This is a genomic window from Thermomonas sp. (assembly GCF_046293095.1).
In the GTDB taxonomy this organism is placed as follows: domain Bacteria; phylum Pseudomonadota; class Gammaproteobacteria; order Xanthomonadales; family Xanthomonadaceae; genus Thermomonas.
The window spans coordinates 163,237-218,529 of record NZ_JBKBPN010000003.1 but is presented as its reverse complement, the minus strand read 5'-3'; the positions used below and the strand labels follow the sequence as shown (position 1 = coordinate 218,529).

At 69.3% G+C, this 55,293-nt stretch carries 52 protein-coding genes, 1 other RNA gene, 2 pseudogenes and 1 riboswitch (2 of these 56 cut by a window edge); of the genes and pseudogenes, 38 read left to right on the top strand and 17 right to left on the bottom strand.

Annotated elements, in window-relative coordinates:
• Nucleotides 1-679, bottom strand: the beginning of a protein-coding gene (ettA, locus tag ACK4SG_RS07160) for an energy-dependent translational throttle protein EttA (RefSeq protein WP_409601037.1). 986 nt of this gene lie to the left of the window's left edge; 679 of the gene's 1,665 nt are visible here — the first part of the coding sequence; the start codon lies at nt 677-679; the stop codon falls past the left edge of the window.
• Between the two features lie 269 nt (nt 680-948).
• Between ettA and ACK4SG_RS07155 the strand changes: the two genes are divergently transcribed.
• The gene (locus ACK4SG_RS07155) at nt 949-1,305 is read left to right on the top strand and encodes an RcnB family protein (protein ID WP_409601351.1); all 357 of its coding nucleotides are present in this window, start codon (nt 949-951) and stop codon (nt 1,303-1,305) included.
• 63 nt (nt 1,306-1,368) lie between these two features.
• On the opposite strand, the gene ACK4SG_RS07150 is transcribed toward ACK4SG_RS07155, so the two are convergent.
• A complete protein-coding gene (locus ACK4SG_RS07150) occupies nt 1,369-2,394 on the bottom strand; it encodes a YeiH family protein (protein ID WP_409601036.1) in 1,026 nt (341 codons plus the stop codon).
• A gap of 94 nt (nt 2,395-2,488) precedes the next feature.
• Between ACK4SG_RS07150 and ACK4SG_RS07145 the strand changes: the two genes are divergently transcribed.
• The 10 genes from ACK4SG_RS07145 to thiL all read left to right on the top strand — a co-directional run bounded on the left by ACK4SG_RS07145 (nt 2,489) and on the right by thiL (nt 10,965).
• Entirely contained in the window at nt 2,489-3,376 is an 888-nt protein-coding gene (locus ACK4SG_RS07145) for a LysR substrate-binding domain-containing protein (protein ID WP_409601035.1), read from the top strand.
• Between the two features lie 27 nt (nt 3,377-3,403).
• Nucleotides 3,404-4,672 (top strand): serine hydroxymethyltransferase, encoded by a 1,269-nt coding sequence (glyA, locus tag ACK4SG_RS07140; protein WP_409601034.1) that lies wholly within the window; start codon nt 3,404-3,406, stop codon nt 4,670-4,672.
• A 27-nt stretch (nt 4,673-4,699) separates the two neighbouring features.
• A complete protein-coding gene (locus ACK4SG_RS07135) occupies nt 4,700-5,245 on the top strand; it encodes an energy transducer TonB (protein WP_409601033.1) in 546 nt (181 codons plus the stop codon).
• A gap of 9 nt (nt 5,246-5,254) precedes the next feature.
• Nucleotides 5,255-5,809: a transcriptional regulator NrdR gene (gene nrdR / locus ACK4SG_RS07130; RefSeq protein WP_409601032.1), complete on the top strand. Its 555-nt coding sequence runs from the start codon at nt 5,255-5,257 to the stop codon at nt 5,807-5,809.
• Between the two features lie 35 nt (nt 5,810-5,844).
• A complete protein-coding gene (gene ribD / locus ACK4SG_RS07125) occupies nt 5,845-6,912 on the top strand; it encodes a bifunctional diaminohydroxyphosphoribosylaminopyrimidine deaminase/5-amino-6-(5-phosphoribosylamino)uracil reductase RibD (protein WP_409601031.1) in 1,068 nt (355 codons plus the stop codon).
• Nucleotides 6,913-6,986: 74 nt separating this feature from the next.
• A riboswitch (FMN riboswitch) is annotated at nt 6,987-7,155 on the top strand.
• A 70-nt stretch (nt 7,156-7,225) separates the two neighbouring features.
• A complete protein-coding gene (locus ACK4SG_RS07120) occupies nt 7,226-7,828 on the top strand; it encodes a riboflavin synthase (RefSeq protein ID WP_409601030.1) in 603 nt (200 codons plus the stop codon).
• Nucleotides 7,825-8,931 (top strand): 3,4-dihydroxy-2-butanone-4-phosphate synthase, encoded by a 1,107-nt coding sequence (gene ribB / locus ACK4SG_RS07115; protein ID WP_409601029.1) that lies wholly within the window; start codon nt 7,825-7,827, stop codon nt 8,929-8,931. The genes ACK4SG_RS07120 and ribB overlap by 4 nt, the downstream gene beginning before the upstream one ends.
• A gap of 30 nt (nt 8,932-8,961) precedes the next feature.
• Complete coding sequence (ribH, locus tag ACK4SG_RS07110; protein WP_409601028.1) at nt 8,962-9,438, top strand: 6,7-dimethyl-8-ribityllumazine synthase; 477 nt, start codon at nt 8,962-8,964, stop codon at nt 9,436-9,438.
• The gene (gene nusB / locus ACK4SG_RS07105; protein WP_409601027.1) at nt 9,435-9,890 is read left to right on the top strand and encodes a transcription antitermination factor NusB; all 456 of its coding nucleotides are present in this window, start codon (nt 9,435-9,437) and stop codon (nt 9,888-9,890) included. The genes ribH and nusB overlap by 4 nt, the downstream gene beginning before the upstream one ends.
• Before the next feature lie 142 nt (nt 9,891-10,032).
• Nucleotides 10,033-10,965, top strand: coding sequence for a thiamine-phosphate kinase (gene thiL / locus ACK4SG_RS07100; RefSeq protein ID WP_409601026.1), 933 nt, complete (start codon nt 10,033-10,035; stop codon nt 10,963-10,965).
• Here thiL and ACK4SG_RS07095 read toward each other — a convergent pair.
• The 3 genes from ACK4SG_RS07095 to ACK4SG_RS07085 are packed head-to-tail and all read right to left on the bottom strand — an operon-like array spanning nt 10,950 to nt 14,051.
• The gene (locus tag ACK4SG_RS07095; RefSeq protein WP_409601025.1) at nt 10,950-12,338 is read right to left on the bottom strand and encodes an FAD-binding oxidoreductase; all 1,389 of its coding nucleotides are present in this window, start codon (nt 12,336-12,338) and stop codon (nt 10,950-10,952) included. The two genes, thiL and ACK4SG_RS07095, sit on opposite strands and share 16 nt — an antisense overlap.
• Before the next feature lie 5 nt (nt 12,339-12,343).
• On the bottom strand, nt 12,344-12,727 hold the full coding sequence (locus tag ACK4SG_RS07090; protein WP_409601024.1) for a YraN family protein: 384 nt from the start codon (nt 12,725-12,727) through the stop codon (nt 12,344-12,346).
• Nucleotides 12,714-14,051 carry a penicillin-binding protein activator gene (locus ACK4SG_RS07085; RefSeq protein WP_409601023.1) on the bottom strand — a complete coding sequence of 446 codons (1,338 nt, stop codon included), beginning with the start codon at nt 14,049-14,051 and terminating at the stop codon, nt 12,714-12,716. Before ACK4SG_RS07085 ends, ACK4SG_RS07090 begins: the two co-directional genes overlap by 14 nt.
• Nucleotides 14,052-14,122: 71 nt before the next feature.
• Here ACK4SG_RS07085 and rsmI point away from each other — a divergent pair, with 71 nt between their 5' ends.
• The 4 genes from rsmI to ACK4SG_RS07065 all read left to right on the top strand — a co-directional run bounded on the left by rsmI (nt 14,123) and on the right by ACK4SG_RS07065 (nt 18,142).
• A complete protein-coding gene (gene rsmI / locus ACK4SG_RS07080) occupies nt 14,123-14,947 on the top strand; it encodes a 16S rRNA (cytidine(1402)-2'-O)-methyltransferase (protein WP_409601022.1) in 825 nt (274 codons plus the stop codon).
• 158 nt (nt 14,948-15,105) lie between these two features.
• An RNA gene (gene rnpB, locus ACK4SG_RS07075) (RNase P RNA component class A) lies at nt 15,106-15,469 on the top strand.
• A 94-nt stretch (nt 15,470-15,563) separates the two neighbouring features.
• A complete protein-coding gene (locus ACK4SG_RS07070) occupies nt 15,564-16,577 on the top strand; it encodes a glycosyltransferase family 2 protein (protein WP_409601021.1) in 1,014 nt (337 codons plus the stop codon).
• Nucleotides 16,574-18,142, top strand: coding sequence for an ArnT family glycosyltransferase (locus tag ACK4SG_RS07065; RefSeq protein ID WP_409601020.1), 1,569 nt, complete (start codon nt 16,574-16,576; stop codon nt 18,140-18,142). The genes ACK4SG_RS07070 and ACK4SG_RS07065 overlap by 4 nt, the downstream gene beginning before the upstream one ends.
• Here the strand turns inward: ACK4SG_RS07065 and ACK4SG_RS07060 are convergent.
• Nucleotides 18,090-18,485 (bottom strand): GtrA family protein, encoded by a 396-nt coding sequence (locus tag ACK4SG_RS07060; RefSeq protein ID WP_409601019.1) that lies wholly within the window; start codon nt 18,483-18,485, stop codon nt 18,090-18,092. The two genes, ACK4SG_RS07065 and ACK4SG_RS07060, sit on opposite strands and share 53 nt — an antisense overlap.
• 31 nt (nt 18,486-18,516) lie before the next feature.
• Between ACK4SG_RS07060 and ACK4SG_RS07055 the strand changes: the two genes are divergently transcribed.
• From ACK4SG_RS07055 to lpxC, 16 genes and pseudogenes are all read left to right on the top strand, one after another.
• A complete protein-coding gene (locus ACK4SG_RS07055) occupies nt 18,517-19,344 on the top strand; it encodes a ChbG/HpnK family deacetylase (RefSeq protein ID WP_409601018.1) in 828 nt (275 codons plus the stop codon).
• A 364-nt stretch (nt 19,345-19,708) separates the two neighbouring features.
• Nucleotides 19,709-20,155: a division/cell wall cluster transcriptional repressor MraZ gene (gene mraZ, locus ACK4SG_RS07050; RefSeq protein WP_409601017.1), complete on the top strand. Its 447-nt coding sequence runs from the start codon at nt 19,709-19,711 to the stop codon at nt 20,153-20,155.
• A pseudogene (gene rsmH / locus ACK4SG_RS07045) lies at nt 20,152-21,084 on the top strand (16S rRNA (cytosine(1402)-N(4))-methyltransferase RsmH); the annotation flags it as partial. The gene mraZ and the pseudogene rsmH, both read left to right, overlap by 4 nt.
• An 11-nt stretch (nt 21,085-21,095) precedes the next feature.
• Complete coding sequence (gene ftsL / locus ACK4SG_RS07040) at nt 21,096-21,362, top strand: cell division protein FtsL (protein ID WP_409601016.1); 267 nt, start codon at nt 21,096-21,098, stop codon at nt 21,360-21,362.
• Nucleotides 21,363-21,439: 77 nt separating this feature from the next.
• A complete protein-coding gene (locus ACK4SG_RS07035; protein WP_409601350.1) occupies nt 21,440-23,212 on the top strand; it encodes a peptidoglycan D,D-transpeptidase FtsI family protein in 1,773 nt (590 codons plus the stop codon).
• Entirely contained in the window at nt 23,209-24,696 is a 1,488-nt protein-coding gene (locus ACK4SG_RS07030) for a UDP-N-acetylmuramoyl-L-alanyl-D-glutamate--2,6-diaminopimelate ligase (protein WP_409601015.1), read from the top strand. The genes ACK4SG_RS07035 and ACK4SG_RS07030 overlap by 4 nt, the downstream gene beginning before the upstream one ends.
• Nucleotides 24,693-26,075 (top strand): UDP-N-acetylmuramoyl-tripeptide--D-alanyl-D-alanine ligase, encoded by a 1,383-nt coding sequence (gene murF / locus ACK4SG_RS07025; RefSeq protein ID WP_409601014.1) that lies wholly within the window; start codon nt 24,693-24,695, stop codon nt 26,073-26,075. The genes ACK4SG_RS07030 and murF overlap by 4 nt, the downstream gene beginning before the upstream one ends.
• Nucleotides 26,065-27,150, top strand: coding sequence for a phospho-N-acetylmuramoyl-pentapeptide-transferase (mraY, locus tag ACK4SG_RS07020; protein WP_409601013.1), 1,086 nt, complete (start codon nt 26,065-26,067; stop codon nt 27,148-27,150). The genes murF and mraY overlap by 11 nt, the downstream gene beginning before the upstream one ends.
• Complete coding sequence (gene ftsW / locus ACK4SG_RS07015) at nt 27,150-28,493, top strand: putative lipid II flippase FtsW (RefSeq protein WP_409601012.1); 1,344 nt, start codon at nt 27,150-27,152, stop codon at nt 28,491-28,493. The genes mraY and ftsW overlap by 1 nt, the downstream gene beginning before the upstream one ends.
• A gap of 26 nt (nt 28,494-28,519) precedes the next feature.
• Nucleotides 28,520-29,575, top strand: a complete 1,056-nt coding sequence (gene murG / locus ACK4SG_RS07010) for an undecaprenyldiphospho-muramoylpentapeptide beta-N-acetylglucosaminyltransferase (RefSeq protein WP_409601349.1) — start codon at nt 28,520-28,522, stop codon at nt 29,573-29,575.
• Nucleotides 29,572-31,029: a UDP-N-acetylmuramate--L-alanine ligase gene (gene murC, locus ACK4SG_RS07005; protein WP_409601011.1), complete on the top strand. Its 1,458-nt coding sequence runs from the start codon at nt 29,572-29,574 to the stop codon at nt 31,027-31,029. Before murG ends, murC begins: the two co-directional genes overlap by 4 nt.
• Nucleotides 31,026-31,973, top strand: coding sequence for a D-alanine--D-alanine ligase (locus tag ACK4SG_RS07000; RefSeq protein ID WP_409601010.1), 948 nt, complete (start codon nt 31,026-31,028; stop codon nt 31,971-31,973). The genes murC and ACK4SG_RS07000 overlap by 4 nt, the downstream gene beginning before the upstream one ends.
• Nucleotides 31,970-32,701, top strand: coding sequence for a cell division protein FtsQ/DivIB (locus tag ACK4SG_RS06995; RefSeq protein WP_409601009.1), 732 nt, complete (start codon nt 31,970-31,972; stop codon nt 32,699-32,701). Before ACK4SG_RS07000 ends, ACK4SG_RS06995 begins: the two co-directional genes overlap by 4 nt.
• A complete protein-coding gene (gene ftsA / locus ACK4SG_RS06990) occupies nt 32,698-33,933 on the top strand; it encodes a cell division protein FtsA (protein WP_409601008.1) in 1,236 nt (411 codons plus the stop codon). The genes ACK4SG_RS06995 and ftsA overlap by 4 nt, the downstream gene beginning before the upstream one ends.
• A gap of 142 nt (nt 33,934-34,075) precedes the next feature.
• Nucleotides 34,076-35,332, top strand: coding sequence for a cell division protein FtsZ (gene ftsZ / locus ACK4SG_RS06985; protein ID WP_409601007.1), 1,257 nt, complete (start codon nt 34,076-34,078; stop codon nt 35,330-35,332).
• A 292-nt stretch (nt 35,333-35,624) separates the two neighbouring features.
• Nucleotides 35,625-36,539 (top strand): UDP-3-O-acyl-N-acetylglucosamine deacetylase, encoded by a 915-nt coding sequence (gene lpxC / locus ACK4SG_RS06980; RefSeq protein ID WP_409601006.1) that lies wholly within the window; start codon nt 35,625-35,627, stop codon nt 36,537-36,539.
• A gap of 76 nt (nt 36,540-36,615) precedes the next feature.
• On the opposite strand, the gene ACK4SG_RS06975 is transcribed toward lpxC, so the two are convergent.
• Entirely contained in the window at nt 36,616-37,131 is a 516-nt protein-coding gene (locus ACK4SG_RS06975; RefSeq protein WP_409601005.1) for a DciA family protein, read from the bottom strand.
• A 4-nt stretch (nt 37,132-37,135) separates the two neighbouring features.
• On the opposite strand from ACK4SG_RS06975, the gene ACK4SG_RS06970 reads away from it, so the two are divergent.
• From ACK4SG_RS06970 to mutT, 3 genes and pseudogenes are all read left to right on the top strand, one after another.
• Nucleotides 37,136-38,077: a peptidoglycan DD-metalloendopeptidase family protein gene (locus tag ACK4SG_RS06970; protein WP_409601004.1), complete on the top strand. Its 942-nt coding sequence runs from the start codon at nt 37,136-37,138 to the stop codon at nt 38,075-38,077.
• A gap of 151 nt (nt 38,078-38,228) precedes the next feature.
• Nucleotides 38,229-40,946: a preprotein translocase subunit SecA gene (gene secA, locus ACK4SG_RS06965; protein WP_409601003.1), complete on the top strand. Its 2,718-nt coding sequence runs from the start codon at nt 38,229-38,231 to the stop codon at nt 40,944-40,946.
• A gap of 174 nt (nt 40,947-41,120) precedes the next feature.
• Nucleotides 41,121-41,528, top strand: a pseudogene (gene mutT / locus ACK4SG_RS06960) (8-oxo-dGTP diphosphatase MutT); the annotation flags it as partial.
• Between the two features lie 114 nt (nt 41,529-41,642).
• On the opposite strand, the gene coaE reads toward mutT, so the two are convergent.
• The 4 genes from coaE to pilB form a co-directional block, all read right to left on the bottom strand.
• Nucleotides 41,643-42,260 carry a dephospho-CoA kinase gene (gene coaE / locus ACK4SG_RS06955; RefSeq protein WP_409601002.1) on the bottom strand — a complete coding sequence of 206 codons (618 nt, stop codon included), beginning with the start codon at nt 42,258-42,260 and terminating at the stop codon, nt 41,643-41,645.
• 123 nt (nt 42,261-42,383) lie between these two features.
• Nucleotides 42,384-43,247 (bottom strand): prepilin peptidase, encoded by an 864-nt coding sequence (locus tag ACK4SG_RS06950; protein WP_409601001.1) that lies wholly within the window; start codon nt 43,245-43,247, stop codon nt 42,384-42,386.
• A 19-nt stretch (nt 43,248-43,266) separates the two neighbouring features.
• Nucleotides 43,267-44,535 carry a type II secretion system F family protein gene (locus ACK4SG_RS06945; RefSeq protein ID WP_409601000.1) on the bottom strand — a complete coding sequence of 423 codons (1,269 nt, stop codon included), beginning with the start codon at nt 44,533-44,535 and terminating at the stop codon, nt 43,267-43,269.
• 11 nt (nt 44,536-44,546) lie between these two features.
• Nucleotides 44,547-46,268, bottom strand: coding sequence for a type IV-A pilus assembly ATPase PilB (gene pilB / locus ACK4SG_RS06940; RefSeq protein ID WP_409601348.1), 1,722 nt, complete (start codon nt 46,266-46,268; stop codon nt 44,547-44,549).
• Between the two features lie 113 nt (nt 46,269-46,381).
• On the opposite strand from pilB, the gene ACK4SG_RS06935 reads away from it, so the two are divergent.
• The 3 genes from ACK4SG_RS06935 to ACK4SG_RS06925 are packed head-to-tail and all read left to right on the top strand — an operon-like array spanning nt 46,382 to nt 49,476.
• Nucleotides 46,382-47,239, top strand: coding sequence for a glycosyltransferase (locus ACK4SG_RS06935; RefSeq protein ID WP_409600999.1), 858 nt, complete (start codon nt 46,382-46,384; stop codon nt 47,237-47,239).
• Complete coding sequence (locus ACK4SG_RS06930; RefSeq protein WP_409600998.1) at nt 47,232-48,422, top strand: glycosyltransferase family 4 protein; 1,191 nt, start codon at nt 47,232-47,234, stop codon at nt 48,420-48,422. The genes ACK4SG_RS06935 and ACK4SG_RS06930 overlap by 8 nt, the downstream gene beginning before the upstream one ends.
• Nucleotides 48,423-48,426: 4 nt before the next feature.
• A complete protein-coding gene (locus tag ACK4SG_RS06925) occupies nt 48,427-49,476 on the top strand; it encodes a glycosyltransferase family 2 protein (protein ID WP_409600997.1) in 1,050 nt (349 codons plus the stop codon).
• A gap of 9 nt (nt 49,477-49,485) precedes the next feature.
• On the opposite strand, the gene ACK4SG_RS06920 is transcribed toward ACK4SG_RS06925, so the two are convergent.
• Nucleotides 49,486-49,917, bottom strand: coding sequence for a class I SAM-dependent methyltransferase (locus ACK4SG_RS06920; protein WP_409601347.1), 432 nt, complete (start codon nt 49,915-49,917; stop codon nt 49,486-49,488).
• A gap of 5 nt (nt 49,918-49,922) precedes the next feature.
• Here ACK4SG_RS06920 and ACK4SG_RS06915 point away from each other — a divergent pair, with 5 nt between their 5' ends.
• Nucleotides 49,923-50,114 carry a hypothetical protein gene (locus ACK4SG_RS06915; RefSeq protein ID WP_409600996.1) on the top strand — a complete coding sequence of 64 codons (192 nt, stop codon included), beginning with the start codon at nt 49,923-49,925 and terminating at the stop codon, nt 50,112-50,114.
• A gap of 165 nt (nt 50,115-50,279) precedes the next feature.
• On the opposite strand, the gene ACK4SG_RS06910 is transcribed toward ACK4SG_RS06915, so the two are convergent.
• The 5 genes from ACK4SG_RS06910 to ACK4SG_RS06890 all read right to left on the bottom strand — a co-directional run.
• Nucleotides 50,280-51,242, bottom strand: coding sequence for a glycosyltransferase (locus ACK4SG_RS06910; RefSeq protein WP_409600995.1), 963 nt, complete (start codon nt 51,240-51,242; stop codon nt 50,280-50,282).
• On the bottom strand, nt 51,239-52,717 hold the full coding sequence (locus ACK4SG_RS06905) for a lipopolysaccharide biosynthesis protein (protein ID WP_409600994.1): 1,479 nt from the start codon (nt 52,715-52,717) through the stop codon (nt 51,239-51,241). The genes ACK4SG_RS06910 and ACK4SG_RS06905 overlap by 4 nt, the downstream gene beginning before the upstream one ends.
• Nucleotides 52,718-52,795: 78 nt before the next feature.
• Nucleotides 52,796-53,443: an acetyltransferase gene (locus ACK4SG_RS06900; protein WP_409600993.1), complete on the bottom strand. Its 648-nt coding sequence runs from the start codon at nt 53,441-53,443 to the stop codon at nt 52,796-52,798.
• Between the two features lie 13 nt (nt 53,444-53,456).
• Complete coding sequence (locus ACK4SG_RS06895; RefSeq protein WP_409600992.1) at nt 53,457-54,641, bottom strand: DegT/DnrJ/EryC1/StrS family aminotransferase; 1,185 nt, start codon at nt 54,639-54,641, stop codon at nt 53,457-53,459.
• A gap of 26 nt (nt 54,642-54,667) precedes the next feature.
• Nucleotides 54,668-55,293 carry the 3' end of a hypothetical protein gene (locus tag ACK4SG_RS06890; protein ID WP_409600991.1) on the bottom strand. The gene runs 1,231 nt beyond the window's last position, so 626 of the gene's 1,857 nt are visible here — the last part of the coding sequence; its start codon lies beyond the right edge, outside the window; its stop codon occupies nt 54,668-54,670.

Sequence of the window (55,293 nt, the reverse complement as noted above, 5' to 3'; positions counted from 1 at the left end):
CGGCGTTGTCGAGGAAGTAGCGGTCGTGGGTGACCGCCACCACGGTGCCGGTGTAGCGGTGCAGGAACTGCTCCAGCCATTCCACCGATTCGGCGTCGAGGTGGTTGGTGGGCTCGTCCAGCAGCAGCATGTCGGGCTTCTGCAGCAGCAGGCGGCACAGCGCCACGCGGCGCTTCTCGCCGCCGGACAGCTTGCCGACGATGGCGTCCCACGGCGGCAGTCGCAGCGCGTCGGCGGCCACTTCCAGCTGGTTCTCCAGCGTGTGCGCGTCGCCGGCGGCGAGGATTGCCTCCAGCCGTTCCTGTTCCTTGGCCAGCGCGTCGAAATCGGCGCCTTCCTCGGCGTAGGCCGCATACACCTCATCCAGCCGTGCCTGCGCCTGCAGCACCTCGCCCACGCCTTCCTCGACGGCCTGGCGGACGGTGTGTTCGGGGTTCAGCTCCGGCTCCTGCGCCAGATAGCCAACCTTGATGCCGGGCTGCGGCCGCGCCTCGCCTTCGAAATCGGTGTCCACGCCGGCCATGATCTTGAGCACGGTGGACTTGCCGGCACCGTTCAGGCCCAACAGGCCGATCTTGGCGCCGGGGAAGAAGGAGAGCGAGATGTCCTTGATGATCTGCCGCTTGGGCGGCACCACCTTGGACACGCGGTTCATGGTGTAGATGTATTGCGAGGACATGCGGGAACGCTCCGTGAGCACGGCCGCGTCCGCGCAGGCAGGCACGGACGGTGGCAGGAAGGGGAATGGCGGAATTATAGCGGCCCCGCCGCCTTGCTGGCCGTTGAACGGGGGATGGCCATGGCGCCCCGGGGCCGGCGCGAGCCACTTCCGGTTCAGATCCGCCGCGGGATAGTGGGCCCACGTCCACAACGCGGAGTACGCACTTGAAGCCCCTGCCGACGATCGCCGCCTCCCTCCTGCTGCTGGGCCTGGCCGCCGCACCGGGGATGGCCGGCGCCCACGACCACGACCGTGGCCACCACGATGGCGGCTACGGTCGCGAGCATCGCCGCCATGATCGCGACCACGACGGGTACCGCGACCGCTATGCGCCGCGCCGCATCGTCCATGTCTATCTGCCGCCGCGGCGGGTGGTGTACCGCCCGGTGCCGCGCCCGCACTGGGAGCGCGGGGTGCGTTACTACGGTGCCGGCTATGCACCGACCTACGTGGTGAATGACTGGCGTCCCTACGGTCTGCACGCTCCGCCGCGCGGGTACTACTGGCGGCGCAGCGACACCGGTGATTTCCTGCTGGTTGCGCTGGCCACCGGCATCATCGCCGACATCGTCCTGAACCACTGAGCGGCGCCACGCCGACACCTACGCGAAGGCGCCTGCGGGCGCCTTCGTCGTTTCCGCCGGCCTTCAGGTCTGCTGCATCAGCAGTTGCACCGCCAGGCTGCTGGTGGCCACCGCGAACCAGGTGCCCAGCCCCAGCAGCAGCGGGCGGGCGCCGGTGGCAGCCATCCGCCGCAGGTCGGCGGACAGGCCCACCGCGGTCAGCGCCACCACGATCAGGAACCCGGCCGCCCAATGCAGTGGCGCCAGCAGCCCCGCCGGCACCAGTCCCGCGCTGCGCAGCGCCGAGGCGGCGAGGAAGCCGACAATGAACCACGGCACGATGCCGCGCAGGGTGGGACGGCCTTCGCCGCGGCCGTGTGCGCGCCACGCCTGCCAGCCGGCCAGCACCAGGCAGATCGGGATGATGAGGGTGGCGCGCGCCAGCTTGACGACAGTGGCGATGTCGCCGGCGGCCTGGCTGTAGTGGTAGCCGGCGGCCACCACCGAAGAGGTGTCGTTGATCGCGGTACCCGCCCACAGCCCGAAGCCCGCGTCGCTCAGTCCCAGCAGGTGGCCCAGCGGCGGGAACAGCAGCACCGCCAGCAGGTTGAACAGGAAGATGGTGGACATCGCCAGCGCCGTGTCGTGTTCGTCCGGGCGCAGGATGGGAACCACGGCCGCGATCGCCGAGCCGCCGCAGATCGCGGTGCCCACGCCGATCAGTGTGCCCAGCACGTGGTGCACCTTCAGCAGGCGTGCCAGCCCCCACGCGGTCAGGAAGGCCACGACCAGCGTCACCAGGGTCACCGCGAGCGAGGACAATCCCGTGCGCACCACCACGTGCAGGTCCAACCCGAACCCCAGCAGGATCACCGCCGCCTGCAACAGGTATTTGCTGCTGAAGCGGATCCCGGGCGCCGTGCTGGCCGGCAGCGCCAGCACGTTGCGCACCAGCAATCCCAGCACGATGCCCAGCACTGGGCCGCCAATGAGTGGCAGGGCGCGGCCAAGGCTGAACGCCAACGCGGCCAGCAGCAGGCTCAGCAGCAGCCCGGGCAACAGGCGCGCGGGGCGATCGGGCGACGGGGGCGCGGCAGTGGCGACGGACATGGCGGCCTGTTGCGGGGAGACGAGCGGGGCAGTCTGCGCCCCGGAATCCATCATTGAAACTTTGAATATCTGATTGCTTCGATAAGATTATCTGATGAAGCACATCCCGCCGCGGCAACTGGAAATCTTCGTGCAGGCTGCCGCCAGCGGGAGCCTGCGCCAGGCCGCCAGTCAACTGCATCTGACCCAGCCTGCAGCCAGCATGGCCCTGGCCGAGCTGGAACGGCTGCTGGGCGCCCCTGTGTTCGACCGTGTGCGCGGGCGCCTGCACCTGAATCCGCGTGGACGCGCCCTGCTGCCGCTGGCAAGGGACCTGCTGGAACGCCAGGCCGCGCTGGTGCGTGCCGCCAGCGATGCCGACGGCGTGCTGTCCGGCGAGCTGCGTATCGGCACCAGCAACACGGTCGGCAATTACCGGGTGGGCGAGCTGCTGCAACCCTTCGTGAGGATGGCGCCGCAGGTGTCGATCCGCCTGCGGGTGGGCAATACCGACGGGATCGCGCAGGCGCTGCTGGCGCATGCGCTGGACGTGGCCTGCGTGGAGGGGCCGGTGCTGCACGCCGAACTGGACGCGGTGCACTGGCGTGACGACACACTGGTGGTATGCACGCCGGTTGGACATCCGCTGGCCGCGCGGCGGCGGCTGGCGCCCGCCGATTTCGCCGGCGTGGGTTGGGTGATCCGCGAGGCCGGCTCGGCCACCCGCGGGATGACCGAGCAGGTGCTGGCGCAGCTGCCGCCGCCGCGCATGCACCTGGAGCTGGATCAGACCGAGGCGATCAAGCAGGCCGTGGTGGCCGGGCTTGGCATCGCCCTGCTGCCCGAGGTGGCGGTACAGGACGCACTGGCCGCAGGCCGCCTGTGCGCCCTGCGCACGCCGTTCCTGCAACCCTTCCTGCGTCGCCGGCTGTCGCTGCTGTTGCCGCGTGGGCGCTACCGCGGCGCGCTGCTTGAAGCGTTCCTGCGGGCTACAATCGGCTGATCCCCACGCCCTCCCGGAGCCATCCGCATGTTTTCCCGCGCCGACACGCTTGCCGCCTTCGACCCCGACCTGGCCCGGGCCATCGCCGCCGAGGACAAGCGCCAGGAGGACCACGTCGAGCTGATCGCCTCCGAGAACTACGCCAGCCCGCGGGTCATGGAAGCGCAGGGCAGCCAGATGACCAACAAGTACGCCGAGGGCTATCCGGGCAAGCGTTACTACGGCGGTTGCGAATACGTCGATATCGCCGAGCAGCTGGCCATCGATCGCTGCAAGCAGCTGTTCGGCGCCGACTATGCGAACGTGCAGCCGCATTCCGGCTCACAGGCGAACCAGGCCGTGTATTTCGCGCTGCTGCAGCCGGGCGACACCATCCTCGGCATGTCGCTGGCGCACGGCGGCCACCTGACCCACGGCGCCAAGGTCAACGCTTCCGGCAAGCTGTTCAACGCGGTGCAGTACGGCGTCAACGACGCAGGTCTGATCGATTACGACGAGGTCGAGCGCCTCGCCCTGGAGCACAAGCCGAAGATGGTGGTGGCGGGCTTCTCCGCGTATTCGCAGGTGGTCGATTGGGCGCGCTTCCGCGCCATCGCCGACAAGGTGGGCGCCTACCTGTTCGTGGACATGGCGCACGTGGCCGGCCTGGTCGCCGCCGGCGTGTATCCCAGCCCGCTGCCGCATGCGCACGTGGTGACCTCCACCACCCACAAGACCCTGCGCGGCCCGCGCGGCGGGATCATCGTGGCAAGCAAGGCCGGCTTGGGCGAACAGGCGGAGGAGCTGGAGAAGAAACTGCAGTCCATCGTTTTCCCCGGCATCCAGGGCGGTCCGCTGATGCACGTGATCGCCGCCAAGGCGGTGGCCTTCAAGGAAGCGCTGGAGCCGGCGTTCAAGGACTACCAGCAGCAGGTGGTGAAGAACGCGCAGGCGATGGCGAACGTCATCATCGCGCGTGGCTACAGGATCGTCTCCGGCGGCACCCGGAACCACCTGATGCTGGTCGACCTGATCGACAAGGACGTGTCCGGCAAGCAGGCCGAGGAAGCGCTGGGCAAGGCGCACATCACCGTCAACAAGAACTCGGTGCCGAACGACCCGCGCAAGCCCTTCGTGACCTCCGGCCTGCGCATCGGCACGCCGGCGGTCACCACCCGCGGCTACAAAGAGCCCGACTGCGTGGCGCTGGCCGAGTGGATCTGCGACGTGCTGGACAACCCGAACGACGAGAACGTGATTGCCGGGGTGCGCGCCAACGTGGAGCAGCAGTGCCGGCGCTTCCCGGTGTACGGTTGAGGAATCCAGACGATGCGGGAGCATGTGATGCGGAAAATCCTTGGTTTGGCCCTGTCGCTTGGCGCCTTGGGGCTGGCGGCTGCCGCCAGCGCGCAGGCGCCACGCTGGAGCAGCAATACCGACTACAGCGCACCGGGCGCGCGGAATCTGCCGGTCATCTGCCGTGATGGCGACATCCAGCCCTTTGCCGGCAAGACCATGGGCGAAGTGTTTGGGGCGGCATGGCCGGAGGTGCCCGCCGCCAGCAGCGCGCATGCGCCACCCAAGGTGCTCAGCCACGGCAAGGTGATCCCGCCGCGCGGGCTGGAAGGCAAATGGGCCACCGTGGTGGTAGCGGTCCTGGTCGGTGCCGATGGCAAGCCGCTGGCCTCGGAGGCGGTCTGCATGAGCGATGGCGCCTTTGCAATCGCGGCCAAGCGGGTGCTGGCCAATGCCACCTTCGCGCCGGCCACCGTCGATGGCACGCCGGTGACCACGGTGCTGGCAGTGCCGATCTCGTTCCGCCAGCCGCGGCGGGGCGAGAGCACGGGCGAGGGCGAGAAGGCCGCCAGCACCGGCAGCAGCCAGGAGTAATCCGAGCCGATGCACTGCCCGTTCTGCCAGCACGGCGACACCCGTGTGATCGATTCGCGCGTGTCCGAGGATGGCGCCACCATCCGCCGGCGCCGCGGCTGCGAAGCCTGCGGGGAGCGCTTCTCCACGCTGGAGACCATCGAGCTGAAGCTGCCGGCGATCGTCAAGTCCGACGGCCGGCGCGAGGCGTTCGACGCCCGCAAGCTGCGCACCAGCTTCGATCGCGCGCTGCAGAAGCGGCCGGTGTCGGAGGAGCAGATCGAGGCGGCGGTGCGCGCGGTGGTGCACCAGTTGCGCATGGCCGCCGAGCGCGAGATCGCGGCGCGCCGGGTGGGCGAATTCGTGATGACCGAGCTGCGCAAGCTCGACCACGTGGGCTATGTGCGGTTTGCCTCGGTGTATCGCAGCTTCGAGGACGTGGCGGACTTCCGCGAGGAATTGGATCGGCTGGAGCGTGAGCTGCCCGGCGAGGGCCAGCTGCCGCTGCTGGACGGCGACGGCAAGCAGGGGGCCGCGGCACCCGCGCGCAGCGCGGCGAAGGCGGGCAAGGACCGCGACAAGTGACGGCGGCCGGGTTTTCCGCCGCCGACCATGCCCTGATGGCCCGCGCCCTGCGCCTGGCCGAGCGTGGCGCCTACACCACGCGGCCAAACCCGATGGTGGGCTGCGTGCTGGCCCGCGACGGCGAGGTGGTCGGCGAAGGCTGGCACCAGCGCAAGGGCGGGCCGCACGCCGAGGTCCACGCGCTGCAGGCGGCCGGCGACCGGGCCCGTGGCGCCACCGCTTACGTCACCCTCGAGCCCTGCGCCCACCACGGCAGCACCGGGCCCTGCGCCGACGCGCTGGTGGCGGCCGGCGTGGCGCGCGTCGTGGCGGCGATGCGCGACCCGTTCCCGCAGGTGGACGGTGCCGGCTTCGAGCGCCTGCGTGCGGCCGGTATCGCGGTATCCCACGGATTGATGGAAGCGCAGGCGCGCGAACTGAACCGCGGGTTCCTGTCGCGGGTCGAGCGCGGCCGGCCGTGGCTGCGGGTCAAGCTGGCGATGAGCCTTGACGGCCGCACCGCAGTGGCGTCGGGCGATTCCAAGTGGATCAGCGGCGAGGCGTCGCGCCGCGACGTGCAGCGCTGGCGCGCGCGCAGCGGCGCCCTGCTGACCGGCGCCGGCACGGTGCTGGCCGACGATCCCCAGCTCACCGTGCGCCTGGAGGACGACACCCCCTTCGTGCCGCCGCTGCGGGTGGTGCTGGACGCCGGGCTGGCCACGGTGGCGCGCGGCCGCATCCGCGAAGGCGATGCCCCCACGCTGTACCTCCACGCGCCGGACGCCAAGCTGCCGCGCGGCGTGGCGATCGACCACGTGGCGGCACCCACCCTGGGCAACCGCTTCGATCTCGAGGCGGTGCTGCGCCTGCTGGCGGACCGCGGCATCAACGAAGTGCAGCTGGAAGCCGGTGCGACGCTGGCCGGTGCCTTCCTCGATGCGGGGCTGGTGGACGAAGTGCTGCTGTACGTGGCGCCAGTGCTGCTGGGCCCCGGCGCGCGCCCGCTGTTCGACGGCCTGCACATCGACGCCATGGCGCAGCGGCTGCACCTGCAGCGCGTCGACAGCGCCGTGGTGGGCGAGGACCTGCGCCTGCTGCTGCGCCCCGCACCGTCCTCCGCCTGACCCCCGGCGGCCCGGGCCGGGCCCGGCCGGGTGGTACACTGGCAGTGCCGGGCAACCGGCGACAATCCACCACGAAACGTCTTCAGGGCGGGGCGCAATTCCCCACCGGCGGTAGGCGCGGTGAGTTCCTTCGGGAGCGCCGCGTGAGCCCGCGAGCGCTTCCCGGCCGTCTGGGCGGGAAGGTCAGCAGACCCGGTCGAATGCCGGGGCCGACGGTCACAGTCCGGATGAAAGAAGACGCACCCGCGCGGCGATGGCCGTGCGTTTGCGCGCGCCTTGCGGGCGTTTCCCGTGCTTGCGGGAAACCAAAGACATGTTCACAGGACTCATCGAAGGCGTTGGCGCACTGGCGTCGCGTGAGCCGCTTGGCGGCGACGCCCGCCTGGTCATCGACATCGGTACGCTGCCGTTCGACGACGTGCAGCTGGGCGAAAGCATCGCGGTCAACGGCTGCTGCCTGACGGTGGTCGCGTTCGATGCGCGCAGTTTTGCGGTCGATGCGTCGAACGAGACGCTGGCACTGACCACGCTGGGCCGGCTGCCGGTCGGCGCGCCGGTGAACCTGGAGCGCGCCATGCGTCCCAGCGACCGCCTTGGCGGCCATCTGGTCAGCGGCCACGTGGACGGCCTGGCCACCGCGGCGCGGGCGTGGGACGACGCGCGCGCGGTGCGCTGGCGGTTCGAAACGCCGCGCGCGCTGCTGCGCTACATCGCACAGAAGGGCTCGGTCTGCGTGGACGGCGTCAGCCTGACCGTGAACGCGGCCGATGACACCGGCTTCGAGGTCGCGCTGATTCCGCACACGGTGGCCCACACCGCGTTCCACGCCCTGCAGCCGGGCGATGCGGTCAACATCGAAGTGGACCTGCTGGCGCGCTACGCCGAGCGGCTCCAGGCAACGAAGGACTGGACATGAGCTTTGCGAGCATCCCGGAACTGCTGGACGAGCTGCGCGCCGGGCGCATGGTGGTGGTGGTGGACGATGAAGACCGCGAGAACGAAGGCGACCTGATCATGGCCGCCGAGCTGGTCAAACCGTCCGACATTAACTTCATGGTCACCCATGCGCGCGGACTGGTCTGCCTGTCGCTGACCCGCGAGCGCTGCGCGCAGCTGGGCCTGAACCCGATGGTGCGCGACAACACCTCGCCGCACCACACCAACTTCACGGTCAGCATCGAAGCGGCCGAGGGCGTCACCACCGGCATCAGCGCCTACGACCGCGCCCACACCGTGCGCACCGCGGTGCGGCCGGACGCCAAGCCGCACGACCTGTCGCAGCCGGGCCACATCTTCCCGCTGATGGCGCAACCGGGTGGCGTGCTCAACCGCGCCGGGCACACCGAGGCGGCCAGCGACCTGGCACGGCTGGCCGGGTTCGAGCCGGCCGGCGTGCTGGTGGAGATCCTCAACCCCGACGGCTCGATGGCGCGCCGCCCCGAGCTGGAGGTGTTCGCCCGCGAGCACGGGCTGAAGATCGGCTCCATCGAGGACCTGATCCGCTACCGGCTGGAAACCGAGCACACCGTCGAGCGCATCGACAGCCGGCCGATCGGGACCGACCACGGCCCGTTCGTGCTGCACACCTACCGCGACCGCCTGACCCGTGGCCTGCACTTCGCCCTGGCCCGCGGCGAATGGACGGACGCCGATCCGGTGCTGGTGCGGGTGCAGCCGCAGAACCCGCTGGCGGACGCGCTGCACTGGCGGCGCGAGGACTTCGGCCCGCTGGTCGGCGACGTGCTGGCGCTGATCGCGGCCGAGGGGCGCGGCGTGCTGGTCCTGCTGGGCGATGCGCCCGACGCCGAGGCCACCCTGGCGCGTATCCGCCAGCAGCCGGCGCCGCCCGCCAGCAAGGCCGGGGCGTTGGCGCAGTGGCGGCGCAACGGCGCCGGCTCGCAGATCCTGGCCGACCTGGGCGCCCGCCGCCTGCGCGTGCTGGGCACCCCGCGGCGCCAGGTCGGCCTGGCCGGCTACGGTCTGGAGGTCGTCGATTACGTGGCCCTGCCGGCGCGGTAAACTGCACGGCCCCGTCCCGACCACGCCCCGATGCCGCACCACGAAGGCGACCTGCGCATCCACCCGGATGCGCGCTTCGCGATCCTCGCCAGCCGCTGGAACCCGCGCATCGTCGATGCGCTGGTGGACTCGGCGCGCGCGACGTTTCTCGCCAACGGCGTCGCCGAACATGCCATCGACGTGGTGCGCGTGCCCGGCGCATGGGAGCTGCCGATGGCCGCGCGCGACCTCGCCCATGCCGGCCGGCATGCCGCCATCGTGGCGCTGGGCTGCGTGGTGCGTGGCGACACCCGCCACTACGAGCAGGTGGCCGACGGCGCGTCCGAGGGCCTGATGCGCGTCGCGCTGGACACCGGCGTGCCGGTGATGAACGGCGTGCTGGCGGTGGAACGGTTCGAGGATGCCCTGGCCCGCGCCGGTGGCAGCCATGGCAACAAGGGCGAGGAAGCGGCGCTGGTCGCCATCGAAATGGCCGATCTGCGCCGCAAGCTGCAGGAGCACGCATGAATCCACACCGCCGCCGTCCCGACGGCATCGACCCCGTGGCCCGCTCGCGGTCGCGCCGCCGCGCGCTGCAGGCCATCTACGCCTGGCAGATCAACCGCGCCGATGAGCGCGCGCTGATCGCGCAGTTCGCCCACGAACAGGCCCACGAAATCGCCGACCTCGAGTACTTCGAGGACCTGGTGCGCGGCGTGCTGCGCCACGTCGCCGAACTGGACGCGGCGCTGGCCGCGCATCTGGATCGCGGCATCGAAGAGGTCGACCAGATCGAGCGCGCCGCGCTGCGCATCGCCGCCTACGAGCTCATCCACCGGCCCGATGTGCCGTACCGGGTGGTGATCAACGAGGCCATCGACTCCACCAAGCGCTTCGGCTCCGAGCACGGCCACACCTACGTCAACGGCGTGCTGGACAAGGCGGCTGCGGCGCTGCGTGGTGTGGAAGCGAAGAGGTAGGCGTGGCGTCATCCCGCGATTGCGGGCACGTTTCCGCAGCCGTCGTGTCTGCGCATCCGGCAAGGTAGTTTTTCTCGCAACGACGCAGTCACAAGGCCCTGGATTCCCGCGGTTGCGGGAATAACGGGCGAAAGCAGCCGCCATGTCCGAGTTCGACCTGATCGCCCGCATCCGCCAGCGCGCCGCCTCCCGCGGCGACGTGGTGCTGGGGATCGGCGACGACGGCGCGCTGCTGGCGCCACCGCCAGGCCAGCTGCTGGCGGTGACCATGGACACGCTCAACGCGGGCGTGCATTTCCCCCCGGAAACGGCGCCGGCCGACATTGGCTGGAAGGCGCTGGCGGTGAATCTGTCCGACCTGGCCGCGATGGGCGCGGAACCCGCCTGGTGCACGTTGTCGCTGACGTTGCCGCAGGCCGATATCGCGTTCGTGGATGGCTTCTGCGATGGCTTTCTTGCCCTTGCAGCGCAGCACGGCGTGGCGCTGGTCGGTGGCGATACCACCCGCGGGCCGCTGTCGGTGTCGATCACCGCACACGGGTTCGTGCCGGCAGGCGCGGCCCTGCGCCGCGATGGCGCGAGCATTGGCGACGAGGTCTGGGTCAGCGGCACCCTGGGCGATGCCGCGGGCGCGCTACGGCACTGGCAGGCCGGTGCGCCGATGGCGCCGGCCCTGCGTGACCGGCTCGACCGGCCCACCCCGCGGGTGGCGCTGGGGCAGGCGTTGCGGGGGCTGGCCAGCGCCTGCATCGACATTTCCGACGGGTTGCTGGCTGACCTCACCCACATCTGCCGCGCCAGCGGGGTTGGCGCGGAGATCGATATCGACGCATTGCCGGCCAGCGACGCTCTGCGTGCCGCTTTCGATGCCGACGTCCGCCGCGCCTTGCAGGCGACGGGTGGCGATGACTACGAACTGTGCTTCACCGTGCCACCGGCGAAGCGTCCGGCCGTGCAGGCCCTGGCGGCGCAGTTGTCAATGCCGCTGACGCCGGTCGGTCGGATCGTGCCGGGCACCGGTGTGCACTGCCCTGGTCTTAGCCCGGGCGCCAGCGGGTATCAACATTTCGTTTGAAGCGGCGGCAACAGCTTGCCTGGATTGAGGATGCCGTCCGGGTCCAGCGCCTGCTTGATGGCGTGCATCGCGGCCAGCGTGGCCGGGTCGTACGCGCGGGACATGAAGTCGCGCTTGGACAGGCCGATGCCGTGCTCGCCGGACAGGGTGCCGCCCAGCGCCAGCGCCAGTTCGAACACGCGTGGCAGCGCGGCGTGCGCGCGGGCGGTTTCATCGGCATCGTCGGGGTGGTAGAGCAGGTTGACGTGCAGGTTGCCGTTGCCGGCGTGGCCGAACACCACGCTGGTCAGCGCGTTGGCATCGGCCAATGCCTCCACGCCGGCCACCAGATCGGGGATGCGCGAAACCGGCACCACCACGTCCTCGTTGATCTTGCCGGGGGCGATGCTGCGCAGTGCCGGCGAAAGCGCACGCCGCGCCGCCCACAGGCGGTCGCGCGCGGCGCCATCGGTGGCGACGTCCAGGTCCAGCAGGCCCTCGCCCTCGGCTGCGGCGCCCAGCGCGGCAAGTATGTCGGGCAGCGCATCGGCGCTGCCGTCAGCCTCGACCAGCAACATCGCGCCGGCGTCGGGCACGGCGCTGCCGTTGCGCCGCAACAGCGCCAGGCTGCGGCGGTCCATGAACTCCAGCATCGCCGGGACCACCGGCTGCGCCATCAGCCGCGAAACCGCCGCCGCGGCGCTGGCGGCATCGCGGTAGAAGGCGCGCAGGCCGGCCTGTGCCTGCGGTCGCGGCGCCAGCTTCAAGGTGGCTTCCACGATCAGCGCCAGCGTCCCTTCGCTGCCGACCAGTAGCCGGGTCAGGTCGTAGCCGGCGGAGGCCTTGGTGTAGGCGCCGCCGGCGCGGATCAGGTCGCCGGTGCCGGTGACGGCGACCAGCCCCAGCACGTTGTCGCGGGTGGCGCCGTATTTCACCGCACGCGGGCCGCCGGCATTGGTGGCGAGATTGCCGCCGACCGTGCAGCTGTCGGCACTGGACGGGTCCGGTGGCCAGAACAGGCCGTGCGGGGCCAGCGCCGCCTGCAGCGCGCCGTTCAGGACGCCGGGTTCCACCACCGCGCAGCGGTCGGCGGCGCGGACATCGAGGATGCGGTTCATGCGGACAAACGACACCGCGATGCCGCCCTGGGTCGGCACGGCCGCGCCGGTGGTGCCGGTGCCGGCGCCGCGTGCCACCAGCGGCACGCCGTACGCACGGCAGGCGCGGACAAGGGCGATGACCTGGTCGCGCGTGCGCGGCAGCGCGACCGCGTCGGGACGTGCGTGGCGACGGGAATCGTCGCCGCCCTGTGCGTCGCGCGCGGCGTCGTCCACGCGCCAGCCGTCGCCCAGCAGCGTGGACAGGTCGGCGGCGAGGGCGGCGGGCAGGGCCATGCGGGTCAGCAGTCGTCAGCGCGGAAGGCGTCGCGCAGCCAGTCGAGTTCAGGGGCGGCCGGATCGCCCGCCGCGGCCACCACGTCGAAGCGGCAGGAGGCGTCCGCGTACTCCGGGTGGCGGCCGAGGAAGGCCTGCGCGGCGTGCACCAGCCGGCGCTGCTTGCCGGCATCGACCGAAGCCGCGCCACCGCCGAACGCGGCCGCCGCGCGGTAGCGCACCTCCACGAACACCACGGTGCCCGCGTCGTCCATCACCAGGTCCACTTCGCCGCCGCGGCTGTGGGCATTGCGTGCCAGCAGGCGCAGGCCGCGCGTTTCGAGGAAGCGCCGCGCCGCGGCTTCCACCGCGTCGCCACGTGCGCGCCGGTCCGGCTCAGCGCGCGCCATCGGCCAGCGGCACGGGCACGCCGCCGGTGAAGCGCGACCAGGCCGGCCGGCGCAGGATGTTGCCGAAACCGTCCAGGCGCAGGCGGCCGGTGGCACCGGCGATGCTCGCGTTCGGTTGCAGGGCCAGATGTTCGAGATAGCCGGTCAGGCGCCAGGCGTCGAAGCCGAACGCGAATAGGCGTGCCGCCGGGCCTTTGGCGGTGTCGACCCGGCTGGCGGCCGCGGCCTGCGCGGGGAGACCGTCCACGCGCTGCACCAGCCACGGTTCGGTCGGGAACACGATGCCGTCCAGCGCAGTGTCGTCGGCGGGCTTGCCGGTGCCGGACACGATCTGCGAGCTGGCCACGCGCGGCAGGGCGCCCAGCCCGGCCAGTGCCAGTTGCGGCGCGACCGCTTTCGCCTGCGCGGCCTTCAGCACCAGCAGCACGGCGTCCGGCGGTTGCGGCAGCTGGCGCAAGGCCTCGCCCATCCGCTCGTTGGCGGCGATGCCGGTGATCACCGTGACACCGCGGTTTTCCAGCTGGCGGCGCGCGGCGTCGGCAGTGCGGCGCTGGGTGTCTTCGCCGCCGGCGATCAGCAGCACCCGCTTGCTGCCGCGCTCGTCGGCCAGGTATTGCGCCAGACTGATGCCCTCGTCCTCCGGCGACAGCGAGAACGCGGCGCTGCCGGGGCTGGGCGTAGCGGCGCCGCGGTTGAGCGCCAGCAGCGGCAGCGGTGGCTCGTCGGCAAAGACGGCGTCCACTTCGTCGCGGCCCAGCGGGCCCACCGCGAAATCATTGCCGTCCGCGGCGGCCCGCGCGAGCGCCGCCTTGGCGCCGGTGGCGGTGTTGTAGAAGTGCAGCTGCGGGCGGCGACGGGTTTCGCCGTAGTAACCGGCCAGGTAGCCGTCGCGCACGGCCTCCGCAGCGGCTGCCTGGGCGCCGGACAGCGGCAGCAGCACGGCCACCTTCAGGGGCGGGCGGTAGCCATCGGCCTCCGCGGCCGGTCGGTTGATGGCACCGAAGCTGGCGTCACCGCGGTCGAAGCCGCGCGGCAGCGGCAGGCCGCGACGCAGCAGCACCCGCCCGGCGAAGTTGTACAGCGGATCACCGGCCGGCAGGCGGGCAGCGTCGCGGGCCAGGGTGGCGTCGTCCAGGCTGGCCAGCAGGCGTTCGATCGCCTCGGTGTTCTCGCGGCGCGCCTGCCCGGCCAGCGCGCCGTGGCCGGCCGCCAGAGCCTGCGCCTGCATGGTGGCGGCGGCATAGGGCGGCGGGGGCGGCGCCTTTGGCGCCACGTTCGCGCAGCCGGCAAGCGCCAGCAGCAGGATGAGGATGAGCAGTCGCATCTGGGCCACGGGCGTGGGCGCTCGTTCGGGAACCGGCTAGGATTCTACCCGCGCCCACGCAGAAGGCAGGCATGCAAGCTCCAGGAACGCTGTTCGTCGTCGCCACGCCCATCGGCAATCTGGGCGACCTGTCGCCGCGCGCGCAGCAGACGCTGCGCGAGGTTGCGGCCATCTGCGCCGAGGACACCCGTCGCAGCGGTCAGCTGCTGGCGCATTTCGGCATCGCCACGCCGCTGGTCGCCCTGCACGAGCACAACGAGGACGCCATCGCCCAGCGGGTGGTGGCGCGCCTGCAGGGTGGCGAGTCGCTGGCGCTGGTCAGCGACGCCGGCACGCCGCTGGTGTCCGACCCCGGCTTCCGGTTGGTGCGCGCCGCGCGTGCGGCGGGCGTGAAGGTCAGCCCGGTGCCCGGACCAAGCGCGCTGGTGGCGGCCTTGAGCGTGGCCGGCCTGCCCAGCGATCGCTTCGCCTTCGAGGGGTTCCTGCCGGCCAAGGCCTCGGCCCGCCGGGAGCGCCTGCAGGCGCTGGTGGCCGAACCGCGCACGCTGATCTTCTACGAAGCCTCGCACCGCATCGCCGAGACCCTGGCGGACATGGTGGCTGCGTTTGGCGGCGACCGCCCCGCGGTGCTGGCGCGCGAACTGACCAAGCTGTTTGAAACCGTGCTCGATGGCACGCTGGCAGAACTGCTGGCGAAGGTCGAAACCGATGCCGACCAGCGCAAGGGCGAGTTCGTGCTGTTGGTGCAGGGTGCGGGCGAGGACGCCGATGCGAAGGTGGCCGAAGGTCGGCGCCTGTACGCGACTCTCAAGCAGCACCTGCCGCCATCCACCGCAGCGAAGCTGGCGGCCGAGCTGTCCGGCGCGCCGCGCAAGGCGCTGTACGGCGCCGAATAGGTCGATCTTTCAAAACAATCAACGTGCCATAGCCCCCCTTGGTAAGGGGGGCGCCGCGACAGCGGCAGGGGATCGGGAGCAAAGGAGCGGGGCCCAAAGTTTGCGCTCTTGCAAACTTTGGGGTCATTTGACGGCGAAAGCCGTAAAATGCACGCGGCGGAGTCGGCCAGGCAGTCGCGTCATCCTTTCAGGGTGCCGAGGAAAGTCCGGGCTCCACAGGGCACGGTGCCAGGTAACGCCTGGGCGGCGCAAGCCGACGGAAAGTGCAACAGAAAGATACCGCCCAAGCCTGCGCAAGCAGGACGGCAAGGGTGAAATGGTGCGGTAAGAGCGCACCGCGAGCCTGGTAACAGGCCGGCACGGCAAACCCCACCGGGAGCAAGACCAAATAGGGAGACGATGAGGCGGCCCGCCGAGTCTCCGGGTAGGTTGCTCGAGCGTATCGGTGACGATGCGCCTAGAGGAATGGCTGCCGCGGCGCGCAAGCGTCGACAGAACCCGGCTTATCGGCCGGCTCCGCCGCTTAACTTCTGCCTGAGTTTTGGCTGAGGCGGGCTTACAACGCCCCGATCATGCTGCCCTCGCCGCGCCGCGCCGGGCGCTTTGAGTGGATGCCATGGCCCAAGTGTCACCCCTTGCTCCTGCCCCTGATGCCGCCGCGTCCGATGCCCGCCGGCATGGGCGGGCCGAGGTGCAGCCCTGTCTGTCCTGCGTGATCCCCTGCCGCAACGAAGCTGACAATCTGGACATCCTGCTGCCGCGCTTACGGGCGGTGCTGGAGCCGCTGACTCCGACCTGGGAGATCATCCTGGTCGATGATGGCAGTAGCGATGCCACCGCCGAACGGCTGGCGGTATGGGCGCGCACTCCGGGCATCCGGGCATTGGAGTTGTCGCGAAATTTCGGCAAGGAGGCTGCACTGACCGCAGGCCTGCAGGCGGCGCGCGGCGACGTGGTGGTGATGCTGGATGCCGATCTGCAACATGCGCCAGAGCTGATCCCGGTCATGCTCGAACACTGGCGGCGCGGGGCCGACAACGTCTACACGGTGCGCGCCGATCGTCGCGATGAGGGTCTGTTCAAGCGGATCGGGGCCTGGGGCTTTTATGGGCTGGTCAATACCGGCGACCGGGTAAAGATCCCGCCCGATGCCGGCGATTTCCGCCTGCTCGATCGCAGCGTGGTGGATGCGCTGCTGGCCCTGCCGGAGCGCAACCGCTTCATGAAGGGGCTGTATGCCTGGGTGGGCTTTGAGTCCGCGGCAGTGCCTTACACGCCGGCACCGCGTGCGGCCGGGCGCAGCCACTTTCGGCCGTGGCGACTAGTGCGCTTCGCTCTGGACGGGCTGGTCGGATTCACCACCTGGCCGCTGCGGCTGGTGACCTTGATGGGCTTTGCGATCGCCGCCCTGGCGTTTGCCTATGGGGGTTATCTGGTCGTGGACTATGTGCTGCATGGCCACCACATCAGTGGTTGGACCACCATAGTAGTGGGCGTGATGTTTTCGGCCGGATTGCAGCTGGTTTCGCTGGGCGTGGTGGGCGAATACGTCGGCCGCATCTTCGAAGAGGTCAAGCAGCGGCCGGTGTATCTGGTCAAGCGCCAGCACGGCCGGGGGCTGGGCGAATGAGCCGCGGTCCGATGGTCGGGCGCCTTAGCGCCGCGCAGCTGGCCGGGCTGGCGCTGCTGTGGCTGGCTGCACTGGCTTGGCTGCGTCCGTTGATGCTGCCGGACGAAGGGCGTTACGTGGGGGTGGCCTGGGGCATGCTGACCAGCGGCGACTGGCTGACGCCGCATCTGGATGGGCTGCCCTATTTCCACAAGCCGCCGCTGTTCTACTGGATCACCGCCGCAGCCCTGCGCACGATCGGGGCATGGGAAGGTCCGGCGCGGCTGGCCTCGCTGCTGGGCGCATGGGCCGGGGCAATGGCGACGTATCTGTGGTTGCGGCGCTGGTGGGGCGAGCGGCAGGCCGTCCTGGCGCTGGCGGTCCTGCTGCTGCAACCGATGTTCTTCCTGGGGGCGCAGTTCGCCAATCTGGACATGCTGGTGGCCGGGTGCATCACCGTCACCATTTTGCTGCTCGCGCAGGCGGCGTTGGCGATGGAGCATGGCCAGCGCTACCGCGCTGCGCTGTATTCGGCGTATGTCGCCGCTGCGCTGGGGGTGCTGGCCAAGGGCCTGATCGGCGTGCTGCTGCCGGGGCTGGTGATCAGCCTCTGGCTGTGGTCGTCGGCGCGCTGGCGCACGTGGTGGCGGCTGTTGTCGTTGCCCGGGCTGCTGCTGTTCCTGCTGGTGGCGGCGCCGTGGTTCATCGCCATGCAGCGGCAGTTTCCCGGATTCCTCCACTACTTCTTTGTGGTTCAGCATTTCCAGCGGTTTGCCGAAACCGGCTTCAACAACGTGCAGCCGGTTTGGTTCTACCCGGTGGTGTTGGCGCTGGCGACGCTGCCGTGGCTGCCCTGGCTGGCGGCGCCGCGGCGGCGCACCACGGATGGCGCCGCCGGAGCGCGCTTGCCGGCCGATCTGCGCCGGCTGATGTGGATCTGGCTGTTGGTGGTGGTCGGGTTTTTCTCGGTGCCGGCGTCCAAGCTGCTGGGCTACGTTTTGCCGGCGGTGCCGCCGCTGGCGGTGCTGCTGGCGGAGGGGGTTGCCCGGCGCGGGGCGGATGGTCGCCGGTGGTGGATCAGCGGCCTGATTTCGGCGGGGCTGGGGGGGCTGGCGGTCGTGGTCTTGACCGTGCACACCCCGCTGTCCGTCAAGGCGCTGGGGCAGGCCCTGCGGGATCGGCACCAGGCTGGCGAGCCGGTGTATCTGCTTGAGCAGCCGTATTTCGACCTGCCGCTGTACGCCCGTCTGCAGCAGCCGCCGCGCCATGTGCTGGATTGGGACGCGGCGGAGGTGCGGCGCCGTGATACCTGGCGCAAGGAACTGGCCGACGCCGGGGTGTTTGATCCGGTACGGATGCGGGCATTGCTGCTGCGCCCGGTGCAGTTGGCCCCGGCCCTGTGCCAGGGCGGTGTGGCCTGGCTGGTGGGCCCCAAGGCGTCTGCACGGGCGTATCCGTTCCTGGGGCAGGCCCGCATGGTGGTCACGGACGCGGACGCGGCCCTGTGGCGGATCGATGCCGGCGCCCCTGCGGTCAGGCAGGCGCTGGGGTGCGGAACACCCACAGCCGGCTCAGCACCCAGGTGAGAAGTGCCACCAGCACTAGGACCCCGCCCAGCAGCACTTGGTAGCCCATCCGGCTGACATGCAGGGCCACCGCATAGGTGGCCTCGTTGATCGAAAACCCCAGTGCCGACAGCAGGAAAAACCGTCGCATCGAGTCACGCACCGGCACGCCATGGCCGCGGAAGGTCAGATGGTGGTGGCCGGCAAACGACACTCCGAATGCCACCAGCCAGCCCAGCACATTGGCGATCAGCGGGCGCAACGCCAGATGTTCGACCAGCGCCACCACCGTCAGCCAGTGGACACCGGCGGCGGCGCAGCCGACCGCGATGAAGCGCAAGGGGCGGGGGATGTCGGGCAACATGGGCAATTCAGAGGTTCCGGGAGCAGGGACGATGACGACCAGACTCTGCCTGTGCGCAGATGATTTTGGCCTGGATGCCGGCGTCAATGCCGCAATCAGGGCCCTGGCCGAGGCCGGCCGCTTGCAGGCGACCGGCGTGCTGGTGGGGGCGCCGGCCTGGCGGCAGGAGCGGGACTGGCTGCGCACGGTCGGCGCGTACGGGCTGGAAGTGGGGTTGCATCTGGATTTCACCGAGGTGCCGCTGACGCCGGGCGCACGCCAGCCGCTGGGGCGGCTGATCGCCCAATGCTACGCCGGACGGCTGGCGGTGGCGCGGGTGCGGGCGGAGATCCAAGCCCAGCTGGCGGCGTTCGAGGATGGGCTGGGGCGGCCGCCGGCCTTTGTCGATGGGCACCAGCACGTGCATCAGCTTCCCGTCATCCGCAGCGCCCTGCTGGAGACACTGCAGCAGCGCTATCCACCTGCTGCGCGCCCATGGCTGCGGCGCACCGCCGTGCGCTGGCCGGCGGTGCGGGTGGCCGGGCCGCGTGCGGCGGCCAAGGCCACCCTGATCGCCGCGCTTGGGGCACGTGGCCTGGCGGCAGCGGCGCGCCGACAGGGCTTCGCGCAGAACCAGGCCTTGCTGGGGGTGTACGGATTCGACGCCGAGCCGGCGCGCTATGCCGCCCTGCTGCGCGGCTGGCTGGCGGCCGCACGCGACGGTGACCTGTTGATGTGCCACCCCGGTGATGGTGCCCGCGATGCCTTGGCGTCGGCCCGCCAGGCCGAGTTTGCCGCGTTGGCTGCGCCGGAGCTGGACGGCTGGCTGGCGCAGACGCAGATCCGGTTGCAGCCGATGCGCGCCACGCTGATGGCCTGACCGCGGCCGCAGTGCTCCGATCCCTGTCTGGCCCGGAGAAACCCCGCCCGGGCCGGCCTCCTGTCGGCTGCGTGCAGGGTTGCATGCTGCAATGCAGCATCCAGATTCCCCCGCGGCGCAGCCGGCCTGGTGCAACGGCGCGCGCGGGATGGATTCTCAAAAAATGAGATTAAACAGAGGGTTGTGGATAAAGTTTCAGTAACTTGTTGAAGTTTGACGCAAGTCCTTGTCGCGGCGGAAGAAAGTTGTGGCGCGGGGCTGTTGACAAGGTGTGATTGCCTGCTAATGTGGCGTCTCGTGGGAAAACCGGGGAATTTGTGGTTTTCCGGGCAAGAACTCCGCAGCAGACGGGGCACAAGGCAGCATGTTCCAGGGCGAGACCGCCATCACGATCGACGACAAGGGCCGGCTGGCGATTCCGACCGCCTACCGGGAGCTGGTCGCGCGCGAGTGTGGCAATCGCCTGGTGCTGACCTACAGCCCGTTCGATGCCGGCTGTCTGTACCTGTACCCGCACGCGGTCTGGGAAAAAGTGCGCGACCAGGTCAACGCGCTGCCGCGCATCAAGAGCGACAGCCGCCTGCTGCAGCGCAAGCTGGTCGGCGCGGCGGCGTTCGTCGAGCCGGACAGCAGCGGCCGCATCTCGCTACCCGCCAGCCAGCGCTCCGCCACCGGGATCGACCGGAAAGCCGTGCTGCTGGGCGTGGGCGACAAATTCGAACTCTGGAGCGAGCAGGCGCATCACGAACAGGTCCGGCTGACCTTCGGGGACGCCGAGCTGGGCGAGCACCTGCTGGATCTCACGCTGTGAGCGGGGGCGGCGCGGGGATCGCGTCCGCCCACCTCCCGGTGTTGTTTGCCGAGGTCATGGACGGTCTGGCGGTGGAACGGGATGGAACCTACCTGGACGGGACGTTCGGGCGTGGCGGGCACGCCCGCGGGGTGTTGCAGCGGTTGGGGCCGCAGGGGCGCTTGCTGGTGATGGACAAGGATCCCGAGGCGATCGCGGTGGCCATGCAGATGGCCGCTGCCGACGCGCGCCTTGCCTTCCGCCGCGGCAGCTTTGCGGGCCTGGCCGATTGGGACGCGACTGCGGCCGGCCTTGATGGCGTGCTGCTCGACCTCGGCGTGTCCTCGCCGCAGCTGGACGTGGCGGTGCGCGGGTTCTCGTTCGGCAAGGACGGTCCGCTGGATATGCGCATGGATCCCGAGTCCGGCGAGAGTGCCGCCGAGTGGCTCGCGCGCGCCTCCGAGAAGGAGATTGCCGACGTGCTGTGGGTCTACGGCGAAGAGCGCCAGAGCCGCCGCATCGCGCGCGCCATCGTGATGCGCCGTGCCGAACAGCCGATCCTCCGCACCGCGCAGCTGGCCGACCTCATCGCGTCGGTGATGCCGCGTGGCGACAGCAAGACCCATCCGGCCACCCGCAGCTTCCAGGCAATCCGCATCCACATCAATCGTGAACTGGCCGACCTCGAAGCCGGCCTTGACGCCGCGCTGTCGCGCCTGAAGCCGGGCGGCCGGCTGGCGGTGATCAGCTTCCACTCGCTGGAAGACCGCACCGTGAAGCAGTTCATGGCCAAGCACGCCAAAGCGCCGCCGGCCAACCGGCGCATGCCGGTGGACGTGGCGTTCACGCCCACGCTGCGACTGGTTGGCGGCGCGCAGAAGGCGGGCGAGGCCGAACTGGCCGCGAACCCGCGCGCCCGCAGTGCCGTGTTGCGGGTGGCCGAGAAGCTGGAGGTGGCGGCATGAACCGTTATGTCCTGCTTGCCGTGCTGGTGCTGGCCAACGTCGCCAGCGCCCTGCTGATCGTGCGCGACCGCCACGAGCACCGCCAGGCCTTTGTCGAGCTGAGCCGGCTGGAGAAGGCGCGCGACGCGCTCAATATCGAGTTCGGCCGGCTGCAGCTGGAGCAGGCGACCTGGGCGGAGAGCAACCGCGTCGACCAGGTGGCGCGCACGCGGCTGGGCATGGTGTTCCCGCGCACCGAAGACACCGTGGTGCTGCGCCGATGATGAAGCACTTCGGCCAACGGTTGCGCTGGTTCGGGGGGGAGGCGCGTCGCGAGCGCGCTGCCGCCGGCCAGCCGCGCATGCGCGCGCAGTTCGACGTGCGTCGGCGCATGCTGCTGGTATGCGGTTTTCTTGGCCTGGGGTCAGTGGCGCTGCTGGCACGCGCGCTGGACCTGCAGGTGGTGGACCATGCCTTCTACCAGCAGCAGGGTGACGCGCGCTTCCTGCGCGAGATTCCGATCGCCACCTCACGCGGCATGATCACCGACCGCAACGGCGAGCCGCTGGCGATCTCCTCGCCGGTCGAATCGATCTGGGGGAATCCGAAGGAGCTGCTGAAAGCGCCTGAACGCCTGCCGGCGCTGGCGGCCGCGCTGGGCATGCCGCAGGACGAGCTGGCAAGCCGCCTGAGCGCGCGCGCCGACAAGGAGTTCGTCTACCTCAAGCGCCGCATCAACCCGGACGAGGCGGCGCGCATCCTGGCGCTGGAGATCCCCGGCGTGGCCAGCCAACGGGAATACCGCCGCTTCTACCCGCAGGGCGAGGTGCTGGCGCACGTACTGGGCTTCACCAACGTGGACGACCGCGGCCAGGAAGGCCTGGAGCTGGCGTTCGACGATTGGCTGCGCGGTTCGCCGGGCGCCAAGCGCGTCATCCGTGACAACAAGGGCCGGATCGTCGAGAACGTGGACCTGGTGCGCGCCGCGCAGCCGGGCCATGACCTGGTGCTGAGCATCGATCGTCGCATCCAGTACCTCACCCATCGCGAACTGCGCAGCGCCATCGCCGAGACGGGTGCCAGCAGCGGCTCGGCGGTGGTGCTGGACGTGGCCACCGGCGAAGTGCTGGCGATGGCCAACCTGCCCACCTTCAACCCCAATGCCGTTGGCAGCAGCCCGCGCGATGCCCACCGCAACCGTGCCGTCACTGACCTGCTGGAGCCGGGTTCGACGATGAAGCCGCTGACGGTGGCGGCCGGCCTGGAGGCGGGCGTCATCACGCCCGCGACGCTGTTCGATACCAATCCGGGCTGGATCCCGAACGGCAAGTACCGCACCACCGACACCCACAACTACGGCGTGCTGGACACTACCGGCATCATCCGCAAGAGCTCGAACGTGGGGGCCTCGTTGGTGGCCAGGCGTCTGAGCGACGCGCAGTTCTATGCCTTCATGCGGCGTTTTGGCTACGGCCAGCGCACCGGCAGCGGCTTCCCGGGCGAGGCGGCCGGGTTGTTCCCGGCGCCGGGCAGCCCGGGCTGGAGCGGCACCACCAAGCAGACCATGAGCTACGGCTACGGTCTCAGCGTCACGCCGCTGCAGATCGCGACCGCCTATGCCGCGCTGGGCAACGGCGGCCTGCTGCACCAGCCGAGCTTCGTGAAGGGCCAGCACAATCCCCCGAAACGCGTGCTGGACCCGCGCATCGCCAATGAAGTGCTGCGGATGATGCAGACCGTCACTGAGCCGGGTGGCACCGCGACCCAGGCGGCGATCCTCGGCTACCACGTGGCGGGCAAGACCGGCACCTCGCGCAAGGCCAGCGCGGGCGGCTATTCGCGCCGCTACATCGGTTATTTCGCCGGGCTGGTGCCGGTGGATCATCCGCGCTTCGCAATGGTGGTCGCGGTCAACGATCCCGATCCCACCCGCAAGGGCTACTACGGCGGCGTGGTCGCCGGTCCGGTGTTCCGCAACGTGATGGAAGGTGCGCTGCGCCTGATGGACGTCTCGCCCGACAACCTCGACGCCTGGCTGGCCGTGCAGGCCGCCGCCGAGGCCAAGCGCCAGCAGGTGGAGGGGCGTGGTGCGCCTGCAACTGCGGCCGTTGCCGCCGCGAGGGCGCCGCAATGACCCGCGCCATGCTGCTGGGCGAACTGCTGCCGGAGTTGGAAGGCCTGTCCGCGGACCTTGCCATCACCGGGCTGGTGCAGGACAGCCGCGAGGTGACTCTGGGCGATGCGTTCGTCGCCATCGCCGGGTTCGGCGCGCACGGCCTGCATTTCGTCGATGCCGCCCGTGAAGCGGGCGCGGCCGCCATCCTGTATGAGCCGCCGGCACCGGAGGATCTGCCCGCCCCTGCCGACGCGATTCCGGTACAGGGCCTGCGTGCCCGCATGGGCGCCATGGCCGACGCCTTCCATGGCCATCCCAGTGCGGCGATGACCACGGTGGGCGTGACCGGCACCAACGGCAAGACCTCCACCGTGCAGCTGCTGGCGCAGGCGTGGACGTTGCGCGGCCAGCGCGCCGGCACGGTGGGAACGCTGGGCGCCGGCCTCTGGCCGGCCATCGTGCCCACCGGCTTCACCACGCCGCTGGTGCTGCGCATGCACGCGCTGCTGGCGGAACTCCGTGACCAGGGGGCCTCCGCGGTGGCCATGGAGGTGTCCTCGCACGCGCTCGACCAGGGCCGGGTGGACGGCGTGCATTTCGACGTGGCGGTGTTCACCAACCTCACCCGCGACCATCTCGACTACCACGGCGACATGGCCAGCTACGGTGCCGCCAAGGCCAGGCTGTTCGACTGGCCGGGTCTGCGCGCCGCCGCGGTGAATCTGGACGATGCGTTCGGGCGGGAGTTGTTCGCGGCTGTGGGTGGCAAAGTGCGTGCGCTGGGCTTTTCCTCGCGCGGCGCCGCAGGCGCGGCGGTGCGTGCGGAAGACGTGGCCCTGGACGGCAGTGGCATTCGCTTCCTGTTGCACGCGGGCGGGCAGGCGCATCCGGTGCGCTCGCCGCTGCTGGGTCGCTTCAACGTCGACAACCTGCTGGGCGTGGCGACGACGCTGTTCGCGCTGGGTATGGCGCCGGCGCTGATCGCCGAAACCCTGTCCCAACTGATGCCGGTCGATGGGCGCATGAACCGGCTGGGTGGCGAGGGCGGTGCACCGCTGGTGGTGGTCGACTACGCCCATACGCCGGACGCACTGGAGCAGGCGCTGGCGTCGCTGCGTGCGCACACCGCCGGCAAGCTGATCTGTGTGTTCGGCTGCGGCGGCGAGCGCGACACCGGCAAGCGGCCGCAGATGGCCGCCATCGCCGAGCGCCTTGCCGACCGCGTGATCGTGACCGACGACAACCCGCGCAACGAAGACGGCGATGCCATCGTGGCCGACATCCTGGCCGGTTTCGACGATGCCGCGCGCGTGGTGGTGCAGCGCGATCGCGCCGCCGCCATCGCCGCGGCGATCGCGGGCGCCGGTCCCGATGACGTGGTGCTGGTGGCCGGCAAGGGCCATGAGCCCTACCAGGACGTGGGCGGCGTGAAGCTGCCGTTCGAGGATGCGGTGGTGGCGCGCGACTGCCTGCGCCATCGCATCGAAGGCGGTGCCGCATGACGCCGCGCCTGCTGTCCTGGATCGCCCAGGCGACCCATGGGCGCCTGCTGGGCGAAGACCGTGCGGTGGACGCCATCGCCACCGACACCCGCGCGCTTCCCGGCGGCGCGGCCCTGTTCGTCGCCCTCAAGGGCGAGCGTTTCGACGGCCATGCCCACGTGCAGGCTGCCGCCGACGGCGGTTGCGTGGCGGTCCTGGTGGCGCATCCGGTCGAGGTCGCCCTGCCGCAGGTGGTGGTGGCCGATACCGAGCGCGCGCTGGCCAGCCTGGCCGCGGCGGTGCAGCGCGAACGCGCGACCCGAGTGCTGGCGGTGACCGGCAGCAACGGCAAGACCTCGGTCAAGACCCTGCTGCATGCGATCCTGTCCGAACTGGGCGGCGCCTACGCCAATCCCGGCAACCGCAACAACGAGATCGGCCTGCCGCTGGCCGTGCTGGATGCGCCGGACGACGCGCGCTTCGCGGTCTACGAAATGGGTGCGGGCAAGCCGGGTGACATCGCCTATCTGACCGCCATCGCCCGGCCGGACGTGGCGCTGGTGAACAACGTCGCGGCGGCCCATTTGGAGCGCATGGGCAGCCTGCTTGGCGTCGCCCAGACCAAGGGCGCGATCTACCAGGCGCTGCCCGAGGATGGCGTGGCGGTGGTGAACGCCGACGACGCCTTCGCACTGTATTTCATCGAGCGCCTGCGCGGCCGCCACGTGATCCGCTTTGGCCTCGAGGCCGAGGCCGAGATAACGGCGCGCGACATCCACATGGGTCTGCAGGGCTCGCATTTCACCCTGGTCACGCCGCAGGGCGAGATCGACGTCGCGCTGGCGATGCCGGGGCGGCACAACGTCCGCAACGCGCTGGCCGCGGCAGCGATGGCGATGGCCGTTGGCGCCACCCTGGCGCAGGTGCGCGACGGGCTGGCTGCGGTGCAGGGTGTTGCCGGCCGGCTGGCCACCCATCGCCTGCGCTGCGGCGCGACGCTGGTGGACGACAGCTACAACGCCAATCCCGGCTCGCTGGCCGCCGCCATCGACACTCTGGCCGAAGGGGCTGGCGAGGCGTGGCTGGTGCTGGGCGACATGCGCGAGCTGGGCGCCGACGAGGCGGCCCTGCACGCCGAGGCCGGCGCACGCGCCAAGGCCGCCGGCATCGCCCGCCTGTACACGCTGGGGCCGTTGAGCGCGCAGGCCGCGCAGGCCTTCGGGGAGGGCGCGCGGCAATTCGATACCCATGCGGCGCTGGCCGAGGCACTGTGGGGCGAGCTGGGTGCGGGCACCACCGTGCTGGTGAAGGGGTCGCGCGGCAGCGCGATGGACAGGATCGTGGCGGCGCTGCTGCAGCGCGACGCCGGACAGGACGGGGAGACCACCGATGCTGCTTGAACTCACGCGCTGGCTGGAGCAGCTGCAAGGCCACTTCAACCTGTTCAACTACCTGACGTTCCGCGCCATCCTCGGCGCGCTCACCGCGCTGGCGCTGTCGCTGTGGTGGGGGCCGGCGATGATCCGCTACCTCGCCACCCTCAAGGGCGGCCAGCCGATCCGCCAGGACGGCCCGCAGTCGCATTTCTCCAAGGCGGGCACGCCGACCATGGGCGGTGCGCTGATCCTGTCCACCGTGGCCGCCTCGGTGCTGCTGTGGGGCGATCTGCGCAACAAGTACGTGTGGGTGGTGCTGGTGGTGATGCTGGGCTTCGGCGCCATCGGCTGGATGGATGACTGGATCAAGATCGTCAAGCGCGACCCCAACGGCATGCGCTCACGCACCAAGTACGCGCTGCAGTCGCTGCTGGGCCTGGCGGCGGGCATTTACCTGTTCGCGTTCGCCGATGTGCCGGCCGCGACCACGTTCTACGTGCCGTTGTTCAAGTCGATTGCGCTGCCGCTGGCCGGCGTGGGCTTCGTGGCGATCGCCTATTTCTGGATCGTCGGCTTTTCCAACGCGGTCAACCTGACCGACGGCCTGGACGGCCTGGCCATCATGCCAACCGTGCTGGTGGCCTGCGCGCTGGGCGTGTTCGCCTACGTCTCGGGCCATGCCGAGTTCTCGCGCTACCTGCAGATCCCGCAGGTGCCAGGCGCGGGCGAGCTGACCATCATCTGCGCGGCCATCGCCGGCGCCGGGCTGGGCTTTCTGTGGTTCAACACCTATCCGGCGATGGTGTTCATGGGCGACATCGGCGCGCTGGCGCTGGGGGCGGTGCTGGGCACCATCGCGGTGATCGTGCGGCAGGAACTGGTGCTGGTGTTGATGGGCGGCATCTTCGTCATCGAGACGCTGTCGGTGATGATCCAGGTGGCCAGCTTCAAGCTCACCGGTAAGCGCGTGTTCCGGATGGCGCCGATCCACCACCACTTCGAACTCAAGGGCTGGCCGGAGCCGCGCGTGATCGTGCGCTTCTGGATCATCAGCGTGGTGCTGGTGCTGGTCGGTCTTGCCACGTTGAAGGTGCGCTGATGGCTGCGACCGGCATCGACGGACTGGGCCAGGCGACCCGCCTTGACGAGATCGGCGGGCGCTTCGACCCGTGGCTGCTGGGCGCGTCCATCGCGCTGGCCTGCCTGGGCGTGGTCATGGTCGGTTCGGCGGCGATCGCCGGTGGCGGCACGGATGCCGGCCCGTGGTACTTCCTGAGCCGCCACATCGTATTCCTGCTGGTCGGTCTGGGCTTGGCCGCAATCATGATGCGCACCGACCTGAAGACCCTGGAGAAGCACAGCCAGTGGCTGCTGTTGGGCTGCGTCGTGCTGTTGCTGCTGGTGTTCGTGCCCGGCATCGGCAAGACCGTCAACGGTGCACGCCGCTGGATCAACCTCGGGGTGTCCAACTTCCAGGCGGTGGAGGCCGTCAAGGTGCTCTACATCGTCTGGCTGGCGAGCTACCTGAAGCGCTACAGCGAGGACGTGGCGGTCACCTGGGGCGCGATGATCAAGCCGGTGGGCGTGGTCGGCTGCCTGGTCTGCCTGCTGCTGGTGCAGCCGGACTTCGGTTCGTCGGTGCTGCTGCTCAGCATCACCGCCGGCATGCTGGTGCTGGGCGGCGCGCCGATCCGCCGGCTGATCCTGCCGGTGCTGCTGCTGCTGCCGGCGCTGGTGCTGCTGGTGGTGTTCGAGCCCTATCGCATGCGTCGCGTCACCTCGTTCATGGATCCCTGGCAGGACCAGCTGGGTGCGGGCTACCAGCTCAGCAACGCGCTGATGGCCATCGGTCGCGGCGAATGGTTCGGGGTGGGCCTGGGCGCGTCGATCCAGAAGCTCAACTACCTGCCCGAGGCGCACACCGATTTCATCTTCTCGGTGCTGGCCGAGGAGCTGGGCTTTGCCGGCGTCTGCCTGGTGGTGGGCCTGTACGCCCTGCTGGCCGGCCGTGCGTTCTGGCTGGGCCTGCAATGCGTGGAGATGAAGCGCCATTTCGCCGGCTACATCGCGTTCGGCATCGCGCTGTGGATGGCGCTGCAGAGCTTCGTGTCGATCGGCGTGAACCTTGGCATGCTGCCCACCAAGGGCCTGACCTTGCCGCTGGTCTCGTCCGGCGGTTCGTCCGTGCTGATGACCTGCGTGGCGATGGGTCTGCTGCTGCGGGTGTCCTGGGAATACGAGCGTGCCGCCCGTCAGGTGGCGCGTCGCCGCGCGGTGGGTGCGGGCATGCCGGTGGGTGCACCGCCGGTCGCCGCGCAGCCGCCGCTGCCGGCCGATGCCGCGGTGCGCGGCGCCGGCCGCCTGCGCCAGCGGATCGAGCCCGCCATGGGCCGTCCGGTGGTGGAATCGGCCGCGCTGGCGGCCCTGCGGAGGTCGCGTTGAACGTGCGCGCGCCCCGCATCGTGATCATGGCCGGCGGCACCGGAGGGCACATCTTCCCGGGCCTGGCGGTCGCGCACGCGCTGCGCGCGCGTGGCGCCGAGGTGCGCTGGCTGGGTGCGGACGGCGGCATGGAAACCCGGCTGGTGCCGCCGCACGGCATCGCCATCGACACCCTGGCCGTGCAGGGCGTGCGCGGCAAGGGCGTCGGCACGTTGCTGCGTGCACCGCTGCGCATCCTCGCCGCGGTGCGTGCAGCCGGCGCGGTGCTGCGCCGCGAGCGGCCTGATGCTGTGGTCAGTTTCGGCGGCTACGCGGCCGGGCCAGGCGGTATTGCCGCGCGGCTGGCCGGCATTCCGCTGCTGGTGCACGAGCAGAACCGCGCTGCCGGTATGACCAACAAGGTGTTGGCCAGGGTCGCCCGGCAGGTGCTGGTGGGCTTTCCGCAGACCTTCGCGAAGGAAACCCACGTGGGCAACCCGGTGCGCGCGGAGATCGCCGAGCTCGCGCCGCCCGAAGCGCGTGATTTCGACCATGCCGGCCCGCTGCGCCTGCTGGTGCTGGGCGGCAGCCAGGGCGCACGCGCGCTCAACGAGGCGGTGCCGCAGGCGGTGGCCGCACTCGGCACACCGGTGGAGATCCTGCATCAGGCAGGCGAACGCATGCTCGACGCCGCCCGCCAGGCCTATGCCGATGCCGGCGTGGCCGCCCGCGTCGAGCCGTTCATCGCGGACATGGCCGCCGCCTACGCCTGGGCCGACCTGGTGGTCTGCCGGGCCGGCGCGCTGACCCTGGCCGAGCTCTGCGCGGTCGGGGTGGGCAGCGTGCTGGTGCCGTTCCCGCAGGCGGTGGACGACCATCAGACCCGCAACGCCGAGTTCCTGGTGGAGCGCGGCGCCGCCGTGCTGCTGCCGCAATCCGATCAACTCGCCGCGCGCCTGCGCGACGTGCTGGCCCCGCTGTCCGCCGATGCGGACAAGCGGCTGGCCATGGCGCGCGCCGCGCGCGCGCTGGCCCGTCCTGACGCCGCGCAGCGCGTGGCCGAGGCGGTGCTGGCCGCGATCCCATACGAGGTGACCCGATGAGCCCGCACAGCCTGCACCTGCGGCAGATCAACGACCCCGCCAAGGCACTGCCGCGCGTCCACTTCGTGGGCATCGGCGGCGTCGGCATGAGCGGTATCGCCGAAGTGCTGTGCACGCTGGGCTACCAGGTCAGCGGGTCGGACAACGCCGACAATGCGGTGACCAGGCGGCTGGCCTCGCTGGGCATCACCGTGCGCAAGGGCCATGCCTCCGCCAACGTGTTGGACGCGGACTGCGTGGTGGTGTCCAGCGCCATCCGCGAGGACAACCCGGAACTGCTGGAAGCCCGCGCGCAGCGCATCCCGGTGGTGCCGCGTGCCGAGATGCTGGCCGAGCTGATGCGCTTCAAGCGCGGCGTGGCGGTGGCCGGCACCCACGGCAAGACCACCACCACCTCACTGACCGCCAGCGTGCTGGCCGAAGGGGGGCTGGATCCCACCTTCGTGATCGGCGGCAAGCTGCTGGCGGCCGGGGCCAACGCGCGCCTGGGCAAGGGCGACTGGCTGGTGGCCGAGGCCGACGAGAGCGACGGCAGCTTCCTGCGCCTGAACCCGGTGGTGGCAGTGATCACCAACATCGACGCCGACCACCTCGAGAACTACGGCGGCGACTTCGAGCGGGTCAAGGACGCGTTCTCCGAATTCCTGCACCGGCTGCCGTTCTACGGCCTGGCCGTCCTGTGCATCGACGACGAGGAAGTGGCGCAACTGGCGCGCAAGACCCCGCGCCACGTGGTGACCTACGGTTTCGCGCCGGAGGCCGACGTGCGTGCCGCCGACGTGCGCCAGCAGGGCGCGAACATGCATTTCACCCTGTGCCTGCCCGACGGCAGCCGCACCGCCTGCACGCTGGCCCTGCCGGGCCGCCACAACGTGCAGAACGCACTGGCCGCGGCCGCCATCGGCTGGCAGCTGGGCGTGGCGAACGCGGCGATCGCGCGCGCGCTGGAAGGCTTCCAGGGCATCGGCCGCCGCTTCAACCAGCTGGCCACGCTGGCCCTGCCGGACGGCGGCGAGGTGGCACTGGTGGACGACTACGGGCACCACCCGAAGGAACTGGCCGCAGTGTTCGCCGCGGCGCGCGGCGGCTGGCCGGACAAGCGGCTGGTGGTGGCGTTCCAGCCGCACCGCTACACCCGCACCCGCGATCTTTTCGACGAATTCGCGGCGGTGCTGTCCGGCGTGGACGCGCTGCTGCTGACCGAGGTGTACCCGGCCGGCGAGGCCCCCATTGCCGGTGCCGACGCCAAGGCGCTGGCGCGCAGCATCCGCACGCGGGGGCGGGTCGATCCGGTGGTGGTGGGCAGTGCCGCCGAGCTCGCGCACGTGCTGCCCGGTGTCCTGCAGGGCGGCGACCTGCTGCTGATGATGGGCGCGGGTGACATCGGCGCCGCGGCCCAGCAGATCGCGCGCGACGGCCTCATGGCCGCGCGCCCGCAGGGAGACGCGGCATGACCACGACGATCGCCCTGCCACCGGTGCGCCTCGCCGATCCCGCCGCGTTCGGCCGCGTCGCCGTACTGATGGGCGGCAGCAGCAGCGAGCGCGACGTATCGCTGGATTCCGGCCGCAACGTGCTGGAGGCCCTGCGCTCGCGTGGCGTCGATGCGCATGCGGTGGACGGCATCCCGGCGCTGGTGGATGGGCTGGTGCATGGCCGCTTCGACCGCGTGTTCAACATCCTGCACGGTGGCGACGGCGAGAACGGCGTGTTGCAGGGGCTGCTGCAGGCGTTCGAGATCCCCTGCACCGGCTCCGGCGTGCTGGGCAGCGCGCTGACCATGGACAAGATCCGCACCAAGCAGGTGTGGGCGGCCGCCGGTTTGTCGACGCCGCGCTTCGTGCGGCTGCCGCCCGGCGCGGATCTGCGCGCGGCCGCGATGGAACTGGGCCTGCCGGTATTCGTCAAACCTTCCTGCGAAGGCTCCAGCGTGGGCGTTGCGCGGGTGGAGACGGAGGCCGACATTGCCGCCGCCATCGACGTGGCCCGCGCCTACGGCGGCGAGATGCTGATGGAGCAGATGGTGATCGGCGACGAGCTGACCGTCGGCATCCTCGGCGACGTCGCGCTGCCCTCGATCCGAATCGTCCCCAAGGGCGGCTGGTACGACTACAACGCCAAGTACGTCGCCGAGGACACCCAGTACCTCTGCCCGGGCCTGGAAGGGGCCGACGAGGCGACCATCCGCACGCTGGCGCTGGAGGCATTCCGCGCTGCCGGCTGCAGCGGCTGGGGCCGGGTGGACGTGATGCGCGCGCGCGCCGACGGCCAGCTGTACCTGTTGGAAGTCAACACCGCGCCCGGCATGACCAGCCATTCGCTGGTGCCCAAGGCGGCGCGCCAACTGGGTTGTGAATTCGACGCGCTGTGCTGGCGCATCCTGGAGCAGACGGTGTGAGCGCGCTGAAGCGCCCGTTGCTGTGGTTGCTCGCGGTGGCGCTGGTCGCATTGCCGGTTGTCGCCGTGGTCGAGGGCTGGATGGGCGGTGAGCACTGGCCGCTGCGGACCCTGCGCGTGCAGGGGACGCTGGAGCGGGTGGATCGCGCGCAGCTGCAGGCGGCAGTGCTGCCGTACGCGCGCCGCGGGTTCTTCGCGGTGGACCTGGGCGCGGTGCAGGACGCCGTGGACGCACTGCCGTGGGTGGAGCGGGCCGAAGTCCGCAAGCACTGGCCGGACGTGCTGGAAGTGCGCATCGTCGAGCATCGCCCGTTTGCGCGCTGGGGCACTGCGCGCCTGCTCTCCGAGCATGGTCGCCTGTTCCCGATCGGACGCCTGCAGGTGCCAGCCGGGCTGCCGCTGCTGGATGGCCCGGAAGGGCGCGTGCCGGAAGTGGTCGCCCTGTACAACCAGGCGCGCGAACAGCTGGCGGGCGCCGGTGGCGTGCTGGGCGTGGCCATCGACCCGCGTGGCAGCTGGTCGATCACGCTTGCCGACGGCACCCGCGTGATCCTGGGGCGCGATGATCCGGGCGCCCGGCTGGCACGTTTCGCGCCGCTGCTGCCGCAGCTGGCCGCGCAGAACCCGCAGCGGCGGCTGGTCCGCGCCGACCTCCGCTACACCAACGGCTTCGCCCTGACCTGGGCGAAGGCAGAAACCCTTTCCATGAATCACGGCAGCAATACATGAACCGCAAAGGCGACAAGTCCCTCATCGTCGGCCTGGATATCGGCACATCCAAGGTTACGGCCCTGGTCGGCGAATACGCGCCGGGCGAGCCGATCGAGGTGATCGGCATCGGCTCACACGAGTCGCGCGGGATGCGCCGCGGCGTGGTGGTGGACATCGACTCCACCGTGCAGTCGATCCAGCGCGCGGTGGAAGAAGCCGAGCTGATGGCCGGCTGCGAGGTCAGCAGCGTGTATGCCTCGATCTCCGGCAACCACGTGCAGTGCAAGAATTCGCCCGGCATCGTCCCGATCCGTGACGGCGAGGTCACCTACGGCGACCTCGACCGTGTGCTGGAGGCCGCCAAAGCGGTGGCGATCCCGGCCGACCAGCGTATCCTGCATGCGATTCCGCGCGAGTACGTGCTGGATGATTCGCAGGAGGGCATCCGCAACCCGGTCGGGATGACCGGCGTGCGCCTGGAGGTGCACGCGCACCTGGTCACCTGCGCGCAGTCGGCGGCGCAGAACATCAGCAAGTGCGTGCAGCGCTGCGGGTTGCAGGTGGACGATCTGATCCTGTCCTCACTGGCGTCCAGCACCGCGGTACTGACTCCGGACGAGCGTGAGCTGGGCGTGGTGCTGGTCGATATGGGCGCCGGCACCACCGACATCGCGGTGTTCATGCAGGGCGCGATCTGCCACACGGCCAACCTGCCGGTGGCCGGCGACAAGGTGACCGAGGACATCGCACACATGCTGCGTACGCCCACGCCGCACGCCGAGGACATCAAGGTCAAGTACGCCTGCGCGCTGGCCCAGCTGGCGCGCGCCGAGGAAAGCATCCAAGTGGAAAGCGTGGGCGATCGCCCGCCGCGGCGCCTGCCGCGGCATGCGCTGGCGCAGGCGGTGCAGGCGCGCTACGAGGAGATCTTCGAAATGGTGCAGGCCGAACTGCGCCGCTCGGGCTTCGAGCAGCGGGTGCGCGCCGGCATGGTGCTGACCGGCGGCGCTTCGAAGATGGAGGGCGTGGTCGAGCTGGCCGAGGAGATGCTGCAGATGCCGGTGCGGATCGGTATTCCGCAGCACGTCACCGGGCTTGGCGAGGTGGTGGGCAACCCGGTGCATGCCACCGGCGTGGGCCTGCTGCTGATGGGCGCCCAGATGGAACACCCCAAGCGTCCCACCTTGCCGAACAGCAAAGTAGGCGGCGTGTTGGGCAAAGCGGTGAAGTGGTTCCGCGGCGCGTTCTGAGCGGCGTGGCAGCAGGTAGCAGAGGGCAGGAACAGGCGGCAAAGCAAGCAGTAAAGCAGGACATACAAAGCACTTCCCAATAACAAGCTGGCGAAGGCGGACACGATCCCGCCGATCCCGGCCACAACGACAGGACATGGACATGGCACATTTCGAACTGATCAACCAGGTGGCACCCAATGCCATCATCAAGGTCTTCGGCGTCGGCGGCGGCGGTGGCAATGCGGTCGCGCACATGGTCAACAGCAGCGTCGAGGGCGTGGAGTTCATCACTGCCAACACCGACGCGCAGGCGATCAAGAACTGCGGCGCCAGTCACCAGTTGACCCTCGGCGGCAACGTCACCAAGGGGCTGGGCGCCGGCGCCAACCCGGAAGTCGGCCGCCAGGCCGCACTGGAAGACCGCGAGGCGATCATCCAGGCTCTGCAGGGCGCCGACATGGTGTTCATCACCGCCGGCATGGGCGGCGGTACCGGCACCGGCGCCGCGCCGGTGGTGGCACAGCTGGCCAAGGAAATGGGCATCCTGACCGTGGCCGTGGTCACCAAGCCGTTCCCGTTCGAAGGCCGCCGCCGCATGCAGGTGGCCGCCAAGGGCATCGAGGAGCTGAGCCAGCACTGCGACTCGCTGATCACCATCCCGAACGAGAAGCTGATCACCGTGCTGGGCCGCAACGCCACCATGATCCAGGCGTTCCGCGCCGCCAACGACGTGCTGCTGGGCGCCGTGCAGGGCATCGCCGACCTGATCGTGCGCCCGGGCCTGATCAACGTCGACTTCGCCGACGTGCGCACGGTGATGTCCGAGATGGGTCTGGCGATGATGGGCACCGGCAGCGCCCGCGGCGACGACCGCGCCCAGGCCGCCGCCGAGGCCGCCATCCAGAACCCGCTGCTGGACGACGTCAACCTGTCCGGTGCCAACGGCATCCTGGTCAACATCACCGCGGGCCCGGACTTCACCATGGCCGAGTTCGACGAAGTGGGGCGCACGGTAGAGCAGTTCGCCGCCGAGGACGCCACCGTGGTCATCGGCACCGTGCTGGATCCGGAGATGCAGGACGAGGTGCGCGTCACCGTGGTGGCCACTGGCCTCAGCCGCGCCACGGTGGGCTTGCGTCAGCCGATCGGCAACGACCGCCGCGACGTCCGCTACGAAACCGCCCAGGAATCGCCGCGCCGTCCTCCGTTCGTCCAGCTGATCAATACCCAGACCAAGCGCGACGGCACCACCGGCCTGCCGATCGACGCGGTCGCCGATGCCTACGCCACCGCAGTCCCCACCGGCCTTGCCGGCAGTCTGCGGCGCCATGCCGTCGAAGCCGCGCCGGTCGCCGCCGAGCTGCCGAAGGACGACTATCTGGACATCCCGGCGTTCCTGCGCCGACAGGCCGACTGAGGTTGCAACGCGTCGCCCCGCCGCACTCTGCAGCGGCGGGGCCAGGGTCGGGAGGCGTCCGGATGGCGCCTCCTGCGGCAGCCCTCCCGCCGTGTTCGGGAAGGCGGGTCGCAAAGTGTCATGCTCCATCGCGCGTCGGGTCGTCCACCTGGCGTGTCTTCTGGCCGGTCGGCGCGTTGCCGACCGGCCGCTTTCCATCGGGACCGCTTGCGCCAAGCCACAAACCCCATTGTGCCGTCCTGCCCGTTGCGTGAAGGGCTGGATTCAGGTGCTGGCGTGGTAACCTGTGGCGATGCTCCGCCAACGCACCCTCAAGAATGTCATCCGCGCCACTGGCGTGGGCCTGCACGGCGGCGAAAAAGTCTTCCTCACCCTGCGCCCTGCGCCGGTTGACACCGGCATCGTGTTCCGACGGACCGATCTGGAGCCGGTGGTGGAGCTTCCCGCGCGCGCCGATCTGGTCGCCGAAACCACGCTGTGCACCGGTCTGGGCCGTGGCGGGGTGCGGGTGCAGACGGTCGAGCACCTGCTGTCGGCGCTGGCCGGGCTGGGGATCGACAATGCCTACATCGAGCTGACCGCGCCGGAAGTCCCGATCATGGACGGCTCGGCCGGGCCGTTCGTGTTCCTGCTGGAATCGGCAGGGGTGGTGGAGCAGCCGGCGCCCAAGCGGTTCATCCGCATCCTGCGCCCGCTGGAAGTTCGCGATGGCGAAAAATTCGCCCGCTTCGAGCCGTATGACGGATTCCGCCTGCGCTTTACCGTCAAGTTTGACCATCCGGCCATCCCGGATGCCCTCTCGCGCGTCGAGGTGGATTTCTCCACCAGCACCTATATCAAGGAAGTCAGCCGCGCCCGCACGTTCGGATTCATGCGCGACCTGGAGTTCATGCGCGACCGCAACCTGGGGCTGGGCGGCTCGATGGACAACGCCATCGTGCTGGACGACTTCCGCGTTCTGAACGAGGACGGCCTGCGCTATGCCGACGAGTTCGTGCGCCACAAGGTGCTGGACGCGGTGGGCGATCTTTATCTGGCAGGTCACGCCCTCCTGGGGGCCTACGAGGGCTACAAGTCCGGGCATGCGCTGAACAACCGGCTGGTGCGTGCGCTGCTGGCCGATGCCGACGCCTGGGAAGAGGTCAGCTTCGCGGACGCCGCGCAGGCGCCGGTGCTGGGCTACGGCGCCGCGATTCCAGCGGCCTGAACATCGTCCGGCGGGGCGGCGGGGGCGTTTGCCCGGCATTGTTGCGATTTTTTAACAAAGCCGCGGGCTCGGGCCGCTAGGATGCGCCTTCGGCCGGATCGGCGGGTGCTTGCGGTCTCCGCTTGCGTGCGGCCTTGCGTTCGGTGTCGGCGTCATCTGCCGTCTCCGATTGCAGCATGGCGATGGCTGCCGCCAGTCCCGACTGCGCGGTGGCCGACATCGGGGGGCGTTGCGCGGTGGCTGGCGGCAGCGGCTGCAGCGGCGCGGTGGTCGTCTTGACGCCCACGTCGTTCACCTCGAGCCCGATGGAGCGGGCAACGTCGATAAGCCCCGGCGCGGCCAGCCGCAGCTTGGCGTGCCAGACCGGGGCATCGACGACAAACACCAGCCTGTCCCCGCGGACATTGGCCAGGCGTGCATGCGCCGCCATCCCGGGGGGCAGGTGCGGTCGCAGCAACCGATCCACCGCGTCAAGCCACTGGGCGCGGCGCAGCGTGCCACCGGAGGATCCCGCCAGCAGCGCGTCCAGTGCAGTGCGGGGGGCGAGGGTGGAGGCTTGGCCCTTGGCGGGCGTGGATCGCGAACCAGACATACGGATGATCGATAACAGCAACGCACACGATACCCCCCAACGCGCCGTCGCGCAGGCCGACCGCCTGCGCGGCTGGGCGATGCGCCGGCCGTGGGCGGCGCTGGCGCTGCTGCTGGGCGCCGGCATGCTGTGTGGTGCCGCGGTGCGCAGCGTGATCGGCATGGCCCAGCTGGAAGCCCTGCAGGCAGCCGATGCCCAGCGCCAGGCCGAACTGGAGAAGGTGCGCCGCGACGCCCAGCGTGACATCAATGCGCTGGCCGCGCGCCTGGCCGAGCTGCAGGCCCAGGCCAACCGCCTGAACGCCCTCGGCAGCCGCCTGACCCGGGCCGGCCAGCTGGAAGATGGCGAATTCGACTTCGACGCACCTGTCGGGCAGGGCGGCGGCGGGGTGACCCGCGACATGCCCGCCGCCGAGCTGCGGGCGCACCTGGTCGCGCTGGAAGGCGACTACCGCCGCGCCGGCATCCAGCTGGCCATATTGGAAAGCCTGCTGTTCAACCGCGCCCTTGACCGCAGCCTGCTGCCCTCGCGCGCACCCGTTGCCGACAGCTTCGTCACCTCCGGTTTCGGCGGTCGCGCCGACCCGTTCGGCGGCGGCAGCCAGTTCCACAAGGGCATCGATTTCCAGGCCCGGACAGGTGATCCGGTGCTGGCGGTGGCCGACGGCGTGGTCAGCTTCGCCGGCGTGCGCAGCGGCTATGGCAACACCGTGGAAATCGACCACGGCAATGGCTATGTGACCCGCTATGCCCACAACGCGCGCCTGGAGCGCCAGGTCGGGGATCTGGTGCGGGCAGGGCAGGAAATCGCCAGGGCCGGCTCCAGCGGCCGCTCCACTGGCGCGCACGTGCACTTCGAGTTGTGGCAGGACGGGGTGGTGGTCAATCCCCGCAAGTTCCTGGGCCACAACAACGCCCTGGCCCGGCACGGGCCGTCCCGCGGCTGACAACGCCGGGGGGGCTTGCGGACGCCGCGGGCCGCCTCCAGCTAAACTACCCGATTCCCGAACGGGCGCCCGCGCCCGCATCCGGTCGTTTCGACGCCTCTTCCCGATGCCGCGCCGCCGGCGCGCATCCCGCCAGGGACCGCACAACCCCATGCTCAACAGTTTGCTCACCCGCGTTTTCGGCAGCCGTAACGAACGTCTGCTCAAGCAATACGGCGCCATCGTCAAGAAGATCAACGCGCTGGAGCCGCAGATGCAGGCGCTCTCCGACGAGGCGCTGAAGGCCAAGACCGCCGAGTTCAAAGAGCGCATCGCCAAGGGCGAGTCGCTGGACAAGCTGCTGCCCGAGGCTTTCGCGGTTTGCCGCGAGGCGTCCGTGCGCGTGTTCGGCATGCGCCATTTCGATGTCCAGCTGATCGGCGGCATGGTCCTGCACGACGGCAAGATCGCGGAAATGCGCACGGGCGAGGGCAAGACCCTCACCGCCACCTGCGCGGTGTACCTGAACGCGCTGGAAGGCAAGGGCGTGCACGTGGTCACCGTGAACGACTACCTGGCCCGCCGCGACGCCGCCCAGATGGGCAAGCTGTACAACTGGCTGGGCTTGACCGTGGGCGTGGTCTATCCGGGCATGCCGCATTCCGACAAGGCCGAGGCCTACGCGTGCGACATCACCTACGGCACCAACAATGAATTCGGCTTCGACTACCTGCGCGACAACATGGCGCTGTCCAAGGAGGACCGCTTCCAGCGCGGCCTGCACTTCGCCATCGTCGACGAGGTGGACTCGATCCTGATCGACGAGGCGCGCACGCCGCTGATCATCTCCGGCCCGGCCGATGAATCGCCGGAGCTCTACCTGCGGGTCAACGAGGTGGTGCCGTCGCTCAAGCGCCAGGAGACGGAAGAGAGCGAAGGCGACTACTGGGTCGACGAGAAGCAGAAGCAGGTGCACATGTCCGAAGCCGGGCAGGAGCACGCCGAACAGCTGTTGCGCCAGGCCGGCATCCTGGGGCCGGACGAGAGCCTGTACGCCGCACAGAACATCCACATCGTCCACCACCTCAATGCGGCCATGCGGGCCCATGCCATCTACCAGCGCGACGTGGACTACATCGTGCGCGATGGCGAGGTGATCATCGTCGACGAGTTCACCGGCCGTACCCTGCCTGGCCGACGCTGGTCCGACGGGTTGCACCAGGCGGTGGAGGCCAAGGAGGGCGTGCCGGTGCAGCGCGAGAACCAGACGCTGGCGTCGGTGACCTTCCAGAACCTGTTCCGCATGTACAAGAAGCTGTCCGGCATGACCGGTACGGCCGACACCGAGGCCTACGAGTTCCAGAACATCTACGGCCTGGAAGTGGTGGTGATCCCCACCCATCGCCCGATGATCCGCAAGGACTATCCGGACCTGGTGTTCCTCAACCGTGCCGGCAAGTACCGCGCGGTGGCGAACGAAATCAAGGAATGCGTGGCCAAGGGCCAGCCGGTGCTGGTTGGCACCACGTCCATCGAAGTGTCCGAACTGCTCAGCGAGAAGCTGCGCGAGGCCGGCATCCCGCACGAGGTCCTCAACGCCAAGCAGCACGAGCGCGAGGCGCACATCGTGGCCAATGCCGGCGCCCCGGGCGCGGTGACCATCGCCACCAACATGGCGGGCCGCGGCACCGACATCGTGCTGGGTGGATCGCTGGAGGCCGCCCTGGCCGAGTTGGGCGAGGATGCCCCGCAGGCCGAGAAGGAGCGCGTCAAGGCGGAATGGCAGCAGCGCCACGACGCGGTCAAGGCCGCCGGCGGCCTGCACATCATCGGCACCGAACGGCACGAGTCGCGCCGCATCGACAACCAGCTGCGCGGGCGCTCCGGCCGCCAGGGCGATCCGGGTTCGTCCCGCTTCTACCTGTCGCTGGAAGACAACCTGATGCGCATCTTCGCCGCCGACTGGGTGCAGAAGGTGATGGCGCGGATGGGCCTGAAGGAAGACGACATCATCGAGTCGGCGCTGGTGACCAAGCAGATCGCCAACGCCCAGCGCAAGGTCGAGGCGCACAACTTCGACATCCGCAAGAACCTGCTGGACTTCGACGACGTCAACAACGACCAGCGCAAGGTGATCTACGCCCAGCGCAACGAGCTGCTGGAGGCGGACAGCATCAAGGAGAACATCGAAGGCATCCGCCATGACGTGGTGGCGGACCTGGTGGAGCGTTTCGTGCCGCCGGATTCGATCGACGAGCAATGGGACCTGCCTGGCCTGGAAGCCGCGCTGGCCTCCGAGATGGGCCTGCAGATGGACCTGGTGCGTCTGCACCGGGACGAGGCCGAGCTGGATGCGGCGCAGATCCAGGCCCGTGTGCACGAGGCGGTGGATGCGCTGTTCGCGGCGAAGGAGGCCCAGGTTGGCGCGGAGACCATGCGCATGCTGGAAAAGCACGTGATGCTGAACGTGCTGGACCAGAACTGGAAGGAGCACTTGGCCCGCATGGACTACCTGCGCCAGGGCATCCACCTGCGCGGTTACGCCCAGAAGCAGCCCAAGCAGGAATACAAGAAGGAAGCCTTTGCGCTGTTCTCCGAGCTGCTGGAGAAGGTGAAGCAGGAAGTGGTCTCGCTGCTGGCCCGCGTGCGCATCCGCAGCGAGGAGGAAGTGGCGGCCGCCGAAGCGCAGGAGCGTGCACGTGCCGAGGCGGTGGCGCGGCAGATGCAGTTCCAGCACCCTGGCGCCGGCGGCCTGGGCGCCGACGAGGAGGCCGCGCAGGTGCAGGCCGCCCGGGCCCAGCAGCAGGCGTTTGCCAATATCGGCCGCAACGACACCTGTCCGTGCGGCAGCGGCAAGAAGTTCAAGCACTGCCACGGGCAGCTGGCGTAATCCCACAAGAACGCCGGCCCGCCGGGCCGGCGTTCTTGTGGGGCTCGAAGTTCCGGCATGGGCCGCGTGCACGCCCTGGGCGCGGCACGATCCGGCCAGGCAAAGCCCGCGCTGAGCCTCAGATCCGCCGCGCATTCCCGTCTGCGGGCGCATGGGCGGCCGGATGCGCTTACGATGCTCCAGCATGCAATCGCTGCCGTTGATCCCATGAAAGAAATCCACGTCGTCGCCGGCGTGCTGCGTGATGCACGCGGCCGGATCCTGCTGGCGCGCCGCACCGAGGGGCGCGAGCTGGCCGGGTTGTGGGAATTCCCGGGGGGTAAAGTCGAACCGGGCGAGTCGCCCGAAGACGCGTTGGTGCGGGAGCTTCGCGAGGAGCTGGGCATCGCGGCGACGGTCGGTGCGCCCGTGGCCTGTGTGCCGGTGGAAACCCCCGGCCGGCGCCTGGTGCTGGATGTCCGCGATGTCGCGTTCAGCGGCCAGCCGCGCGGGCTGGAGGGGCAGGCGCTGGCGTGGGTGCCGCTGCGCAAACTGGCCGAGTACCCCATGCCGCCTGCCGACGTGCCGGTGGTCGAGGCATTGTTGCGGCGCGGTTAGGCTCCCGCCGGCAAGCGCGAGTGGCGCGCGCAGTCCGGCATGCCTTTGACGCCGTATGCCAGCCGCGGGCAGGTCCCGTCATACCGCGTGGCTTTGCCCCTATGCGGCAGCCGCGGCCAGCGCCCGGTACAGCCGGTCCAATGCGGCCACCTGCGGGTCCAGCGCCGCCAGCGCGCCGTCGTTGACAAGCACGTCGTCGGCGATGGCCAGGCGCTGCGCGCGCGTGGCCTGTGCGGCGATCATCGCCCGCGCCAGCGCGTCGTCGATCCCGTCGCGGCGCAGCAGCCGGGCCCGCTGCGCCTCCACGGGGACATCCACCACCAGAATGCGCGACAGCCACGGATAGGCGGTGCGGCCACCGCCCTCGGCCAGCAGCGGGATCGAGGCCACGGCGTAGTGGCCCTGCGCGGCGCGGCAGGCCGCGGCCATGGCACTGCGAACGCGCGGGTGGACGATGGCCTCCAGCCGCTGACGCGCCCCCGGATCGGCGAACACGCGCCGACGCATCGCCGCCCGGTCCAACTGGCCGTCGGCGCCCAGCACGTCATGGCCAAAGGTGGCCACCACCTCGGCCAGCCCGTCGCTGCCCGGCGCCAGCGCCTCGCGCGCGGCGGCATCGGCATCGGCCACGGCCACACCCCGTCGGCGGAAGCAGGCTTCGACCGTACTTTTGCCGGAGGCCACGCCGCCGGTCAGGCCGATGATGTAATCGCTCATGGCCGCATTATGGGGTTATCGCCGCCAGTGACGTTCGGTCGCCACGACCGGGGGCGGCAGATGGGCCAGAGGGTGTTTCCGCCAGATATTTGCAAGCGAACGTCGAGCCGAGCCGGGGGCCGCTTACGCCAGCCCGGACAGGCGCAGGTAGGCGTGGACCAGGTCCTGGCCCCACATGAAGCTGATCCAGCCGGCGACGGCCAGATACGGGCCGAACGGGATCGGGGTTGCCTTGTCCCGCCCCTTCGCGGCCAGCCAGATCGAGCCGACGATGGCGCCGACCAGCGAGGACAGCAGAATGGTCGGCAAGATCCCGGCCAGCCCGGTCCAGGCCCCGATGGCCGCCAACAGCTTGAAATCGCCGTGGCCCATGCCTTCCTTGCCGGTGAGCTGCTTGAACACCCAGTACACCGACCACAGGCTCAGATAGCCCGCCATGGCCCCCAGAATGGCGGCTTTCTGGCCGACGTAGAGGTTTTCCACCGCCGCCGTCATGCCCAGCCACAGCAGCGGCAAGGTCAACTGGTCGGGCAGCAGGCGGGTGCGCAGATCGATGCCGGACAGGACGATCAGGAAGGAGGTCAGCAGCATGGCGCCAAAGGCCTGCCAGCCGAAGCCGAAACGCAGCGCGCAGGCCAGAAACAGCACGCCGGTCAACAACTCCACCAGCGGATACTGGATGGAGATCGGGGCCTTGCAGCCCCGGCACTTGCCGCCCTGCAGCACCCAGCTCAGCACCGGGATGTTCTCGTACCAGGCCAGCGGTTTCTTGCACTTCGGGCAATGCGAACCTTCCACCACGATCCCGGGTGGCGGCGGATCGTACAGGTCGGGCTCTTCCAGGATCTCGCGGGCGTCACGCCGCCACTGCCACTCCATCCGCGCCGGCAGGCGCAGGATCACGACGTTGAGGAAGCTGCCCACCAGCAGGCCAAGGCCGGCCGCGGCGGGATAGCCGAGGCCGGGGTGTGCGTCGAGGAATGCCATCGGGTGCGCAGATCCGGCCTTACATCACTGTCATGGCGATCTTGAAGATCGGCAGATACATGGCAACCACGATCGAACCCACCATGCCGCCGATGATCACCATCACCATCGGCTCGATCAGGCTGCTGATCGCATCCACCGTATTGCTGACTTCTTCCTCGTAGAACTCGGCCACCTTCAGCAGCATGGTGTCCAGCGCGCCGGCTTCCTCGCCGATCGCGGTCATCTGCACCACCATGTGCGGAAACAGGTTGACCTGCTTCATGGCGACGTTGACGGGATAGCCTACCGCCACATCGTCCTTCATCTTCATCACGGCCTGTTCGTACACCATGCTGCCGGTGGCACCGGCCACGCTGTCCAGTGCCTCCACCAGCGGCACGCCCGCGCGGAAGGTAACCGCCAGGGTGCGGGCGAAGCGGGCGATGGCGGACTGGTGCAGCACGTTTCCGATGATCGGAATCTTCAGCATCATCAGGTCCACGGCGCGCTGCAGCTTCACCGAGCGTTTGTAGGAATAGAGGAAGAAACCAACGCCGGCCGCAATAACGATGCCGATCAGCCAGAACCACTTCACCACGATGTCGGAAATGCCGAACACCAGAGTGGTGAACGCGGGCAAGTCGGCGCCGAAGTCGGCAAAGGTTTCCTTGAAAATCGGTACCACGTAGACCATCAGCACGGCGCTCACCAGGATCGCTACCGCGATCACCGCCGCCGGATAGAACAGGGCCTTCTTGATCTTGCCCTTGATGGTCTCGATGTTTTCCTTGTAGTCGGCGATGGTCTCCAGCACCGTCTCCAGCACGCCCGAAGCCTCGCCGGCGCGGACCAGGTTGCGGTAAAGCTCGTCGAACTGCACCGGAAACTGGCTCATCGCCTCGTAGATGGAAGCACCGCCCTCGATGTCGGTGCGCAGGCTGTTGACCATTTTCTTCATCGCCGGGTTCTTGTTGCCGCCGCCGATGATCTCCAGCGCCTGCACGATCGGCACGCCGGACTTCATCATGGTGGCAATCTGCCGGCTGAACACCGCGATGTCGCGCGCCGAGATCTTCTTGTTGGCGCCGCCGAACAGGGGCTTCGGCTTGGGCTTCACCATCGTCGGATTGATGCCCTGCTTGCGCAGTTCGGCGCGCAGCAGGTTGGCGGTACGGGCCAGCTGTTCGCCCTTCATCACCTTGCCGCGCTGGTCGCGGCCTTGCCAGACGAACTCTTCCAGCGGGTTCAACCGGCGGGTCTCAGCCTTTTCTCGGGCTTTGGTGATAGCAGCTCTGCGTGCGGACATGGCGCTCCCCTTCAGTCCTTGGTGACGCGGTTGATCTCGACCAGGCTGGTGACCCCCTGTTTCACCTTGTCCAGCGCGGAACGCCGCAGATCGCGGACGCCGCTGCGCAGGGCCGCCTCGGTCAGCTGCTGGACATTACCACCTGCCAGCACGATCTGCTGGATTTCCTCGGTCATCGGCATCACCTGGTAGATACCGGCGCGGCCCTTGTAGCCGCCTGTGCAGTCCTCGCAGCCCACCGCCTCGTACACGGTGATGCCGGCATGGATCTCGTCGGCCGTGAAGCCTTCCGCCAGCAGGGCGTGCTCGGGCAGATGCACGGCGCGCTTGCAGTCGTGCAGGCGGCGGACCAGGCGCTGGGCGATGACCAGGTTGACCGAGCTGGTGATGTTGTAGGGCGCGATGCCCATGTTCATCAGGCGCGCGATGGTCTGCGGCGCGTCGTTGGTGTGCAGGGTGGACAGCACCATGTGGCCGGTCTGCGCCGCCTTCACCGCGATCTCCGCGGTTTCCAGGTCGCGGATTTCGCCCACCATGATCACGTCCGGGTCCTGGCGCAGGAAGCTGCGCAGGGCGGCGGCAAACGTCATGCCGCGCTTGGCGTTCTGCTGCACCTGGTTGACGCCGGGCAGGCGGATTTCCACCGGGTCTTCCACCGTACTGATGTTGCGGGTCTCGTCGTTGAGGATGCCCAGCGCGGTGTACAGGCTCACCGTCTTGCCCGAGCCGGTGGGGCCGGTGACCAGCACCATGCCGTAGGGTTTGTGGATGTTGTCCAGGAACAGCTTCTGCTGGTCCGGCTCGTAACCCAGCTTGTCGATGCCCATCTTGGCCGCGCTGCCGTCCAGGATACGCAGCACGATCTTCTCGCCGAACAGGGTGGGCAGGGTGCTCACGCGGAAATCGACCTGCTTGCTCTTGCTGAGGTTCAGCTTGATGCGGCCGTCCTGCGGGACGCGCTTTTCGGCGATGTCCAGCTGCGCCATCACCTTCAGGCGTGCCGCGATGCGCGCGTGCAGCTTCACTGGCGCCGTCTTGACGGTTTTCAGGATGCCGTCGATGCGGTAGCGCACCCGGTAGTCGGTTTCGTAGGGCTCGAAGTGGATGTCGGAGGCGCCGCGACGGATGGCATCCACCAGCGCCTTGTTGACGAATTTGACGATCGGGGTGTCGTCACCCTTCGCGTCGAGGCCGGCATCGCTGGACAGATCCTCGTCCCCGCCGACCTCCAGACCGTCCAGGCCGTCGGCATCGGCCAGATCGTCGGCCAGCGAGTCGGCGGCTTCCAGCCACAGGTCCAGACTGCGCTTGATCTGGTCGGCATCCACCAGAATGGGCTCCACCGCCAGGTTGGTGTGGAACTTGAGCTCCTCCAGCGCCCGGTTGTTGGTGGGGTCGGAGGTGCCGACGAACAGGCGGCTGCCGCGCTTGAACAGCGGCAGCACGTTGTGCTTGCGCAGCAGTTCCTCCTTCACCAGCGAGACGGCGGACTGCGCCGGGTCGATGGCCAGTGCATCCACCAGCGGCATGCCGAACTCGATGGCGTTGGCGGCGGCCAACGCACTGGCGGACACCAGCCGACGGTCGGCCAGGTAGCTGGCCAGCGGCATCCTCTCCGCCGTGGCGGCCTCCATGGCCCTGCGCGCGGCAGCCTCGTCCAGGGCCCCGTCCAGCACCAGGCGGCGGGCGATCCCGGTGATTCCCATCAGGTTGGCGGGTGCGGCGGTACTCATCGGCAGGTGGTCTCCCATGGACGGTGCGACTTTAGCGTAAACGCGGGTGGGGGCGTATCTCGGCCTGTGCCGCCGGGCCGGTTACCATGGGCGCAGCCACCGGAGGGGACCGCGTGCCGACCATCAGCATCATCCTGCCTGCAAAGAACGAAGCGGAGGGCCTGCGGCGCACGCTGCCGGCCTTGCGCGCCCGGTTTCCCGATGCGGAACTCCTGGTCGTGGACGACGGCTCCACCGATGACACCGCGGCCGTTGCCGCCGGCGCCGGCGCCCGGGTGCTGTCCTCGCCCTATTCCATGGGAAACGGTGCCGCCATCAAGCGCGGGGCGCGCGCCGCCAGCGGCGAAGTGCTGGTCTTCATGGATGCCGATGGCCAGCATGCCGCAGAGCACGTGCCTGCGCTGCTGGCCCGGTTGGATGATGGCTACGACATGGTGGTGGGTGCGCGCAGCCGAGAGGGCCAGGCCAACCTGCAGCGCGGGCTGGCCAACGCCTTCTACAACCGCCTGGCCAGTTGGATGACCGGACACCACATCGCCGACCTCACCTCCGGCTTCCGCGCCGTGCGCGCTGACAAGTTCAAAGAATTCCTGCATCTGCTGCCCAACGGCTTCAGCTACCCCACCACTTGCACCATGGCGTTCTTCCGCAGCGCCTATCCGGTGGCTTATGTGCCGATCCCGGTGGCCAAGCGGGTGGGCAACGGCAGCCACATCCGTCCATTCAAGGATGGAATCCGCTTTTTGCTGATCATCTTCAAGATCGCCAGCCTGTATTCGCCGCTCAAGCTGTTCGCGCCCACGGCGGCGGCGTTCTTCCTGGCTGGCATGGGGTGGTATGCCTGGACGTTCCACGAGAGCGCCCGCTTCACCAACATGAGCATGCTGCTGATCAGCGCCGCGGTGATCGTTTTCTTGATCGGGCTGGTGTCCGAACAGATCACCAACCTGACGTATCGGCGCGATGGCTGAGCGGGTGCGCCCGTATCGCATCCTGCATGTCACCCGCAATTTGCCGCCGCTTGTGGGTGGCATGGAGCGCTTGAACTGGCACATTGCGGACGGGCTGTCGCGCCGCGCGCATGTGCAGGTGGTGGGCCCGGTCGGCTCCGGTGCCGGCAAGCCGGCCGATGTCGACGTGCAGGAAGTGCCGCTGCGTCCCTTGTGGCGGTTCCTCCTGGGATCCGCCTGGCAGGCGTGCCGCCTGGCTCGCCGGCACCGGCCGGCGCTGGTGCTGGCCGGCAGCGGCTTGACCGCGCCAGCCGCCTGGCTGGCTGCCCGCGCGTGCGGTGCGCGGGCGGCGGTCTATGTGCATGGGCTGGACGTCGCCGTGCGGCATCCGGTCTACCGCATGCTCTGGCATCCAGTGCTGCGGCGGATGGATGTCGTGGTCGCCAACAGCCGCCCGACGGCTGCCCTCGTCCGGGACATTGGCGTCGATGCCGGCGCCGTGCAGGTCGTGTCGCCCGGAGTGGCGTTGCCTGCCACGGCGCAAACCCCGGCTGCACTGCGCGCCTTCCGCGAGCGACATGGGCTGGGCGACGCGCCCCTGCTGCTCTCCGTTGGGCGATTGACCAGGCGGAAAGGACTGCGCGAATTCGTCCGCGAGGCATTGCCTGCCATCATCCGCGAGATGCCCGATACGTTGCTGGTGGTGGTCGGCGACGTCGCCAGGGATTCGTTGCTGCCCGGGATGCAGACCCGCGACAGCATCCAGGCGGAAGCAGAGGCCGCTGGCATTGGCGGGCATCTCCGGTTTCTCGGCGGCGTGGATGATGCGGAGCTGGCCTGTGCCTACGAGGCCGCCAGCGTCCATGTCTTTCCCGTGATCGAGCTGCCGGGCGATCCCGAAGGGTTCGGCATGGTGGCGATCGAAGCGGCGGCGCACGGATTGCCCACGGTGGCGTTCGCCGTAGGCGGCGTTGTCGATGCTGTCCAAGACGGCGTCTCCGGACGGCTGGTCGCGAATGCCGACTATCCCGCCCTGTCTTCGGCGGTCGTGGCCTTGCTGCAGCCGCCCACGTCCCGGCTCCGTGAGTCCGCGCGAGCGTTTGCGGAAGGGTTTGCATGGCCGCGGTTCGAGGACCGGCTGTGGGCGGCGCTCCTGCCGGATACCCGCCGGCCGGTGCCCGGTCTTCCCGCGACGCAGGACTGATGCCATGGGCGGCCTGCAGTACTTCCCCGCCGCGTCACGGCCCGAACGGCCCGTGGTCTCCGTCTGCATCGCCAATTACAACGGCGTGGGCGTGCTGGAGGATTGCCTTGCATCGGTGCTGTCGCAGGACATCGACGTGCCGATCGAGATCATCGTCCACGACGATGCCTCCAGCGATGGCTCCGTGGACTGGATTCAGAGCCGCTACCCGGGCGTCGAACTGCTGGCCTCCGAAAGCAACGTGGGCTTCTGCATCGCCAACAACCGCATGGTGGCGCATGCGCGCGGTGAGTTCGTGCTGCTGCTGAATAACGATGCCGCCCTGTTCCGCGATGCCATCTCCGTCCTGCTGGCCGATGCAGGCGGCTTGTCGACGGCGGGCGTTCTGTCATTGCCGCAGTTCGATTGGGAGACCGGCGATCTGGTGGATCGGGGCTGCCTGCTGGACCCCTTCTACAACCCCGTGCCGAACCTCGACCCCGGTCGCGCCGACGTGGCCATGGTCATCGGTGCGTGCTTGTTCCTGCCGCGTGCGCGCTGGCAGGTGCTGGGCGGCTTTCCGGAGACGTTCGGGTCGCTGGCGGAAGACGTGTTCCTGTGCTGCGCCGCACGGCTGCACGGCATGCCGGTCCGCGTGGCGTCGCGCAGCGGCTACCTGCATCGCCAAGGGGCCAGTTTCGGGGGCAACCGTGTCGATGGCGGCAAGCTGCGGTCCACCTACCGGCGGCGCGCATTGAGCGAGCGCAACAAGACCGCGGCGCTGTGCATCTGCACGCCGGGAATCGTGGCGTTGCCGCTGCTGTTGCTGCATGTCGCGCTGCTGCTGGGTGAGGGCCTGGTCCTGGCGCTGTTGAAGCGGGACCTGCGGGCGTGGCGGGAGATCTACGCCAACGCCGTGCTCCAGACGGTCCGGCAACGTGGCTTCCTGCGGGCGGAACGCCAGCGCGTGCAGCGCGGGCGGGCCATCACGTTGCGGGACTATTTCCGGCCTTTCGTGCTGCTGCCCCGCAAGCTGGTGATGCTGGTCCGGCACGGCGTGCCCAGCCTGCGCTGAGCGGTGGGGTCAGTCCGCCTTGCCGAACAGGAAGAACGGTTCGGCAGGGTTCACCCCTTGGCGCACCGCATCGCACCCGGGCAGCAGGATCTCGTGGGTCTGCACCCTAGGGACAAGCCCCGAGGCCGCGAAGCGCTCAACAATGTCCCGCCCGAACAGGCGGACGTGGTCCTCCTGGCCGTACGCCTGCAACCGTGCCTCCGGCGTGTCCACGCCCGCGTCCTCCCACGTGGCATGCAGCTTCGCGCTGTAAGGGGTTTGCAGGATTGCGTGGCCGCCGGGTTTGAGGACGCGGTGGATCTCGGCCAGGGCCACGTCGGGGGCATCGACGTGCTCCAGCACGTGGTTGGCCAGCAACAGGTCGACGCTGTCGTCGGCGAACGGCATGCGCTGGATATCCACGCGCTGGATGTCGGGGGAGTCGTGGGGTAGAGATCGCAGCGCACGTGGATGTCGGGCTGCCGGTCGGCGATTACGCGCGCCAGTCGCTTCTCCGGCGCGAAGTGGACCACCGTGGCGCCTGTCAACGCATCGAGCAGGCCGCTGGCCTGCATGTACAGCAGCAGGTGGCGTTCGCGGTCATGGGCACCGCAGCGCGGACATTCGAAGTGGTCCACGTCGCTGCCAACGATCGATAGCGCCCGCATCAGCGGAGGCAGTCCGCGCGATCCCTTCCGATAGGGCATGAAGCGCCACACCGCCTGCCGGCAGGCAACACAATGCCGCCGCCCGCCGGGGATCCAGCCGGCCAGCCCGTATGCGATCAGTTTTCCCGGATGCAGTGCCATCGGGCGTGTGTTCTCTCAATGTGGGTAGAGGACCGCCGGCACCCGGCGGCCCACGACGCGGCCCATCGCACGGCCAAGGCGGGCCAGCGCAAGTCGTGCAAGGGTGCGTGCCAGGTTGCCGGCCAGCAACAGGCTGGTTCGCAGCGCCCCGTACGGAGAGTCTGCATAGACCACGCCTGCCCAGCGGCGCAGCAACGGCCAGTCCCGGGTGCGTGCGGCGCGCAGGCAAACTCGACGCAGGAAATCGGTGATGCCGCGGGCGTAATCCGCGTCAGTGACCAGCGATCGCGGCACGCTCTGGATCGCTTGCCAGTACAGTGCGCGGACGCGTTCGTTGGCGCTCAGCACCAGCGATCCGTGCGTGCTCACGCGATACCCCGCCAGCGGCTCGCCGATGTGGCCCAGCCAGCCATGGCGGGCCAGCCACAGGTGGATCTGGTAATCGATCTGCTCGCCTGCGTGCCAGCCCGTGCCGTGGCAGGCCCGGTACAGCACCGAACTGTTGTTCAACGCGTTGCCCCGGCGCAGCAGGGTGGCCAGGTCAAGCCGGACGTCACCCAAATCGTTGAATACACCAAGCGGCTGCCCATACTCGTCCACCGTCAGGGCGTTGGTGTACACGGCACTGCAGTCAGGGTGGCGCTGCAGGTAGGCCAGTTGGCGTGCCAGCTTGCCGGGCAGCCAGTAGTCGTCCCCGTCGACCCGTGCGATGAACTCGCCCTCGGCGCGCATCAGCAGGTCCCGCAGGTTCGGGAAGGGCCCCAGGTTCTGTTCGCGCCGCAAGTGCAGCAGGCGCGGGCCGTATTCCGCCACCAGCATCTGGATGATATCGCTGGTGCCGTCGGTCGAGCCGTCGTCGCCCACCAGTACCCGCACCTCCGCGTCCACGACCTGGTCCAGGATGCTGCGCAGACAGTGTTCGATGTAGTCGCGCTGGTTGTAGGTCACCACGCAGACGCAGATGGTCGGCCCGGTCATGCGCGCAGGCCTCCGTTGGTGGGCGCCAAGCCGGCCCGCAGAGTGCGCAGGAACTCCAGCAGGTCCTGCCACGCTTGCAGGCGCAACATCACGGCGCCCAGTGCGTAGGTAGTGATCGCCGCAGCGACGGCCAGACCCAGCGCCCACGGTGCGTGCCCGGCCAGCGCCAGTACCCCCCAAGCCGAGGCGCTGGCCGCCAGCGTCAGCAGCAGGATGGGGCGCAGGTCCCGCAGCTGCACGCGCAGCCCGCAGTCCAGCAGGCGGTGCGCATGGCGGGTGTTGATCCAGACGCAGGCCAGGCTGGCCGCCAGTGCGGCCCAAGCCACCGGCTGCGCGCCGAACGGGCTGGCAACGGCCACCAGCGGGATGGTCACCGCCGCCTTTGCCACTTCCAGTTTCAGGATCAGGTCCGATCGGCCCAGCGCACCCAGCGCCGCCAGGTTCAACACGTGCAGCGGCCAGAACAGGGCGGCCAGCGCCAGCACGGACAGCAGTGGGGCCGCCTCGCCCCACTGCGGGCCGTACAGCAGCCGGACCAGCGGTGCGGACACCACGGCCAGCCCCGCCATGCACGGCGCGAACACGAACATCGACAGGCGCAGTGACAGGCGCAGTGCCCCGGCCAGCTTGGCTGGCTGGTCCGCCACGCTGGCGAACATCGGCAATCCCACCCGGTTCAGTAGGGCGCTGGCCAGCTGCGCCGGCGCCTGCTGGGTGTCCTGCGCCATGGCGTACACGCCCAGCGTGCGCGCATCGAACAGCCGGCCCAGCAGCAGCGACTGCAGGCGCAGGGCACCCACCGACAGGGCATTGGCCAGTAGCAGGTAGCCGCCGAAGCGGAACAGGCCTGCAAACGCGGCGCGGTCGTAGCGGCCACGCGGCCGCCACCCCGACAGCCACCACAGCAGCGCCGCGCGCAGCGCCGCCCCCACCAGTGCCTGCCAAGCCAGGCTCCACACGCCGTGGCCGCGCCAGGCCAGCCACAGGGCCACGGCCCCGGACCCCACCGAGGCCAGCAGTTCCGCGCCCGCGCGCCGGCGGAAATCCAGTTGCTGGGTCAGCAGGGCATTCGGCACGGTGGCCAACGCGCCCAGCGGCAGCAGCCACACCAGCGCCTGCAACAGAGGTGACAGCGCGGGCTGCGCGTAGAACCGCGCAATCCCCGGCGCCAGCGCCCACAGGGCCAACGCCAGCGCGCACCCCGCGCCCAGGTTCACTAGGAAAACGCTGGTCTCGTCGTTGTCGGTGCTGGCCTGCTTCTGCACCAGCGCGGTGCCCAAGCCGCCCTCCACCAGCAGCGCCGCGAAGGTGGTGAAGACCAGCAGCATCGCCATCAGGCCGAAATCGGCGGGCGTGAGCAGGCGGGCCAGCGCCATCGTGACCGCGAACTGCACGCCATAGCGGGTGCCGATCTCGAGAGCGCTCCACCAGACGGCGTGCGTGGCGCGGCGGCTGAGGTCGGTCGACGTGGTCATCTCAGCCGCGTGCGTGCGTGTCGCATCGTGCGACGTCAAAGCTAACGTGACGACCGGGCTGCATCTGGCGGCGTGTCGTCATCGCTTACGTTCGGCCGGAACGCCGGCCACCATGGCGCCGGCAGGCACATCCCGCGTCACGCAGGCTCCCGCCGCAATCACTGCGCCATCGCCGATCACCAAGGGTTTGTCGGCATTGCCGTTGATGAGGCAGGCGTTGGTGCCGATGAATACTTCGCGTCCGATGTGCACGTTTCCAGAAATGTTTACGCCTGGGGAAATAGTCGAATAATTGCCAATCTCAACATCGTGTCCAATAGTGCATGCAAGATTTATATGGACGTGGTGTCCGATTTTTATGTCGCAAGTAATAACGCTGTTCGCGCAGATGATGGTTCCTGCGCCGATATCCACGTGCTGCGAGGTCAAGACGTTAGGGTGAATTAGGGTTATTGGTTTATGGCCTGCAAAAGCCATTTTTTCTGCGATGGTGCGGCGAGAATGTGGATTTCCGACTGCGACAACAAAGTATGTGTCTCGGGTAAAATTCGTCTGACTTAGATGTTTTAACTCAATCCCGTGGATGGGTGGGCCCATGTGTTGCGCATGGTCGACAACAAACGCGATGTCCACTCCCCCTACGTAGATTTGTTGCGCGAGCCAAGCGACCTCTCGGCCGAATCCTCCAGCGCCAAAAATATAAAGCTTCTTGGGTGCGGCCTTCATAAGGGTGTTGGCATTACTTTGTTAGGTATTCCGCGAGTGTCTTGATGGTGCTGGCGATGGTAGAAATTACAGTCTCATTTGCAGCAAAGCCATTGGGCAGGACGACCACCTCGCTTGCGACCCGTTCGGTTTGAGGCAGAACCAGCCCGGCATGCGGGAACAGATCCCGATACGGCTGCATGCCGTGGCAGCCGGGCCAGAAGTATTTGCGGGCCAGCACGTTTTCGGCGTGCAGCGCGGCGACGATGGCGTCGCGGCTGGCCGGGCAGTCCGGGCCGATCTCCGCCACGATGTAGTGGTGGCTGTTGCGCTCGGCGGGGTCGTAGTCCAGCAGGCGCACGCCGGGGATGCCGGCTAGCGCCGCTTTGTAGGCGGCATGGTTGCGCGTGTTGGCCTTGACGATGGCGTCGAACCCGTCCAGGTTGGCCAGCCCCATCGCGGCGCACACTTCGATCATCTTGCCGTTGGTGCCGGGGTGCACGACGTTGTCGTAGCCCTTGAAGCCGAAGTTGCGCATCAGCCGCAGGGCGTCCGCCAGCGTGTCGTCGTTGGTGGTGACGGCGCCGCCTTCCATGGTGTTGAAGGCCTTGGTTGCGTGGAAGCTGAAGACCTCGCAGGCGCCGAAGCGGCCGATGCTCTGACCGCGGTAGCTGCTGCCGAAGGCGTGTGCGGCATCGAACATCAGCTTCAGGCCATGCTCGTCGGCGATCGCCTGTAGCGCGTCGATGGGCGCGGCGCGCCCCCACACATGCACGCCGATGATGCCGGTGGTGCGCGGCGTGATCATGCGGCGCACGGCGGCTGGATCCAGGTTGTGGGTCGCCGGGTCGATGTCGGCGAACACCGGGGTGATGCCCTGCCAGTACAGGGCGTGGGCAGTGGCGACGAAAGTCCACGACGGGACGATCACTTCGCCTTGCAGGCCCAGTGCGCGGATGGCGATTTCCAGCGCGATGGTGCCGTTGCACATGGCCACGCAGTGCTTGACGCCCAGATACCGGGCGATGCGCTCTTCAAATTCCTGCACCACTGGGCCGTTGTTGGTCAGCCACTGGTTGTCCAGGATGCTACCGACCCGCGCCAGGAAGGCGTCGCGGTTGCATAGGTTGGGGCGCCCAACGTGCAGCGGCGCCTCGAAGGCAGGGGGCGCGCCGTGGATGGCGAGGTCGGCGGGGGTGCGGATCTGCTTGGTGGCCACAGGGGCGGCTGCTCTTGGGTGCGGGGTTATCGGGGGCGTCCGCCGGCGGTGTCGGCGCTGCGCAGCTGCTGGGATAGTTGGTCGGCCCATGCCGAACGGCCTTCCTTGCGGAGGTCGTCGATCAGGCTGGCGGCGAACGCCGGGTCCCGGGTTTCCAGGACCGCTTGTGCAAAGTAGGGGTAGGCCCGGTCCGGGGTGCCGGTGTGACCCAGGATGAAGTAGCCCATGGCTGCGGCCTCGATGGGCTTGAACCGCGCGCGCTGGTTGATGATGCCGATGGCCTCCAGCATCTTCTCGCCGTTCACTGGCATGCCGTCGCGCGCGCGGTTGAGGATCACCCAGACCGAGGAGGCGTTGTCCGGGGTCATCGTCACCTTGCGCAGCCGCGCCAAGTAGCGGTCCCAGTCCGCCTCTGGCACGGGGCCGCGCAGGGCCTTGAACGCGATGATGTTGGTCAGGCTCTTGATGGAGTCCTGCCCGACCTCGGCGGCTTTGTCGCAGGCGGCGATGGCCTTGTCCAGGTTGGGGTTGTCCGCCCGTGCGCCGCCGCCGAGTTCGAACTGCACCACGCACAGCGAGTTCCACGCCCGGGCGGAGGCGGGTGCCAGCTGGGTGCTGGTGGTGGCCAGCGCCAACTCGCTGTTCCACGAGC

Excerpts from the sequence above, each read along its gene's own strand:
- ACK4SG_RS07155 (WP_409601351.1), top strand. The coding sequence starts at position 949 with ATGGCCGGCGCCCACGACCACGACCGTGGCCACCACGATGGCGGCTAC.
- ACK4SG_RS07150 (WP_409601036.1), bottom strand. The coding sequence starts at position 2,394 with ATGTCCGTCGCCACTGCCGCGCCCCCGTCGCCCGATCGCCCCGCGCGC.
- ACK4SG_RS07145 (WP_409601035.1), top strand. The coding sequence starts at position 2,489 with ATGAAGCACATCCCGCCGCGGCAACTGGAAATCTTCGTGCAGGCTGCC.
- glyA (WP_409601034.1), top strand. The coding sequence starts at position 3,404 with ATGTTTTCCCGCGCCGACACGCTTGCCGCCTTCGACCCCGACCTGGCC.
- ACK4SG_RS07135 (WP_409601033.1), top strand. The coding sequence starts at position 4,700 with ATGCGGAAAATCCTTGGTTTGGCCCTGTCGCTTGGCGCCTTGGGGCTG.
- nrdR (WP_409601032.1), top strand. The coding sequence starts at position 5,255 with ATGCACTGCCCGTTCTGCCAGCACGGCGACACCCGTGTGATCGATTCG.
- ribD (WP_409601031.1), top strand. The coding sequence starts at position 5,845 with ATGGCCCGCGCCCTGCGCCTGGCCGAGCGTGGCGCCTACACCACGCGG.
- ACK4SG_RS07120 (WP_409601030.1), top strand. The coding sequence starts at position 7,226 with ATGTTCACAGGACTCATCGAAGGCGTTGGCGCACTGGCGTCGCGTGAG.
- ribB (WP_409601029.1), top strand. The coding sequence starts at position 7,825 with ATGAGCTTTGCGAGCATCCCGGAACTGCTGGACGAGCTGCGCGCCGGG.
- ribH (WP_409601028.1), top strand. The coding sequence starts at position 8,962 with ATGCCGCACCACGAAGGCGACCTGCGCATCCACCCGGATGCGCGCTTC.
- nusB (WP_409601027.1), top strand. The coding sequence starts at position 9,435 with ATGAATCCACACCGCCGCCGTCCCGACGGCATCGACCCCGTGGCCCGC.
- thiL (WP_409601026.1), top strand. The coding sequence starts at position 10,033 with ATGTCCGAGTTCGACCTGATCGCCCGCATCCGCCAGCGCGCCGCCTCC.
- ACK4SG_RS07095 (WP_409601025.1), bottom strand. The coding sequence starts at position 12,338 with ATGGCCCTGCCCGCCGCCCTCGCCGCCGACCTGTCCACGCTGCTGGGC.
- ACK4SG_RS07090 (WP_409601024.1), bottom strand. The coding sequence starts at position 12,727 with ATGGCGCGCGCTGAGCCGGACCGGCGCGCACGTGGCGACGCGGTGGAA.
- ACK4SG_RS07085 (WP_409601023.1), bottom strand. The coding sequence starts at position 14,051 with ATGCGACTGCTCATCCTCATCCTGCTGCTGGCGCTTGCCGGCTGCGCG.
- rsmI (WP_409601022.1), top strand. The coding sequence starts at position 14,123 with ATGCAAGCTCCAGGAACGCTGTTCGTCGTCGCCACGCCCATCGGCAAT.
- ACK4SG_RS07070 (WP_409601021.1), top strand. The coding sequence starts at position 15,564 with ATGGCCCAAGTGTCACCCCTTGCTCCTGCCCCTGATGCCGCCGCGTCC.
- ACK4SG_RS07065 (WP_409601020.1), top strand. The coding sequence starts at position 16,574 with ATGAGCCGCGGTCCGATGGTCGGGCGCCTTAGCGCCGCGCAGCTGGCC.
- ACK4SG_RS07060 (WP_409601019.1), bottom strand. The coding sequence starts at position 18,485 with ATGTTGCCCGACATCCCCCGCCCCTTGCGCTTCATCGCGGTCGGCTGC.
- ACK4SG_RS07055 (WP_409601018.1), top strand. The coding sequence starts at position 18,517 with ATGACGACCAGACTCTGCCTGTGCGCAGATGATTTTGGCCTGGATGCC.
- mraZ (WP_409601017.1), top strand. The coding sequence starts at position 19,709 with ATGTTCCAGGGCGAGACCGCCATCACGATCGACGACAAGGGCCGGCTG.
- ftsL (WP_409601016.1), top strand. The coding sequence starts at position 21,096 with ATGAACCGTTATGTCCTGCTTGCCGTGCTGGTGCTGGCCAACGTCGCC.
- ACK4SG_RS07035 (WP_409601350.1), top strand. The coding sequence starts at position 21,440 with ATGCGCGCGCAGTTCGACGTGCGTCGGCGCATGCTGCTGGTATGCGGT.
- ACK4SG_RS07030 (WP_409601015.1), top strand. The coding sequence starts at position 23,209 with ATGACCCGCGCCATGCTGCTGGGCGAACTGCTGCCGGAGTTGGAAGGC.
- murF (WP_409601014.1), top strand. The coding sequence starts at position 24,693 with ATGACGCCGCGCCTGCTGTCCTGGATCGCCCAGGCGACCCATGGGCGC.
- mraY (WP_409601013.1), top strand. The coding sequence starts at position 26,065 with ATGCTGCTTGAACTCACGCGCTGGCTGGAGCAGCTGCAAGGCCACTTC.
- ftsW (WP_409601012.1), top strand. The coding sequence starts at position 27,150 with ATGGCTGCGACCGGCATCGACGGACTGGGCCAGGCGACCCGCCTTGAC.
- murG (WP_409601349.1), top strand. The coding sequence starts at position 28,520 with ATGGCCGGCGGCACCGGAGGGCACATCTTCCCGGGCCTGGCGGTCGCG.
- murC (WP_409601011.1), top strand. The coding sequence starts at position 29,572 with ATGAGCCCGCACAGCCTGCACCTGCGGCAGATCAACGACCCCGCCAAG.
- ACK4SG_RS07000 (WP_409601010.1), top strand. The coding sequence starts at position 31,026 with ATGACCACGACGATCGCCCTGCCACCGGTGCGCCTCGCCGATCCCGCC.
- ftsA (WP_409601008.1), top strand. The coding sequence starts at position 32,698 with ATGAACCGCAAAGGCGACAAGTCCCTCATCGTCGGCCTGGATATCGGC.
- ftsZ (WP_409601007.1), top strand. The coding sequence starts at position 34,076 with ATGGCACATTTCGAACTGATCAACCAGGTGGCACCCAATGCCATCATC.
- lpxC (WP_409601006.1), top strand. The coding sequence starts at position 35,625 with ATGCTCCGCCAACGCACCCTCAAGAATGTCATCCGCGCCACTGGCGTG.
- ACK4SG_RS06975 (WP_409601005.1), bottom strand. The coding sequence starts at position 37,131 with ATGTCTGGTTCGCGATCCACGCCCGCCAAGGGCCAAGCCTCCACCCTC.
- ACK4SG_RS06970 (WP_409601004.1), top strand. The coding sequence starts at position 37,136 with ATGATCGATAACAGCAACGCACACGATACCCCCCAACGCGCCGTCGCG.
- secA (WP_409601003.1), top strand. The coding sequence starts at position 38,229 with ATGCTCAACAGTTTGCTCACCCGCGTTTTCGGCAGCCGTAACGAACGT.
- coaE (WP_409601002.1), bottom strand. The coding sequence starts at position 42,260 with ATGAGCGATTACATCATCGGCCTGACCGGCGGCGTGGCCTCCGGCAAA.
- ACK4SG_RS06950 (WP_409601001.1), bottom strand. The coding sequence starts at position 43,247 with ATGGCATTCCTCGACGCACACCCCGGCCTCGGCTATCCCGCCGCGGCC.
- ACK4SG_RS06945 (WP_409601000.1), bottom strand. The coding sequence starts at position 44,535 with ATGTCCGCACGCAGAGCTGCTATCACCAAAGCCCGAGAAAAGGCTGAG.
- pilB (WP_409601348.1), bottom strand. The coding sequence starts at position 46,268 with ATGAGTACCGCCGCACCCGCCAACCTGATGGGAATCACCGGGATCGCC.
- ACK4SG_RS06930 (WP_409600998.1), top strand. The coding sequence starts at position 47,232 with ATGGCTGAGCGGGTGCGCCCGTATCGCATCCTGCATGTCACCCGCAAT.
- ACK4SG_RS06925 (WP_409600997.1), top strand. The coding sequence starts at position 48,427 with ATGGGCGGCCTGCAGTACTTCCCCGCCGCGTCACGGCCCGAACGGCCC.
- ACK4SG_RS06910 (WP_409600995.1), bottom strand. The coding sequence starts at position 51,242 with ATGACCGGGCCGACCATCTGCGTCTGCGTGGTGACCTACAACCAGCGC.
- ACK4SG_RS06905 (WP_409600994.1), bottom strand. The coding sequence starts at position 52,717 with ATGACCACGTCGACCGACCTCAGCCGCCGCGCCACGCACGCCGTCTGG.
- ACK4SG_RS06900 (WP_409600993.1), bottom strand. The coding sequence starts at position 53,443 with ATGAAGGCCGCACCCAAGAAGCTTTATATTTTTGGCGCTGGAGGATTC.